At 37.8% G+C, this 57,671-nt stretch carries 51 protein-coding genes and 1 pseudogene (1 of these 52 cut by a window edge); 30 read left to right on the top strand and 22 right to left on the bottom strand.

Going from position 1 to position 57,671, the window contains the following annotated elements:
• The 17 genes from BTN98_RS15020 to BTN98_RS14940 all read left to right on the top strand — a co-directional run.
• A protein-coding gene (locus tag BTN98_RS15020; protein ID WP_060998821.1) for a TonB-dependent siderophore receptor crosses the window boundary here: on the top strand, nucleotides 1-1,650 show its 3' portion. 441 nt of this gene lie to the left of the window's left edge; only the last 1,650 of its 2,091 coding nucleotides appear in the window; the start codon falls outside the window, past its left edge; the stop codon is at nucleotides 1,648-1,650.
• 187 nt (nucleotides 1,651-1,837) lie between these two features.
• The gene (locus BTN98_RS15015) at nucleotides 1,838-2,611 is read left to right on the top strand and encodes a DUF3450 domain-containing protein (protein ID WP_060998822.1); all 774 of its coding nucleotides are present in this window, start codon (nucleotides 1,838-1,840) and stop codon (nucleotides 2,609-2,611) included.
• A 1-nt stretch (nucleotide 2,612) separates the two neighbouring features.
• On the top strand, nucleotides 2,613-3,980 hold the full coding sequence (locus tag BTN98_RS15010; RefSeq protein WP_060998824.1) for a MotA/TolQ/ExbB proton channel family protein: 1,368 nt from the start codon (nucleotides 2,613-2,615) through the stop codon (nucleotides 3,978-3,980).
• A complete protein-coding gene (locus tag BTN98_RS15005; protein ID WP_060998826.1) occupies nucleotides 3,980-4,513 on the top strand; it encodes a MotA/TolQ/ExbB proton channel family protein in 534 nt (177 codons plus the stop codon). Before BTN98_RS15010 ends, BTN98_RS15005 begins: the two co-directional genes overlap by 1 nt.
• A complete protein-coding gene (locus BTN98_RS15000) occupies nucleotides 4,510-4,914 on the top strand; it encodes an ExbD/TolR family protein (protein WP_036789967.1) in 405 nt (134 codons plus the stop codon). Before BTN98_RS15005 ends, BTN98_RS15000 begins: the two co-directional genes overlap by 4 nt.
• Nucleotides 4,914-5,564 carry an energy transducer TonB gene (locus BTN98_RS14995; protein WP_060998828.1) on the top strand — a complete coding sequence of 217 codons (651 nt, stop codon included), beginning with the start codon at nucleotides 4,914-4,916 and terminating at the stop codon, nucleotides 5,562-5,564. The genes BTN98_RS15000 and BTN98_RS14995 overlap by 1 nt, the downstream gene beginning before the upstream one ends.
• Nucleotides 5,564-6,751: a tetratricopeptide repeat protein gene (locus BTN98_RS14990; RefSeq protein WP_060998830.1), complete on the top strand. Its 1,188-nt coding sequence runs from the start codon at nucleotides 5,564-5,566 to the stop codon at nucleotides 6,749-6,751. The genes BTN98_RS14995 and BTN98_RS14990 overlap by 1 nt, the downstream gene beginning before the upstream one ends.
• 338 nt (nucleotides 6,752-7,089) lie before the next feature.
• Nucleotides 7,090-8,706, top strand: a complete 1,617-nt coding sequence (locus tag BTN98_RS14985; RefSeq protein WP_105030029.1) for a phosphoethanolamine transferase — start codon at nucleotides 7,090-7,092, stop codon at nucleotides 8,704-8,706.
• Nucleotides 8,707-8,916: 210 nt separating this feature from the next.
• Complete coding sequence (locus BTN98_RS14980; RefSeq protein ID WP_060998834.1) at nucleotides 8,917-9,546, top strand: PepSY-associated TM helix domain-containing protein; 630 nt, start codon at nucleotides 8,917-8,919, stop codon at nucleotides 9,544-9,546.
• Nucleotides 9,547-9,588: 42 nt separating this feature from the next.
• Nucleotides 9,589-10,107 carry a DUF2271 domain-containing protein gene (locus BTN98_RS14975; protein ID WP_060998835.1) on the top strand — a complete coding sequence of 173 codons (519 nt, stop codon included), beginning with the start codon at nucleotides 9,589-9,591 and terminating at the stop codon, nucleotides 10,105-10,107.
• An 11-nt stretch (nucleotides 10,108-10,118) separates the two neighbouring features.
• Nucleotides 10,119-10,955 (top strand): DUF4198 domain-containing protein, encoded by an 837-nt coding sequence (locus BTN98_RS14970; protein WP_197432884.1) that lies wholly within the window; start codon nucleotides 10,119-10,121, stop codon nucleotides 10,953-10,955.
• A gap of 100 nt (nucleotides 10,956-11,055) precedes the next feature.
• Nucleotides 11,056-11,379, top strand: a complete 324-nt coding sequence (locus tag BTN98_RS14965; RefSeq protein ID WP_060998917.1) for a hypothetical protein — start codon at nucleotides 11,056-11,058, stop codon at nucleotides 11,377-11,379.
• Nucleotides 11,376-11,960 carry a DUF6162 family protein gene (locus tag BTN98_RS14960; protein WP_060998839.1) on the top strand — a complete coding sequence of 195 codons (585 nt, stop codon included), beginning with the start codon at nucleotides 11,376-11,378 and terminating at the stop codon, nucleotides 11,958-11,960. The genes BTN98_RS14965 and BTN98_RS14960 overlap by 4 nt, the downstream gene beginning before the upstream one ends.
• A gap of 56 nt (nucleotides 11,961-12,016) precedes the next feature.
• Nucleotides 12,017-12,925: a metal ABC transporter solute-binding protein, Zn/Mn family gene (locus BTN98_RS14955; protein WP_060998840.1), complete on the top strand. Its 909-nt coding sequence runs from the start codon at nucleotides 12,017-12,019 to the stop codon at nucleotides 12,923-12,925.
• The gene (locus BTN98_RS14950) at nucleotides 12,922-13,677 is read left to right on the top strand and encodes a metal ABC transporter ATP-binding protein (RefSeq protein WP_060998842.1); all 756 of its coding nucleotides are present in this window, start codon (nucleotides 12,922-12,924) and stop codon (nucleotides 13,675-13,677) included. Before BTN98_RS14955 ends, BTN98_RS14950 begins: the two co-directional genes overlap by 4 nt.
• The gene (locus tag BTN98_RS14945) at nucleotides 13,677-14,552 is read left to right on the top strand and encodes a metal ABC transporter permease (protein WP_060998844.1); all 876 of its coding nucleotides are present in this window, start codon (nucleotides 13,677-13,679) and stop codon (nucleotides 14,550-14,552) included. The genes BTN98_RS14950 and BTN98_RS14945 overlap by 1 nt, the downstream gene beginning before the upstream one ends.
• A gap of 25 nt (nucleotides 14,553-14,577) precedes the next feature.
• Nucleotides 14,578-15,486, top strand: coding sequence for a metal ABC transporter solute-binding protein, Zn/Mn family (locus BTN98_RS14940; protein ID WP_060998847.1), 909 nt, complete (start codon nucleotides 14,578-14,580; stop codon nucleotides 15,484-15,486).
• Between the two features lie 74 nt (nucleotides 15,487-15,560).
• Here the strand turns inward: BTN98_RS14940 and BTN98_RS14935 are convergent, their stop codons facing one another.
• The 4 genes from BTN98_RS14935 to BTN98_RS14920 all read right to left on the bottom strand — a co-directional run bounded on the left by BTN98_RS14935 (nucleotide 15,561) and on the right by BTN98_RS14920 (nucleotide 20,992).
• Complete coding sequence (locus tag BTN98_RS14935; protein ID WP_060998848.1) at nucleotides 15,561-16,118, bottom strand: manganese efflux pump MntP; 558 nt, start codon at nucleotides 16,116-16,118, stop codon at nucleotides 15,561-15,563.
• Between the two features lie 153 nt (nucleotides 16,119-16,271).
• The gene (locus tag BTN98_RS14930; protein WP_060998851.1) at nucleotides 16,272-18,122 is read right to left on the bottom strand and encodes a phospholipase D-like domain-containing protein; all 1,851 of its coding nucleotides are present in this window, start codon (nucleotides 18,120-18,122) and stop codon (nucleotides 16,272-16,274) included.
• Between the two features lie 65 nt (nucleotides 18,123-18,187).
• Entirely contained in the window at nucleotides 18,188-19,516 is a 1,329-nt protein-coding gene (locus BTN98_RS14925) for a hypothetical protein (protein ID WP_060998852.1), read from the bottom strand.
• A gap of 423 nt (nucleotides 19,517-19,939) precedes the next feature.
• Entirely contained in the window at nucleotides 19,940-20,992 is a 1,053-nt protein-coding gene (locus BTN98_RS14920; protein ID WP_060998854.1) for a GGDEF domain-containing protein, read from the bottom strand.
• Between the two features lie 264 nt (nucleotides 20,993-21,256).
• Here BTN98_RS14920 and BTN98_RS14915 point away from each other — a divergent pair, with 264 nt between their 5' ends.
• The gene (locus BTN98_RS14915) at nucleotides 21,257-21,469 is read left to right on the top strand and encodes an HP1242/YdcH family protein (RefSeq protein ID WP_060998856.1); all 213 of its coding nucleotides are present in this window, start codon (nucleotides 21,257-21,259) and stop codon (nucleotides 21,467-21,469) included.
• Between the two features lie 53 nt (nucleotides 21,470-21,522).
• Here the strand turns inward: BTN98_RS14915 and BTN98_RS14910 are convergent, their stop codons facing one another.
• The gene (locus tag BTN98_RS14910) at nucleotides 21,523-22,449 is read right to left on the bottom strand and encodes an alpha/beta fold hydrolase (RefSeq protein WP_060998859.1); all 927 of its coding nucleotides are present in this window, start codon (nucleotides 22,447-22,449) and stop codon (nucleotides 21,523-21,525) included.
• 283 nt (nucleotides 22,450-22,732) lie between these two features.
• Here BTN98_RS14910 and galE point away from each other — a divergent pair, with 283 nt between their 5' ends.
• Complete coding sequence (gene galE, locus BTN98_RS14905; RefSeq protein WP_060998861.1) at nucleotides 22,733-23,752, top strand: UDP-glucose 4-epimerase GalE; 1,020 nt, start codon at nucleotides 22,733-22,735, stop codon at nucleotides 23,750-23,752.
• Between the two features lie 65 nt (nucleotides 23,753-23,817).
• On the opposite strand, the gene BTN98_RS14900 is transcribed toward galE, so the two are convergent.
• Complete coding sequence (locus BTN98_RS14900) at nucleotides 23,818-24,423, bottom strand: DUF2238 domain-containing protein (protein ID WP_060998863.1); 606 nt, start codon at nucleotides 24,421-24,423, stop codon at nucleotides 23,818-23,820.
• Between the two features lie 221 nt (nucleotides 24,424-24,644).
• On the opposite strand from BTN98_RS14900, the gene BTN98_RS14895 reads away from it, so the two are divergent.
• Nucleotides 24,645-25,985, top strand: a complete 1,341-nt coding sequence (locus tag BTN98_RS14895) for a DEAD/DEAH box helicase (protein WP_060998865.1) — start codon at nucleotides 24,645-24,647, stop codon at nucleotides 25,983-25,985.
• A gap of 129 nt (nucleotides 25,986-26,114) precedes the next feature.
• Here the strand turns inward: BTN98_RS14895 and BTN98_RS14890 are convergent, their stop codons facing one another.
• On the bottom strand, nucleotides 26,115-26,669 hold the full coding sequence (locus BTN98_RS14890; RefSeq protein WP_060998868.1) for an SPOR domain-containing protein: 555 nt from the start codon (nucleotides 26,667-26,669) through the stop codon (nucleotides 26,115-26,117).
• A 340-nt stretch (nucleotides 26,670-27,009) separates the two neighbouring features.
• Here BTN98_RS14890 and BTN98_RS14885 point away from each other — a divergent pair, with 340 nt between their 5' ends.
• Together BTN98_RS14885 and BTN98_RS14880 are read left to right on the top strand one after the other, a co-directional pair.
• On the top strand, nucleotides 27,010-27,246 hold the full coding sequence (locus BTN98_RS14885; RefSeq protein WP_060998870.1) for a hypothetical protein: 237 nt from the start codon (nucleotides 27,010-27,012) through the stop codon (nucleotides 27,244-27,246).
• 256 nt (nucleotides 27,247-27,502) lie between these two features.
• Nucleotides 27,503-28,816: an anaerobic C4-dicarboxylate transporter family protein gene (locus BTN98_RS14880; protein ID WP_060998872.1), complete on the top strand. Its 1,314-nt coding sequence runs from the start codon at nucleotides 27,503-27,505 to the stop codon at nucleotides 28,814-28,816.
• Between the two features lie 126 nt (nucleotides 28,817-28,942).
• Here the strand turns inward: BTN98_RS14880 and BTN98_RS14875 are convergent, their stop codons facing one another.
• Nucleotides 28,943-30,658, bottom strand: coding sequence for an amidohydrolase (locus tag BTN98_RS14875; RefSeq protein WP_197432883.1), 1,716 nt, complete (start codon nucleotides 30,656-30,658; stop codon nucleotides 28,943-28,945).
• 693 nt (nucleotides 30,659-31,351) lie between these two features.
• On the opposite strand from BTN98_RS14875, the gene BTN98_RS14870 reads away from it, so the two are divergent.
• A complete protein-coding gene (locus tag BTN98_RS14870) occupies nucleotides 31,352-33,010 on the top strand; it encodes a M60 family metallopeptidase (RefSeq protein ID WP_060998876.1) in 1,659 nt (552 codons plus the stop codon).
• Between the two features lie 96 nt (nucleotides 33,011-33,106).
• On the opposite strand, the gene BTN98_RS14865 is transcribed toward BTN98_RS14870, so the two are convergent.
• The 6 genes from BTN98_RS14865 to BTN98_RS14840 form a co-directional block, all read right to left on the bottom strand.
• Nucleotides 33,107-34,045, bottom strand: a complete 939-nt coding sequence (locus tag BTN98_RS14865; RefSeq protein WP_060998877.1) for a YeiH family protein — start codon at nucleotides 34,043-34,045, stop codon at nucleotides 33,107-33,109.
• A gap of 128 nt (nucleotides 34,046-34,173) precedes the next feature.
• Entirely contained in the window at nucleotides 34,174-34,500 is a 327-nt protein-coding gene (locus BTN98_RS14860; protein WP_060998879.1) for a YdbL family probable chaperone protein, read from the bottom strand.
• A 33-nt stretch (nucleotides 34,501-34,533) separates the two neighbouring features.
• Nucleotides 34,534-34,695, bottom strand: coding sequence for a YnbE family lipoprotein (locus tag BTN98_RS14855; RefSeq protein WP_231730705.1), 162 nt, complete (start codon nucleotides 34,693-34,695; stop codon nucleotides 34,534-34,536).
• 74 nt (nucleotides 34,696-34,769) lie between these two features.
• Nucleotides 34,770-38,243, bottom strand: a complete 3,474-nt coding sequence (locus BTN98_RS14850) for an intermembrane phospholipid transport protein YdbH family protein (protein WP_060998884.1) — start codon at nucleotides 38,241-38,243, stop codon at nucleotides 34,770-34,772.
• 146 nt (nucleotides 38,244-38,389) lie between these two features.
• Entirely contained in the window at nucleotides 38,390-39,196 is an 807-nt protein-coding gene (locus BTN98_RS14845) for a DUF4344 domain-containing metallopeptidase (RefSeq protein WP_146107030.1), read from the bottom strand.
• Between the two features lie 132 nt (nucleotides 39,197-39,328).
• Nucleotides 39,329-42,004: a bifunctional acetate--CoA ligase family protein/GNAT family N-acetyltransferase gene (locus BTN98_RS14840; RefSeq protein ID WP_105030028.1), complete on the bottom strand. Its 2,676-nt coding sequence runs from the start codon at nucleotides 42,002-42,004 to the stop codon at nucleotides 39,329-39,331.
• Nucleotides 42,005-42,248: 244 nt separating this feature from the next.
• On the opposite strand from BTN98_RS14840, the pseudogene BTN98_RS20690 reads away from it, so the two are divergent.
• Nucleotides 42,249-42,835, top strand: a pseudogene (locus tag BTN98_RS20690) (EAL domain-containing protein); the annotation flags it as partial.
• Between the two features lie 27 nt (nucleotides 42,836-42,862).
• A complete protein-coding gene (locus tag BTN98_RS14835) occupies nucleotides 42,863-43,954 on the top strand; it encodes a GGDEF domain-containing protein (protein ID WP_420874922.1) in 1,092 nt (363 codons plus the stop codon).
• A 314-nt stretch (nucleotides 43,955-44,268) separates the two neighbouring features.
• Here the strand turns inward: BTN98_RS14835 and BTN98_RS14830 are convergent, their stop codons facing one another.
• Nucleotides 44,269-44,778 carry a hypothetical protein gene (locus tag BTN98_RS14830; RefSeq protein WP_060998891.1) on the bottom strand — a complete coding sequence of 170 codons (510 nt, stop codon included), beginning with the start codon at nucleotides 44,776-44,778 and terminating at the stop codon, nucleotides 44,269-44,271.
• Nucleotides 44,779-45,010: 232 nt separating this feature from the next.
• Here BTN98_RS14830 and BTN98_RS14825 point away from each other — a divergent pair, with 232 nt between their 5' ends.
• Both BTN98_RS14825 and BTN98_RS14820 read left to right on the top strand, forming a co-directional pair.
• Complete coding sequence (locus tag BTN98_RS14825; RefSeq protein WP_060998893.1) at nucleotides 45,011-45,967, top strand: SPOR domain-containing protein; 957 nt, start codon at nucleotides 45,011-45,013, stop codon at nucleotides 45,965-45,967.
• A gap of 223 nt (nucleotides 45,968-46,190) precedes the next feature.
• Entirely contained in the window at nucleotides 46,191-47,189 is a 999-nt protein-coding gene (locus BTN98_RS14820) for a D-alanine--D-alanine ligase (protein WP_060998894.1), read from the top strand.
• Nucleotides 47,190-47,255: 66 nt separating this feature from the next.
• On the opposite strand, the gene BTN98_RS14815 is transcribed toward BTN98_RS14820, so the two are convergent.
• On the bottom strand, nucleotides 47,256-48,221 hold the full coding sequence (locus tag BTN98_RS14815) for a tyrosine-type recombinase/integrase (RefSeq protein ID WP_060998896.1): 966 nt from the start codon (nucleotides 48,219-48,221) through the stop codon (nucleotides 47,256-47,258).
• Between the two features lie 176 nt (nucleotides 48,222-48,397).
• On the opposite strand from BTN98_RS14815, the gene BTN98_RS14810 reads away from it, so the two are divergent.
• Nucleotides 48,398-48,748 (top strand): DUF3319 domain-containing protein, encoded by a 351-nt coding sequence (locus BTN98_RS14810; protein ID WP_060998898.1) that lies wholly within the window; start codon nucleotides 48,398-48,400, stop codon nucleotides 48,746-48,748.
• 50 nt (nucleotides 48,749-48,798) lie between these two features.
• Here the strand turns inward: BTN98_RS14810 and BTN98_RS14805 are convergent, their stop codons facing one another.
• A complete protein-coding gene (locus BTN98_RS14805) occupies nucleotides 48,799-49,323 on the bottom strand; it encodes a putative ATP-dependent zinc protease (RefSeq protein WP_060998899.1) in 525 nt (174 codons plus the stop codon).
• 96 nt (nucleotides 49,324-49,419) lie between these two features.
• Nucleotides 49,420-50,025: an HAD family hydrolase gene (locus BTN98_RS14800; RefSeq protein ID WP_060998901.1), complete on the bottom strand. Its 606-nt coding sequence runs from the start codon at nucleotides 50,023-50,025 to the stop codon at nucleotides 49,420-49,422.
• Between the two features lie 121 nt (nucleotides 50,026-50,146).
• On the opposite strand from BTN98_RS14800, the gene yciH reads away from it, so the two are divergent.
• Entirely contained in the window at nucleotides 50,147-50,470 is a 324-nt protein-coding gene (gene yciH, locus BTN98_RS14795; protein ID WP_060998903.1) for a stress response translation initiation inhibitor YciH, read from the top strand.
• An 85-nt stretch (nucleotides 50,471-50,555) separates the two neighbouring features.
• Here the strand turns inward: yciH and BTN98_RS14790 are convergent, their stop codons facing one another.
• The 3 genes from BTN98_RS14790 to cfa form a co-directional block, all read right to left on the bottom strand.
• Entirely contained in the window at nucleotides 50,556-51,827 is a 1,272-nt protein-coding gene (locus tag BTN98_RS14790) for a hypothetical protein (RefSeq protein WP_060998905.1), read from the bottom strand.
• Between the two features lie 160 nt (nucleotides 51,828-51,987).
• Nucleotides 51,988-52,944 carry a patatin-like phospholipase family protein gene (locus BTN98_RS14785; RefSeq protein WP_060998906.1) on the bottom strand — a complete coding sequence of 319 codons (957 nt, stop codon included), beginning with the start codon at nucleotides 52,942-52,944 and terminating at the stop codon, nucleotides 51,988-51,990.
• Nucleotides 52,945-53,029: 85 nt separating this feature from the next.
• Complete coding sequence (gene cfa, locus BTN98_RS14780; RefSeq protein WP_060998908.1) at nucleotides 53,030-54,175, bottom strand: cyclopropane fatty acyl phospholipid synthase; 1,146 nt, start codon at nucleotides 54,173-54,175, stop codon at nucleotides 53,030-53,032.
• Nucleotides 54,176-54,711: 536 nt separating this feature from the next.
• On the opposite strand from cfa, the gene dtpA reads away from it, so the two are divergent.
• Nucleotides 54,712-56,166 (top strand): dipeptide/tripeptide permease DtpA, encoded by a 1,455-nt coding sequence (dtpA, locus tag BTN98_RS14775; protein ID WP_060998911.1) that lies wholly within the window; start codon nucleotides 54,712-54,714, stop codon nucleotides 56,164-56,166.
• A gap of 62 nt (nucleotides 56,167-56,228) precedes the next feature.
• On the opposite strand, the gene BTN98_RS14770 is transcribed toward dtpA, so the two are convergent.
• The gene (locus BTN98_RS14770; protein ID WP_060998914.1) at nucleotides 56,229-57,293 is read right to left on the bottom strand and encodes a threonine aldolase family protein; all 1,065 of its coding nucleotides are present in this window, start codon (nucleotides 57,291-57,293) and stop codon (nucleotides 56,229-56,231) included.
• Between the last annotated feature and the right edge of the window lie 378 nt (nucleotides 57,294-57,671).

The raw sequence follows: 57,671 nt of genomic DNA, 5'->3' as shown, positions 1-57,671 counted from the left end.
TCAGCTCCTGGTGGTTTAGTAAATATGGTTGCTAAAAAACCAACTTACGATACTCAAGTAAACTTTAGCCAAGATGTGGGTTCAAACAATCATACTCGTAGTGTGCTAGATGTTAGCGGTTCACTTAACCAAGACCAAACACTACGTGCACGCGCTGTTGTTGCAAAAGAAGATTATGATTCATGGCGTAAATACGGTGATGGTTCTACCCCTTCAACTGACCGCTTTGTCGGTGGTTTATTTGTTGATTATGACATCAATGATGATGTGACAGTGTCACTACATTATGATCGTACAAACGATAAAGGCAGTGTAGATTCTGGTGCTTATATTGTTGACGGTAAGCCTGTACTTGGTCGTGATCATGTGTGGGATGCACAGTGGTCAAAAATTAATAACGAAGTTGAAAACTACGGCTTTGATGTTAAAGCACAATTGAATGATACATGGGCACTGAATTCTGGCTTTAACTACCAAGATTTCAAACGTCATGATAAAGAAAGTTACCCTGACTTCACTAATTTTGGAGAATCAGGTTTAGTGAAGCAAGGTGGTAATGATCGCCAAGATCATTGGACATTCAAAACTGCGTATGCTGATTTCGTTGGTGAATTTGATACTCTAGGCATGCAACATCAGCTATTAGTGGGCTCTAACTGGTTAGGTTATAGCTATGATCGTTACCAACGTTCATTTAACTCTGTTGAAGTGGCACCAAACCAATCATCACCAGTTCCTAGTTACAAACCAGGTAAGCCAAGAGAATCTAACTCATCTTACAATGCTTGGGGCTTCTACGCACAAGACATGGTAACAATTAACGATTATTGGCAAGTACTTGCTGGTGTTCGTTTTGATCGCCAAACCCAAGAAGGAAAAGCAGCAGAAGAAGCAGTATCACCAAAAGTGGCTGCGATTTTCCACCCAGCAGAGAACGGTTCTATTTACTTAGCTTACTCTGAAAGTTTTGAACCTCAAGGCACAGTATCATCTGGCTCTAAGAACTACGTTAATGATGGTGAGCAACTTGATCCACTTCGTGGTAAGCAATATGAGCTAGGTACTAAGTGGGAATTGCTAGATAATCGACTATTTGTGTCAGGTGCAGTATTTAACATTACACAAGAGAATTCGACGATTGATGTTCAAGTTGGCAACAATCTGTATAAGAAAACGCAAGGTGGTGAGCGCGTTCACAATGGCGCAGAAATTGCGTTACAAGGTAACGTAACAGATAAGCTAAGCATGAGCGCATCAGCAATGTACCTTGATGCAGAATACACGAAAGATCAGAAGTACCAAGGTAATCGTCCTGTTGATGTGCCTGAGTTTGCAGCTAGCGTATGGACAACATACAACGTAACTGAAGCAACGGATGTTAACCTTGGTGTGATTTATGAAGGTTCTCGCTTCGGTGATGCAGCAAATACCTTTAAGAAAGATGCTTACACGCGCGTTGATGTTGGTGTTGCACATACTTATAAATACGATGACAAATTGGATATCATTGGTCGTGTAAATGTAGAAAATCTGTTTGATACAGATTATATGGCAGGTGGTGGTTCAACCAGCAGTGATTACGTTGGTGCGACTGGCGTGACATTAGGCGAAGGCCGTAACTTTATGGCAACCATTGAGTTTAAATATTAATAAGTAAACTGAATAAAATAAGGGGGAAGTATTAACTTCCCCTTGTTCAGATCTGTATGTTTCAGCTTATAAACTGTTATTTACAATAATTATTGTTTATAGTTTAGCACTTTTTGCGATACTTTTTATTTTCAATATTCCCTTTTTGTTTTTTTGGGTTATTACAGATAACGATTGATTAAATACTATGAATTTTATTAAAACTAGCCTTGCTATTGTTATTCTCAGCGTCACAACTGGTGCTTATGCATCTAATCTAGATACCGCGCGCTCGATAGAGAACAAGACCAATACTGCGTCTGCTTTAAGTCAGGATAAGATCGATAAAAGTGCCGATTCTTCGTTGGCAATGAAAGCCAGTATTGAACAACTGCAAGAAGAAGTAAAAAACCTCACTGTTTATCATGATCACTTAGCACGTTTGGTGTTAAATCAGGCGCAAGAAGTAGCTTCGATTGATCAACAAATTGCAGATATAAAGCAAACTCGCCAAGGTGTAGTGCCGCTAATGTATCAAATGATTGATGGCTTAAAGACGATTGTTGAAAACGATAAGCCTATTAAACATCAAGCACGTTTAGCGCGCATCAATAAACTTGAAACGATGATGTCACAAGCTGATATCAGTGATGCTGAGAAATTCCGTCGTATTTTAGAAGCCTACCAAATTGAAATGGATTACGGCACTAAGCTTGCGGCTTACCAAGCAAAAATTACCCTCGCCGATAACAAAACAATTGAAGTGAATGTGCTTCATTTAGGACGTATTGCGCTGGTTGCACGTAGCTTAAATGGTAGTCATTACTGGAGTTGGAATACGGCAGCTAAACAATGGCAAGCTGTTGATGCAAGTGAAGGCGCTAATATAGACAAAGCGTTTGCAATTGCCGATAACCAAGTTGCACCAAGTTTGATTACCTTACCTGTTTCTGGTTCACCAACTAACGTAGAGAGTAAATAACATGAAATTAAAAGCGTTAGTTGCTGCCCTTTGTGTCGCAAGTATGCCATTTGCCGTGAATGCAGAATCGGTGGTAAAACAAGCACAACAAGAACAAAAGCAGCAAACACAGCATAATATTCAGCGTGAAGCGGGTTTTAACCATACTCAGCAAACGGTGAAAGCACAATATGATGCATTAGTGGCTGAGCGTAATAAGCTCAAAGCCGCCACTGAGGTATTAAGTACAACCTTTAGTACTAACGAACAACATTTATCAACGCTAGAGCAACAATTACGTTTAGAAAGTGGCAGCTTAGGCGAGCTATTTGGCGTAGTGCGTCAAACCGCTAAAGAAGTTCAATCTGAACAGCAACATGCCGTAACAGCGATTGATAACAGCCAAGATAATGCCGTTGTAAATGACATTGTTGCCGCTAAAGCATTACCATCAATGGTACAGCTACAAGGCTTATGGCAAGCAATGACAGATCAGATTGTTGCTAGTGGCCAAATTGCCAAAGTAAGCGTGCCATATATTAATGGTGATGGTGAGCAAAGTAACGTTGAAGCATTACGTTTAGGTAGCATCGGTTTAGTGGGCGACAACGGTTATTTACGTTGGGACGGCAGTCAACATGTTGCTATGGCGTATTTACAGCAACCTGAACATGCACCGACATTGGCAAATTACGATCAGCTTGTATCAACAGGTAATCAAATGCTAGTCGTTGATCCTTCGCGTGGAGTGATGCTAGAGCAATTAGCACAGTCTCCGACGTTAATGGATCGCCTACAAGCCGGTGGTGCTGTAGGTAAAGTGATCCTATTGTTGCTTGCTATTGGTGCCGGTATTGCGATTTTCCGTGGCACAAAATTGGTGCTGATTCGTCAACAGATTAAAGCGCAATTGAAGCAACCATCTAAGCCTGGTAATAACCCTTTAGGCCGTGTTCTTGCGGTATATAACAAAGAGCAAAGCCGCAGTGTTGAAGCGTTAGAACTGCGTTTGTTAGAAGCGATTGTGGATGAGCAACAAGGGCTAGAGAAAGGCTTATCAATGCTAAAACTGTTTGCAGCTTTGGCACCGATGCTAGGCCTGTTGGGTACAGTTACCGGTATGATAGAAACTTTCCAAGTGATCACTCAGTTTGGTAATGGTGATCCTAAAGTGATGGCCGGTGGTATTTCAATGGCATTGGTTACCACAGTGTTAGGCTTAGTTGCGGCAATGCCACTGTTACTGGCGCATAATATTTTAAGTTCTCAAGCTGAAAATATTCGTATGATCCTTGAAAAGCAGGGCATTAGCTTAGTAGCGGAACAAGCCGAAAAAAATGATAACAATGGTATCAAGAATTCTGGCATGACAACTGAACAGGCAGCCTAATGGATAGCAGCATATTACAAAGCTGGTGGTTTTCACTGTCGCATTTTATGGCGCAAGGCGGTGTGATCCTGTGGTGGTTAGCTGCGGTTGTTGCTGTGTTGTGGTTATTAGTCTTTGAGCGAGTTATTTACCTTGCATTTTACTTTCCACAGCAGCGACAACACTGGATAGCATTATGGGCAGCACGTGCTGATCATCAATCGTGGTATGCCCATGCTATTCGTGATGGCTGGTTAGCTGATGCAAAAATAGCATTAAACAAAAACCTTAATTTTATTAAAGTGTTAGTGGCTATTTGTCCAATGCTAGGATTGCTTGGTACTGTGACAGGTATGATCTCTGTGTTTGATGTTATGGCAACCCAAGGCAGTAGCCAACCTCGATTAATGGCGTCAGGGATATCACTGGCGACATTACCGACTATGGCGGGTATGGTAGCCGCATTAGCAGGGATGTTTATTCATGCTCGATTGGCAAAAGCGTGCCAAATGCGTGAGTTGAAATTAGAAAAATCATTAAGGAGTCAGCAATGAGACTCAGTCGTCGCTCGTCAGTGCGTGAAGATGCACAAATAGATTTAACCTCGATGTTAGATATCGTTTTTATCATGTTGATTTTCTTTATTGTGACTAGTTCTTTTGTACGTGAATCTGGAGTAGAAGTTAACCGCCCTCAAGCAAGCCATGTTGTTAGTCAAAAAGATGCTGGTATTTTTGTGGCGATCACCGCAGCAAATGATATCTATATTGATAAGCGAGTGGTTGATGCTGAACGTGTGCAGGCAACACTTGAACATATGCTAACCGAACAGCCTGATGCAGCCTTAGTGATCCAAGCTGATGAACATGCTTATAACGGTACGGTTGTTAAAGTAATGGACGCTGCAAAAGGTGCAGGGGTGAAGAATATAGCTCTGGCGGCGGAGAAAAACTAATGATGCGCATATTGATGGCATTGCCATTGGCGCTGGCGATGGCTTTAGGTTTGTTTACGCTAATGGCATGGATGGTGGATAACGGTAATCATCAACCACAAGATAATGCGCCGCCGTTAGCGTTTAATATGGTGATGGTAGAACACGAGCAAGCGCCACAACGTCGTCAGCGTGTTGCTCCACCGCCACCAGAAACACCGACGCCACCACCTGAAGCGCAACCATCACAGTCACAAGCAGCAACATCAACTGCAATGCCGATGGCATCAATTCCAAGTTTGGATTTGGATACATCGATTCACGGTCTAGCGGTTAATGCGCCTAAATTTACTGATTTTAGTAGCGCCGCAGCGATCGGAAATGGTTTAGGTAAATCGCAACAAGCTATGCCACTTTATCGGGTTGAACCACGTTATCCTTCGCGAGCTTTGCGTCAGGGTAAAGAAGGTTATGTGGTGCTTAAATTCACCATTGATACTCAAGGTAGGCCGATTGATATTGCTGTTATGGATGCTAAACCACGACGTTTATTTGATAAAGAAGCGATTCGTGCGTTACGTAAGTGGAAATACCAACCACAAGTTGTTAATGGTACTGCAATGGCGCAGCAAGGGCAGACAGTACGTCTTGAATTTAGGTTGAATCAATAATGAAAAAGATCGCTTTTATTATCGCGTTAACCTTATCGGCCTCACTGCCATTATCTTATGCTTATGCAAGTGGTGGTCAGTTATCACAAGCAACGGCTAATAAGGTACAGCGCGCCAATAACTTACAATTAAATGATAAGCTTGATCAAGCTATCGCTATCTTAGCTGAAATGAACCCAAGTGCTGCGTATGATAAAGCCTATGTTCAGCGTATGTTAGGGGTGTTTTATTGGCAACAAGGTAAAACATCACAAGCAGTGAAATTGCTAACAAAAGCAGTAAACAGTGGTTTGTTGAAAGATGATCAAGCTTGGACAACAGAGCGAATGTTGGCCGATATTCTGCTTTCAGAGGCCAAATACAGCCAAGCATTACCGCATTATTATAAGTTAACTAAAAATATTCCGGCTAAGCAAAAAGGTTCTGAATTGTGGTTACGCATTGCGCAAGCGCATTATCAGCAATCACAATGGCAACAAGTGCTTACCGCAATGAAGCGTTATGACGGTTATCGTGTTAAAGATAGCATGTCACCATTATCAATTAAGCTAGGTGCACAGCTTCAATTGAAACATTGGCAAGGAGCTTCGGCAACGCTAAATCGTTTAATTGCATTAGAACCAAATAAGTTAATTTGGTGGCAGCAATTAGCAAGCATTCAGATGCGTACCGGGAAAAATGCCGATGCATTAGCGACATTAAAGCTTGCTAAGTATCAAGGTGTTGCACTGAGTCAGCAAGATCTTAAAGTATTGGCCCAATTGTATGCTCAACAAGGCATTCCAGAACGGGCAGCTGAACAAATTGCTGTGTTGAAGGATGCAAATAGCGACAAGACATTATTGATAGAGCAAGCAAACTATTGGCAAATGGCACGCGAGTGGAATAAAGCGATCAAGCTATGGAGCAAAGTTGCAGCCAAAGATAATCATTATCGGTGGCAATTAGCACAATTATTAGTTCAAGAAGGCGATTATAAACAAGCTTTGATTGAGTTAGATCGCGTTAAGCGTAAAGATAAACGTGCAGAAGTGGAATTAGCTAAAGTACGGGTTTATTACAAAATGAATAATCTCGAACAAGCGATTATTCATGCGAAGCAAGCCGATAATATTAAGCCTTCTTCTGCTGCGAAAAGTTGGGTTAAATATTTAGCTCAAATGCGTAAGATGGATGCAAGTGCTTAACTAATAGAGTAATTATTGGATATATTGTTAGTTGTCTGAAAGGCGAGCCATTGAGCTCGCCTTTCTTATTTTTAAGAATGTAAAAAAATAAAATAACAATATGACTTTTAGTAAGTATTTATCGTGGTGCTTTGGACGTGATTAAAAATCATATGATAGCAATAAAAATATTATTGTAAGTTGAAATTTAATACTTAAAAATCATTAGTAAGACGATAAGGGTATTTAATATGTTTTATTTTAGAAGTATACTTATGCATCTAAAACGTGCTATTGAGTTATATTATTATTTTAGGTTAAATAAATGAAGTGTTCTTCCTTTTTTTTTCAACGAAGAAATAAATTATAATATTTTAATTTTTTATATTGCTTTATATTTTGGTCTTATTTTAAATATCCCATTATGGCAAACATTTTATGAAATACTATCAAAATTAGAAATGGTGAATGTAGGGTTTATAATATCATTACCTATATTTCTCATTGCAGCACTTAATATTATTTTTCAACTTTTTGCATGGCCATATTTTGGACGTGTTTTATTTGGTATTTTAACCTTTGTTTCAGCTATTACCGCTTATGCTTCATACCATTATGGCGTTATTTTTGATTATGGTATGATTGAAAATATTGTTGAGACTAACAGTGGTGAAGCATCATCATATTTTAGCCTATCTGGTCTTATCACTATTACCATTTTTGGTGTTATTCCTTGTTTATATATCATCAGTGTAAAAGTAAAAAAACAATCTTTTATTAAGAATTTTATAATATATAAGGCAATATCTATTATTGCTTCTATTATTGTTATTTTCTTAATTGCAGCTTTTTTCTATAAAGATTATGCGTCTGTTGGTCGTAACAATAAATATCTTAATCGTGTAATCAATCCATCTTATGTATATACAGCTATTAAATATATTGATATAACCTATTTCATGAAGCCGATTGCTTACCAAGAAATTGGTACTGATGCTAAATTGGTTACTACGGCAACATCAAACGGTAAGCCGACCTTATTTGTATTTGTTTTAGGGGAGACCGCGCGTTCCCAAAATTATCAAGCTAATGGTTATCCTCGTCCAACAAACCGATATACTCAGCCTGATGATATGATTTCATTTAAAAATGTTTCATCGTGTGGTACTGCTACAGCTGTATCGGTTCCTTGTATGTTCTCGGCAATGGATCGTCGTAATTACAAAAAAGAAATCGCTTATAATCAAGATACATTCATTGATATTCTACATCGCGCAGGTATTTCTATGTTGTGGAAAGAAAATGATGGTGGTGATAAAGGTGCTGGCGATCGTATTCAAAAAATAACCTTAAGTCATAGCGCTACCAATCCTTTATGCGATGGCGAATCATGCCTTGATATGGCGTTATTAGAAAACTTTGATCAAGATGTAGCGAATATGAAAGGGAATAAGTTTATTACGCTACATATTATGGGAAGTCATGGGCCCACATATTATAAACGTTACCCTAAAGATCACGCATTCTTTAAACCAGACTGCCAACGAGCGGATATTGAAAACTGCACACAAGAACAAATAGTTAACAGTTATGATAATACTATTTTATACACTGATTATATGATTAGCCAATTGATTCATAAGTTAAAAAGCTACAGTGATAAATACAATACAGCCTTATTTTATATTTCAGATCATGGTGAATCGTTAGGTGAGGATGGACTCTATTTACACGGCACTCCTTACAGCTTAGCGCCTAAATATCAAACTACTGTTCCTATGATGATGTGGTTTTCCAAATCATTCATACAAGATCGAGGTCTAAACCTCCATTGTCTTGAAAATATAGCCAATAATGCTGAGAGAGGGGATTACTCACAAGATAATGTGTTTAGTTCTATGCTAGGCATTATGAATGTAAAAACCTCCGTTTATAAACCTCAGCAAGATCTATTTAAGCAATGTCGTAGTTATTAGATATCATGGAACAACACTAAAGCTGATAAATAACCCCTAATAATATTTTATTAAGGGTTTATATTTTATAATTACTATTATTGTCGCACCTCGCACCTCGCATTTTCGTAACTCGTTTCTAACCAACGTAAACAATGTAAATTGAATGCCAATAAGAACGATTATCAATTAAATTATCATTATTCCAGTTCCTTATACATGATGTTTGTAATGGTGTTAAAAAATAAGGCAGTGCAATTATGGGCACGCCGTTTACATATTTATATTTCAATGGCGCTGCTGCTGGTGGTGTTATTTTTTGCTATTACTGGAATCACTTTAAATCGCCCTCATCTTTTTGTTAGCCAAGCGCCTAATGTGGTTGAGCAGCAATTGATTATACCGACAGAGTTATTGCGCTCAGATAAAGGGCCGTTTGCACCTAATCGTTCAGCATTAATCGCGTATTTAGCCAAGTATGGTGAGGTAAGTGGTACACCGTCTGGTATTGATATTTTTACCGATGTTGATGGTGATGAATTATTAGAAGGTGAAATTTCACTTGATTATAAAGGCCCTGGTTATAACGCCACGGTGTTTATTGATATGACCACAGCGCAAACCACTATTGAAAGTACCCATTATGGCGTGATTGCAGTGCTGAATGACCTTCATAAGGGGCGTAATAGTGGTGAAGTTTGGCGCTGGTTTATTGATATTACAGCTGTATTGATGGTGATGTTTGTATTAACCGGCGTGTGCTTATTAATACCTAAAAAGAAAACCTTCTATACCTCATTGAAGTGGATGGGGCTCGGTTCTGTAATTAGTTTACTGATTTATATCTTTGCTGTGCCATAGCCAGTATTTGATTGTTGATTTTATCTAAGGTTAGTTATCACCATGTTTAACGTCATAAAAAAACCATTATTAGCCGCGTTATTGTTAACACCATTGGCGAGTGTGATTGCCAAACCTGTGCCTGAAAATGCTCAGCTTGAAGTGAATTTCACGCTACCAGCGATTGAAACCACTATGTATGCACGTCCTTATGTTGCTGTATGGGTTGAAGATGCTAACCGCAAACCTGTACGTACTGTGCAGTTGTGGGTCGGTAAAGATGAATGGTTGAAAGATTTACGTAGCTGGTGGCGCAAAGTCGGCCGTTACGATCGTGAGTTAGTTGACGCTGTTACATCAGCAACACGTCCTGCTGGCGAATATAAATTTGTGTGGGATGGCTTAAATGATAAAGGACAACCGGTTGAACAAGGCAACTACACATTTTATGTGGAAGTTGTACGTGAACACGGTGGCCGAAACTACTTACGTCAAAAAATCGAGCTAGGCGAAAACGCGTTTAGCCATGTTATTGCACCAACGGAAGAAACCGGTGCTATTCAACTTAATTACAAACTTTGAGTGATAGTAACATTATGAAAAATAATAAAATGAAAGCGTTTTCTCTGGCATGTGCTGTTATTGCAGGCTTGGCTGTTTCCACATCGGCAAATGCGCATCCGCGTTGGGTGTTACCGTCACATTTTACGGTATCAAAGGAAGGTGGCGATTGGTTATCTTTTGATGTTACAGCGTCACACGGTACCTTTGTTTATGATAAGCCAGCAAGTACGGAAACTGCAGAAGTTGTGATGCCTGATGGTCGTACAGAGCGTCCTAACTTTACTATTCGTGGTAAGCGCCGTGCGATTTTTGACTTCTATTTTGAAGAGCAAGGTACACATAAAATTCAAGTAAATCAAACGCCTGTATATTACACGCAATATAAAGCTGGTCGTCGCGATACCGTTAAGTGGATTGCAGCCAATAAAGTTGAGCGCGATAGTGTGTTACCTAAAAAATCTCGCGATGTTATTACTCAAGTAGGTTATACCCGTGCAGAAACCTATGTCACTGTCGGTAAACCAAGCACTAAGGCGATGGAACTTACTGGTAAATATTTAGAATTACTGCCGATTACTCATCCTGCTGACATCGTTGAAGGTGAGCCTGTTACTTTTCAATTCTACTTTAATGGTAAGCCGCAAGCAGGGGTTGTTGCTGAAGTGACCCGTGAAGGGACGTTATACCGCAATCACCAAGAGCAAATTGATGTTGTAAGTGATAAAGATGGCAAGGTGAGCTTTACACCTACAACTGCTGGCCGCTATATCATGAAAGCAAATTACCGTGGTGAAATTGCCAATAACCCAATGGTTGATACTGCGAACGTCAATGTGCATATCACCTTTGAAGCATCATTGCAGTAAGTCTACCCATCGCGCTGCTTTCTGATAGAAGGCAGCCGTTTTATTCCTTTATATGTCACTTATTACAGTTATCAATAATATGGGCAGGTTCGAGATTGTTATGACAAAACAGACATCAGTTATTCAGTTATCGTTATTAACATTAGGCTTATTTTCAACTGCAGCTCAAGCGCATTTCCCATTGATGAGCTGTTGGTTTGAAAGTGACAAAGTAGCTTGTGAAACTGGCTATAGCGATGGCAGCAAAGCAGTTGATTACAACGTTAATATGTATGATTACGACGATAATCTTATTGCCAAAGTAAACACCGATAAACGCTCAATTGCTGAGTTTACTAAACCAGATACTGATTTTTATTTAGTGTTTGATTCTGGCCATGAAAGCCCTGTTGAAGTCGATGTTGTTGAGATTAGCGAAAAATGATCCGTCAATCTGTAGCGTCAGACAATGGTGGCAAAGAAGGTAAATGGGTTGGCGGTATTATCGTCACTATTTTGTTAGTAGCAGCAGGGTTATTACCTTTTCATCAAGATAAAACCCAATCACAGCCGCTAGATACCTACCAAGTCGCCGTCACTGAGTTAAGCCATGATGAATTAGCAATGGTGGCCGAGTTACGCCTTGCTCATGAAGAAATTCGTAATATCAATCAAGATAATCGTGAATTTGATAATCAAAATCGCTGGCCCAATATGGTGGAGTTATCTGAATTATGGCTTGCACCTTTCATCGAAGATAAGAGCTGGGAGCGAAAAGGCCGTCATCAATGGCAGCATCTTAATGGGGCTATTTATCAAGGTATTCGTCGTGAAAAACAAGGTGCATCATCCGTTATTCTCAACAGTAATAGCCCTGAACCTGATATTTGGTTAGCACTTTCTCAAGACACGACACCGTTAGTTATCAATAAGGATACTGTATTTGAAACTCAGCAACTTATCGATAATGGTTGGACACAAATTGTATTTCATAACGACAGTAATGAGCAGTCTCAAACGCATTGAGGTGTTGGCATATAGCTGACGGTTATTCTTTTCTCTAACGTTGAAGTAAACATATTATGAAAATAGTCATTCAAACGGCACTAACCGCTGCAGCATTATTGGTCAGTTTTAGCTGTGCAGCTGCTGATAAACTAACTATTGGTATTACACTGCAACCTTACTATAGCTATGTAAAAGCGGTAGTGGGCGACAAGGCTGATATTTTACCATTAGTTGATGCAGGTTTTAATCCTCATAACTATCAACCACAACCTAATGATCTACGCCGTCTAAAACAAATGGACGTTATTGTTGTTAATGGCATTGGTCATGATGATTTTGCTCTTAAAGTGATTGATGCTGCTAACCGTGATGATTTAGTGGTGCTTGAAGCGAATAATGATGTGCCGTTACTTCCTGCTATGGGGCAGTCTGTTGGTAACGGAGCTGTTAATCCACATACCTTTGTTGGTTTATCAACCACAATTCAAAAGGTATATACCATTGCCAATAAATTAGCTGAACTTGATCCCGACAATGCGCGTCAATACCGTAAAAATGCTCGTGATTATGCGAAAAAATTTCGATTAATGAAACGTAAATCAATGTTAGCGCTGGGGGATTTAAATACTGCAGGAATGAAAGTTGCCACAACTCATAATGCTTACGGCTACATATTACAAGAATTTGGTGTTGATGTTGCTGCGGTGATTGAACCTGCTCATGGTGTTGAACCAAGTGCGAGCCAACTGCAAGGCACGATTGAGAAAATCAAGCAATCAGGTATTGATGTGCTGTTTTATGAATTAAATATGCCTAACCGTTATGTTGATACCATTGAAAAAGCGACAGGGGTGAAGTTATATCGCTTCTCACACATGACGCATGGTCAATATGATGCTAAAAAAGTCGAAATTGAAATGCAGCAAAATTTAGACACACTAGTTGAAGCAATGCAATTTGCTGCCAAGAAGGATCAAGCATGAGTGTTGGTCCACAAATTGAGATTGCAAACCTTGAGTTGCAATACGGTGAAAACCACATTTTATCTAATATAAATCATAGCTTTGAAGCAGGTAAGTGCCATGTGATTATGGGGCCTAATGGCGGCGGCAAAACATCGCTATTACGTTCTATTCTTGGTTTAACACCATTTAAGGGCCAGATTGATATTTTATGGAACGATGAGGTTAATAACGGCAAACCGGGCTCAGTGGGTTATGTACCTCAAAAAGCCATGTTTGAACAAAGTCTGCCGTTAACCGTGATGGACTTTATTTTACTTAACTTAACGCGTTCACCGCTATTTTGGCGTAAACGACAGCAAGATAAAGCCTTTGCTTTAACTCAACTTGAGCGTGTGGGCATGGCTAATCGTGCTGATCGTCGTATGGGACAATTATCTGGTGGTGAGCAGCAACGCGTATTGTTTGCTCAAGCATTATTAGATAACCCAGATTTACTGGTGCTTGATGAACCAACCACTGGTATGGATGAACAAGGTGTACGTTATTTAGAATCATTGATTCATGAGTTTGTCGCCCAAGGTAAAACAGTATTAGCAGTACACCATGATGTAACTGCTGTGCGTCGATTGGATGCACAAGTCCATGTTGTTAATCGTATTCTTGTCGATTCAGGTCATCACTCAGAGGTGTTGATTCCTGAAAAAATTGAGCGTTTATTTAATCACTACAGCCATGCGCCGATTGCGGCGAAGCAACATGAGGTCGCGTAATGGAATTATTACGTCATTGGGCACAATTAGGCGTTGATGCAGGTTTTTTAAGTGATAGCTTTTCATATGCCTTCATGGTGAATGCCATTGTTGCGGCACTGTTATTAGGTCCATTATTAGGTGGGCTAGGAACATTAGTGATTGCTAAGCGTTTGGCTTTTTTCTCAGAGGCCGTAGGGCATGCCGCCTTAACTGGAATTGCTTTGGGGGTACTCTTAGGTGAGCCGCCTGAAAATCCGTTTATTGGATTATTTAGCTTTTGCATGATTTTTGCGTTGCTACTGCATTTTGTTCGTAATCGAACCAATGTGCCTTACGATACGCTTGTAGGTGTGTTTCTTGCCTTGGCATTAGCGGTAGGCGCGGCATTATTAATGTATGTAGCCCGTAAAATTAATATTCACATGCTAGAAAACGTACTTTTTGGCTCGATTCTTACGGTTACTGATCAAGATCTATGGGTATTAGCAATAAGCTGTAGCTTGATTATTGTGCTGTTAATACCGACTTTTAACCGCATTTTATTAACTTGTATTAGTCCTGATATAGCGCGTGTTCGCGGTTATAAAACCAACTTTTATGACTATTTGTTTGTGATGATGATTACGCTGGTCACTATAGCCTCGGTTAAGATTGTCGGTGCTGTGTTAGTTGGTGCTTTATTGCTTATTCCTGGGGCTACAGCTCGCCTATTAACTAAAAATATGGGCAGTTTTGTATTGCTATCAGCGTTATTGGCTACCATCAGTTGTGTTGTTGGTACGGTATTACCAATGGAGCTTAAACTGCCAGTTCCTTCGGGAGCCGCGATTATTATTGTTTCTGCTATTTTCTTTTTAATTGCCACCTGTTACCGCATTGTTCGTAAAGGGTAGTCGCTGTATTTTTTAAGGAATCCCCATGAGTTATATTCAGCAACAACCGCTAAGCTTTTTGAGAAAATCACTGTGCACTGCTGCAATGATCGCAATAGGATGGAGCTATACTAGTGTTGTTCAAGCGCAAGATATTTTAACCGCAACACCGGTTACTTATATGCTGGCAACAGAGCTAACATATAATACTGGCCTAACGACGGAGTATTTACCGCCTAAGCGTTATGGCGTGTCACGATTACCGAATTGGTTTGCATCAAAAGGTGACAAGGTAACAAAAGAGGCTAGCAAGAAAGCGCAAGCTGTAATAACATTAGGGGCTATTTGGCCGCAGGACCCACTGTATGTTAATGCTCGCCAAGGTAATATTAAAATAGTTGAGATTGATGCATCACAAGCAATTTCACCGCGGGCACAAGGTGTTGCAGCATTGCGTTTAGGAGATGGTTCAACCTCAATTTATTCATGGTTAAACCCAACTAATCTTAGTCGTATGGCGGCAATTGTTAGCGATGATTTACAACGCTTATGGCCTGAAAAAGCACAACAAATAGAAAAAAATCAACAACAATTAATGAATGATGTGCGTCAGTTGATTAATAAACAACAGCAAATATTGATGGAAGCGGGGGTTGATTCAGTTGTTTTGCTTTCTCATGAGCTTGAAGATTTTGCTTCTGGTAACCAATTGTTTGTTGTCGATCGTTTAACAACACCGGAATTAGAATGGACTGCAGCAGATAAGAATAAACTCGCTAGCTTATTAGCTGACGATGATAGTTTATGGCTGTTAACAACTAAAAAACTGACATCATCTCAACAAGCTATATTGCCAAAAAATGTCAATGTGATGGTCATTGATAGTATTGATCGTTGGGGACGTATTGGTATAAACCATACTGAACCACTTAAGCGTTGGCAGATTTCGTTATAATTTAAAAACATAGAAGCCCAGATCTTTATTTTATGAGGTAAAGCTGGGTTTCATGTTTTGCAAGTGGTCTTGGTTTAAAACGAAAAGAATAAAGATAAAATTCCTAATAGAATAAGTAACCCGCCGGAGATTAAATCATTATATTTTCCGACTATCTTGCCTATTATACTGTCACCAATATGATTACCTGCATACGTTAACATCATACCGGTAATAAAGGTTAAAGCGACAACGAGATAAATATTAAGGTGAGTAATACTGCCTAATATACCAACACCAATATTATTAATTGATAGTAATAAACCTAGCATTACAGCACCTTTGAAATTAAGGGCTGTTTTTGTTTTTTCTTGCTTCTGTTGTTGCTTTTTTAGCATGTCTGCACAGATAAACCATGTACCCATTAAAATAAAAATAACAGAGCCTAGTTCATTTGATACTTTATGAGGTACTAGTTGAGTTACTAACTGGCCACTAAGCATCGAGATCAAAGTAACGACTGACGTAATAAAAGCAATAATGGCATTAGAAACCAGTGGGATCCTTTCATTTTTTACGCCATAAGTCAGGCCAATAACGAAATTATCGAGATTCGATGAAAGGGAGAAAATCAAAGCGAGTAAGAAAGACACGATAGTTCATCTCGTAAAAATGCTTTTATAAACTGAAATGATGATTAACGCGATGTATTTGTGTGAATAGTAATTTTTCAGATATGGGAGTATTTTATTGATTTTAATAATAAGTAGTCAAATAAATTGACTACTTATTATATTATTTAATGTTTATGAATTATTACCCGTGTAGGCATGTGGAGATGAATATTTCCATAATGGATTCCAATATTCATTTAATAGTTCATCTACAAAGTCACCTTCCATGAGATTGTTAAACTCTGAGAGGTTGCCTGGGTATAGATTATCCGAACCAATGATGCACACTTCGTCATCGACAATCATGATTTTTGCATGGTTACCGGGAGCACAATCAACACGATCGTAGAAGAATCCACTTGCGTTAATAGTTGCATAGAATGGGTGACCAATAATGCCATGGTGTGGCGGTTTTTCTGATAATGGCGGCTGTTTTAACGTGGAGGTTCGGCCTTCTGGTGGTAATTTCGGCCATTTATATGTTTTACCTTCAATAAAGTCACCTTCAGGTACTTTATCTGTAAATGTGAATGGTGCAACAAAAAGTCGATTTAGTGCATTCGCTCGTTTGCCATCAGTATCATCTAGTAACTTATCTGTCGCGACATCATGCGTCATATAGTATTTAAGTAGACCAAAAGTTCTAATTGCTCCTGAACCAAAAGAGTATTGGTCACCTGCAGCACCAGCACCTGCGTCAAGTGCAGAAACAACAACTTGAACTTGTAAATCTTCATTTTTAAGTAATGCTTCAATGATCCATTGAGCAACAGAGTGATCTTTCCAGTTCTTTTTCCATGCACTGATAATGTCTTGTTGTGACATGCGAACCACTTTTTTGGCATTTAAGATCAAGTTTTTCTTCATGATTTCAGAACCAATCTTAAAGTCAGTGCTACGATTTAAGCCTGTCCAGTACTTACCAACAGTAAGAATACGGCTTGCACTCTTATATTTATCAAGGTTCTCATAGCTGTTGTATATAATACGATCTTCAAAAACAGGCGCTTTAAGATCAGAAATAGAGCGTAAATCAAATTCTTTAATAGCAAAAACAGGCGGTAAATAATCCAACTCTGATTGTTTAGGATCAACGCCAGGTTGAGTGCCAGTTTGATGAATCTCTAATAACTGTTCTTGCTTATCTTCCATATAATCAATAACATAGCTTAGTTCAAATGGGTCAGTTGGGTAATCAGGATCAGAGTCTTTTAGCTCCCAAGTCATTGATTCAATATTAAATGACTCTTTAGTTAGTAGATCTGTTGTACCTGTCCACATATTATTTAGGTAAAGTTGTGCACCGTATGTTGCATCACCATGAACAACGGCAGATACATCATGAACAGGTGGGTAACTTCTAAATAAATCCATATTAAGGTTATGGCCGCCAGCTAGTGATTCAACGCCATCTACAGCAATGATTTTGGAATGATTCCACGTCATTTTTGTGCCATAGCTTGATACCAGTTCAGGTGGTAAAAACTTTTTTTCCAGTGATTGTATTGAGCCTGCAGTACGTTCATAAAAACGACCAATAATAAATTCAGGCATTACTTCCCAATGCGCTGAACGCTCTTCTACTAGACGCTTTAATGCATCTTGAAAATCAACCAGATTGCCAGGCTTATAAATAGGGTATAGAGGTGTTTGCCCAAATAGGAAACGAAATTGTGTCGGCTCTGTGCGACCCATTTTGGTTGATAGAGAGGTATCAATAGCACCTAAGATTGGTTTTCCCCAATCTGGATCTGGACTGTTTAGCGATGAAAGATCACAGCGGTAACGTGATTTTTGAATAATTTCAACGACAGCTCGTTCAAATTCAGCTTGGCGTTCGTATGCACGAGGCATAATCTCAGGGCCAAAAGGCATACCCCATACATTGGGCGTATCAAGTAGTCGAACATAGTTATTTTCGCTATCGTGATAGAAGAGATCGTTTTTAACTAATTCTTTTTTTACATCATCAATTTTGCTCATATTCTTTCTCGTTTATTCGCGTTATTTTTGTAAATGGTTACGTGGCTGAATGAGTACCTGAATACCTATAGAAACTTCCAGTCAACCCAACCTTTACCTGTGCGCTCAGAGGTAACGGGATAAGTAAGTTTGTAAGGAGGATTACCTACAACATCTTCCATGTAGTAAGTATCTAGTGGGTTATAACCACTGATTGATGATATGCGACGGACATAAGGACGATTTGGTAAACTACTATTACGTAAAGGGCCTCCTCCCATTTGATCAAATTCACGGTGGAATGTGTGAATATGTTTTCTCAAGGTAAGAACATCTTCTTCAACCGCACAAGGGGTGGTGAATTTACTTCCCCATTGCGTTAAGTAACCACGAGCCATTTTGTAAATTAATTCAGGCACAGGGGCAACATTATCACTACATTTGCTAGGGTTGTATGCACCATCTGCTGTTGTATTTCCTGCAACAGTACTATGTCGGCCACGACAGGTGTATAACTCGTAACCTAATGGTTGTGGTGTGTTGTCATCTGGCTCAAGAGGGTTCTTTTGTTGTGCTTCATCAGCTAATACACTCCAACTTCTTTCACTTTTTGCCCAGTTTAGCCATGATTGAGTGTGGAGTTTGATTTCATTATTTTCGCCTCGCATACGACCATTAGGTCGTGGAACAACAGCTTGAAATGCATGGTCTGTAATGTTTAGGTTTTTATCCATATCCCACGCATAAACGCCAACATAGCTAACAACATTAGGTGGTAACTGAGTTAATAAGCCATACCATGCACCAGGTCCAGGTACTGGATCAATAGCAAAAATATTAACTGGAGTCTTACGTGTTTTTTCATCACCATAGGCATAGAGGAACCATGCGGCAATAATTGCTTCACAAGCTCCACGGTTATGGCCAATGAAGTTAAATGCTTCTGCTTTACTTGCAGCTGCAATATTTGCACCATGTAAAGCGAGCGCAGGCATTGAGCTACCTTTTGCAGCTTCAACAAGTGAATATTGGTCTCCGTTAATGTAGCTATGAATGTAAGAAAGTAATGAATGAGGTACACTCAGTGGACCTTTTACTAGTAGTGGTTCGCTTGTATTTGAAGTTGCCCAATCATTTTGACCACAACCGCGAACACTTTTACCAAAGCCATCTAGTTCTTTCATTATCCTTACAGGAATGTAACCTGTTGAAGGTAGATATATATTTTTATCGCTGTTATTACGAGATACTTGGCCTTCATCGCGTGTGCAACTTGTTCCACAAAAAGAAACAGTGATAGCGTTAGTGTCTTCTGAGGTTGCAAAACGAGGTAGTGCTGATATAGGAGAGCTTAGGAATAAACCCGCTGAGCCTAATATTCCAGATTTGATAACCTTTCTTCTTTTTAATAGCATATTTTTCTAATGTGTATGTTTAATGTGGATTGATATGTAATTTGTTTGATATTTACAATCTAAATGTTAATAAATAGATTAAAGAATATATTATACGGTATAAGAGATTGAAGCAATACCTAAGGGGAATACTGCTCCGTGTTAATTAAATGTTGCCTTTGTGTTGTATTGTCTTTTGGTATAGGGGGGATATGTTGTTTGTATTGAATTATATCTATTGGTTAGATGTAATATTTTAAATAAATTTAAATAGTGAAATATGCTCAATATTATACATTGTGTTATGTATTTAATTATTAAGTTTTATTTTTTAGTTGGAAAAGTAAAATAGAATTATAAAAATTAAGATGCAATTACTCATCATAATTCTTTATCCAAATATAAATAATTATGATGAGTAAAATGTGGGGGTATGTTTATTCTTTATTCATTTGTAGCTATTTGATTATAACCCCAACGTTTTGCTCGCATTAATGCACTTTCTGCCTTGATATAGTCATAACTAAAGTCTTGATATTCAACATTAGTAATACCAATACTGACAGTGATATTAATTTTATGTCCAGTTGTTAATTCTAATACCCATTGACTAATTTCATCACGAATATTAATCGCAAATTTTTCTGCATTTTGAATATCAACATCAGGAAGAATGATACAAAACTCTTGACTACTCAAGCGTGCAATATGCATATTTTCTGCACACATATTACGAAGACATTTTGCCAACATCATTAAGGTTTTATCTCCTGCATCGAGCCCGAAACGGTCGTTAACCTCTCTGAATTTATCAATGTTAATTAATAGCATTGATATATCACGACGATAACGCTTACAGCGAGATGATTCATTTTGATAAAGTGGCAATAGTCCTTCACGGTTTAATAATCCGGTTAGGAAATCATTAGTCGTGGTTCTTTTTACTTGCAAAATTGCATCATAACGGTGACGAGATAATAAAAATGCCATGACAAAGATAATAGAGTAAGCACAAATATTTTGTAGTGCTGATGAGATCTGCATTTGTTTATTGGTTATCTCTGAAACACTTAACACAATATATAGCATGCCAAAAATACTGCTATACCAACTCGCCGTTCTGATTTGTAAGGCAAAAAAGCTCAATAATGGGATGGTTAAACCTATTGTATTACTTATATGACGAGCACCCGTAAAATAAAAACCACTAGAACAAACAAGTGTGGTTGCGATTAAAAAGATCCAAAAAAGAATAGTTGCTGAAAAGAGGGTTCGATTTAATGCTGCAAGGGTGTAACACAATGCCATGCCTAGTATTCCGACGAGTGTGAAATAGTGTCCTTGCTGTGAAACAAAATAAGTAAAAGCGATAATAGCGCAGATAGCACCAGCAAAAGGGAATAACAATGAGAGTTGTTTTTTTAACGTTTTCTCACTAAGTTCAATATAAGCAAAGTTTGTTGCTTGGAGTTGAGTACTTTTAATCAGTGTAGCCATGATATGGAGCAGACCCTTATAATATTACAAAAGTTAATGCAATACATAATGTATTATTGTGCAGAGCATATCAGTATTGTGATTGATGTCTAATTATTTTTTTAATTTAATGTAAGTTAATATATTAGAAGGAGAATTATCATTGCTATTGTGCTTTTAGTTGGTTGATTTTTAGATTGAATAATTAAAAATGAGATCTTTAGTCATGAATGTTTATTTGTATTTGGTATATATTAAAGTATCTATCAATGATTAGGAGCGACAATGTTTCCAGAATATAGAAGCTTAATTTCATCGCTAAAAGGGCATGATGCTCACTTTGATCGACTATTTCAAAAGCATAATGAATTAGATGATAAAATTAACGAAATGACATCTTCTAATGGTTTTGATGAGATGCTTATCGAGCAACTAAAAAAAGAAAAGCTATTGCTGAAAGATGAAATCTTCGTTTATCTCCAACAAAAAGAAAAATAATAGTTTTAAAAGAGAAGCTTAAGACTTCTCTTTTTATTTTTTATTTATAAGAATTATCGGGCTGATAGGAAAGTGTCGATTAAATCAGCAGTTACCGTTGGTTGTTCATTAGTAATGCCATGTGATGTTTTTGGTAATACGATAATAGGCGCTTGAATGTATTTGCTAAGTTTTATACCGTTCTTCAGTGGAAAGATTTGATCATTTTCACCCCAAATTAGCAAAGTTTGCGGTAACTTTTTAGGATCATATTGCTTAATGCGATCTCTGTCATTGGGTAATGTTTTAATTAATTGTGTTCGTTGTGACTTCCACTGTGAAAAATAATCAAGGTAGATTTGATTGGCAATAAAATTGGGAATAATTTTTTTTTCAATAAATACATTGTCGTAAAGACGTTTAACACCATCACCATTATTAGGCACAAATAACTCTTCCGGTGATTGAGTTCCTGCACGTTTAACTAAATCATTTAAATCTTGATCATTAAATAAAGGGCCTGGGCTTGCAATGATAACGGCTTTATTTATGCGCTCAGGTGTTAGCATCATGTCATAAGTAATAAAACCACCATAAGATATTCCTACGACATCAATATTATTTATCTTTAATTTATCAATCAGTTGCCAAATTGCATTTGTTTGAGTAGCTAATTGGGCAGAGCTATCACTATAAGATTCACCAAACCATAGTAAATCAGGTGCAATAACATGGTATTTTTTACTTAGTTGCATCATTTCTGCTTTCCACGTAGCAGCTGCTGTACCACCAAAACCATGTAAAAGCAGTAATGGTTGACCTTTGCCTCCTTCCCAGTAAGTTAATTTACCACCTTGCTGTAGTGTCATCTGATGCTTGCTGAACCCTTCTTTTTTTAATGTTGATTGGTCATATTCTGTTTTCCAACGTACCACTTCGCAGCCAGTAGCGACGAAAACAAGTGGTAATAGTAGAATAAGAGAATGCAGGAATCGTTTCATTGGTTACTCGAATGATAAAACAAAAAATTATACACTGTTTTATTGTGTTGTAATTAATTATATTAATAACCCTAACCCTAAAATGAATTTGTGAGCTGTATTTGTTTTTTTGGTAAAGTTTATGTCAAAATCAAAAATTAATCGGATTAGTGCGGTTGCTAAATAAAGCAATCGATAGCATAATCTTTTCCTATAATAAATTTTTATACAATATCGTGTTATTGCCATACGGATATGTATTAATATTTAGACTTAAACTACGTATTAACGACTAGGAGACACCATGCGTGTATTAGTTACTGGTGGCATGGGCTACATTGGTAGTCATACTTGTGTACAAATGATTGAAGCGGGTATGACCCCTGTTATTGTTGACAATTTGTACAATAGTAAAGAAACAGTATTAGGACGCATTCATAGTCTAACGGGTGTGACACCAGCATTCTATAAAGGTGACATTCGTGACCGTGAATTTTTAGATGGTGTGTTTGCTGAAAATGATATCGATGCTGTGATCCATTTTGCAGGATTGAAAGCAGTAGGCGAATCAGTAGAGAAGCCACTTGCGTATTACGATAATAACGTTAGTGGTACATTAGTACTTGTTGAAGCGATGCGTGCTGCAGGTGTAAATGCGATCATCTTTAGTTCATCAGCAACTGTTTATGGTGATCCTGCATCAGTGCCAATCACTGAAGATTTCCCAACCAGTGCAACTAACCCATATGGCCGTAGTAAGCTAATGGTAGAAGAGTGTCTTGCTGATATTCAACACGCATACCCTGAAATGAGCGTAACATTACTGCGTTACTTTAACCCAGTAGGTTCACATAAATCAGGCACTATGGGCGAAGATCCACAAGGTATTCCTAACAACCTAATGCCATTTATTTCTCAAGTCGCTGTTGGCCGTCGTGAGTTCTTATCTGTTTTCGGTGATGACTACCCAACAGTTGATGGTACAGGTGTACGTGATTACATTCACGTGGTTGATCTTGCAGATGGTCACCTTGCAGCATTAACACATAAAGGCCGTGAAGCGGGTTTACACATTTACAACCTAGGTACTGGTAACGGTAATAGTGTATTGCAAATGGCAAAAGCATTTGAAGTCGCTTCAGGTGTTGAAATCCCTTACAAAATAGCGCCACGTCGTGCGGGTGATATTGCAGAATGTTGGGCTGATCCAGCAAAAGCAAAAGCAGAACTCAACTGGGAAGCTAAACTAACGCTAGATGATATGACACAAGATACATGGCGTTGGCAGTCAACTAACCCAAATGGTTACCCTGACGCAGAGTAAGTACATTTTGGATTGAATAAAAAAGGCGCTTATAATAGCGCCTTTTTGTTGTTTAAAAATAATGATTAGAGATTATTATTTTTGACGTTATATGTTTTCGTAAAAAAGAAGATAGCTAAACTAAAGATTGCCCCAAGTGTATCGGCTAACATGTCTTTTTGAGCGTCCCAAATATCGCCTTGGGAGCCTAAAAATTCAATCCCTGCTTCGCTGCCAGCACTTGCTGCATACCACCATTCGACGATTTCATAAGCTGCCGCTGTTGCCATTATGGCAAATAAACCAAATAACGCTGCAATAATAGGTTTGCAATGCCCTTTGCGGACTAAGAATTCAGCAATCGGAAAGGCATAAAAACCAATAGAAAAATGTGCGAATCGATCAAAGTGGTTGCGGTGAGAATCTAATAAATGGTTAACCCAGTCAAAAGGGACGTTTGCAAAAGTGTAATGAGCACCAATATTATGTAATACCAGCCATATAGCCATTAAAGTATAAGCAAGGTTACTAAACACAAAATAGCGATAACTAAAGACTAAAAAGAAGAACACCATCATAAGAGGAATGGCTTCTGCTATCCATACAGCACGAAAAGCGGGATTGATCCCTAACGCAATAAAGAAGATGCTATAGCATAATGCTAACCATTTAGGGTATTTGTTCTCAATCATTTCAATTACTTATAATAAACAATTGAATTAAAGAGTAACGTTTTTGCAATATATGGCAAGAAAGATTATCAAGGCGTTAACGGCAATGTGATGACTTATTTTAGGTTTTTTAAAATTGGTTTGTGTTATAATTTCCAGCTAATGTTTTCACAATATTGTGATATACATCATATTTGACAGTACACACTCATAGATTGAGTTGTTTTTACCGGAGCATCATTTTGCATTTTAAAGATCTTGGCTTAGACCCACGCCTACTAAAGAAACTAAATCATTTGGCGTTTGATCGAGCAACCGAAATTCAACAAACGGCAGTCCCTGTTGCTATTGCAGGCAAGGATATTTTAGCGTCGTCGAAAACGGGTTCCGGTAAAACTCTGGCATTTTTATTACCAGCGATGCAACGTATGTATCGTAGTAAGCCATTTACTCGTCGTGATCCACGTGTTTTGATTTTGACGCCAACACGTGAGTTAGCGAAACAAATTTTTGCACAATTACGTACGCTTAATGCTGGTACGCCTTATGATGGTACCTTGATTGTTGGTGGTGAAAACTTTAACGACCAAGTAAAAGCATTACGTAATGATCCAATGTTTGTGGTTGCAACACCTGGTCGTTTTGCTGATCACCTAGAGCACCGCAGTACACATCTTGATGGCTTAGAAATGCTGATTCTTGATGAAGCTGACCGTATGCTTGATCTTGGTTTTGAACCTCAACTACGTCGTATTAACGAAGCTGCAAATCACCGTCGTCGTCAAACATTAATGTTCTCTGCAACGATGGACCATGTTGATGTGCTTGATATGGCTTCTGAAATGCTAGATAACCCTAAGCGTATTTCTATTGGCCACTCAGCAGAAGAGCATACTGATATTACGCAACGCTTTATTCTTTGTGATCACTTAGATCATAAACAAGCATTACTAGATAAAGTGCTTGAGGTTGAAAATTATAATCAAGTTATTATCTTTACTGCAACACGTGCTGATACCGATCGTTTAACTGCTGAATTGAACGAACGTAAACTTAAGGCTGTTGCACTTAGTGGTAACTTGAATCAAACCCAACGTAATAGCATCATGAGTCAGTTTGAGCGTAACTGCCATAAGATTCTTGTGACAACAGATATTGCATCACGTGGTCTTGATATTGATAGCGTATCATTAGTAATTAACTTTGATATGCCAAAACATGCTGAAGAATATGTTCACCGTGTAGGTCGTACTGGTCGTGCGGGTAATAAGGGTGATGCTGTTTCACTTGTTGGACCAAAAGACTGGAAGAGTTTTAAAGCGGTTGAAGCATTCTTGAAACAAAAGATTGAGTTCACTACTATTGAAGGCTTAGTTGGTAAGTTTAAAGGCCTTAAACCAGCACCGAAGAAGAAGTTTGTTAAGAAAACAACAACGAATACGACTGCTGCTGCAAAACAAACTCACGCACCAAAAGCGAAAAAGAGAGTTGATAAGCGTTTTTACGAAAACCAAGCGGTGGGTAATGATGTCTTTATCCCTAAGAAAAAACGTAATACAGATGTAAGTCAAGACGACCAATAATCATTATTGTATATATGATTGCGTAACTTGCTCTTCATTGTAATGAGACATAAAAAACCAGACCTGGCGTCTGGTTTTTTGTTATGCGTCTAAGTTAAATCCGCGATAGCATTAACGATCGTAGTGCGATTAACGTAATTGGTACACTTGGCCTTCTTTATCAGCTTTAACTGCAGCAAAGCTTAATACGAATGGGCCTTGTGCTTGAACCGTTGCTGGTAATGTTTGAATTGCTTGTTTTGCTTCTTCACGGGTTGCAAAATTACCGTAAGTAACAGCATACCAGTTACGACCTAATGCGTGTTTCCAGTTAACCCAAATTGGTTGATTGCCAGTAATTGGCTGAAGATAACCACGCAGGTTACGCTCTTCACTTAATGCCAAAATCTGAACAGTAAAATGCGAAGGGTTAATATCACCAAATGCTTGATCGTTTGTCATTGATTCTTCATCTGCAAGATGCGCATTGTCATTATCAATGTAGTCACTATCAACAACGGGTTCTGTGGTTGCAGCCGTCTCTGGTGCAACAGTTTCAGCTGGCTGTTGTTGACATTGAAGGTTTTCATTATCAAGTTTAGATGGTAATAGGTAACCTGTATCACAAGGGCTGCTAGATGATGCACAACCAGATAATGCAAATAGACCCAAGACAACTGCTGCCTTTAGCGTACGAGATGCCATTGTTTTCTCCGAAGAATATTTAATGATTCATAAATGTAATATTGGTATCCATCAGTTTAGTGATGTAAATATCATCATTAACAAATGTCTTTATACTTAGAGTGTATTGTAGCTAAAAACGGCAAAATATTGACATGATAATTACGCATTTATGATTAACTGAACGTTTTTTAAACAAGCGCGTTATGCTAAATGAGAATACGTTATATTGCGTTAATAATTGTTAGCGTCATATCGTTATATAGCTTTTTACTCTTTCATAGAGGTAAACAGTCTTTTTTAAACCCCGATCATTGGTTAACATATTAATAACAACTCATGTTTGATATGGATGATAATTATGAAAGCGTGGTTACTCAGAGTTAATGATCGTCAACGACGCATCATTGCGACAGTGATAGCAATGTCATTGGTTGGAGTGTCATTAGTGACTACAGGAATCACTAGTGCATTATGTGATTTAAGCGCCTTTGCTATTTTAGCTGTTGTATTGTGGTTGAATACGAGTGAACAGCGATTAAAAAAAAAACATTATGAAGTGTTAGCGGCTTCTAAAAAAGTCGTCATTGAGCCGTAATATAATCTATTCCCATTGGGGCAGAAGTAAGTCATATTGGAATAACCAGCCAAAAGGAACACATTGTTATTACAATTAGCGCGACACAATGAAACATAAATATAATCAGTTGTTTATATTGTTTTTTTTATTGATATATATTTTAATAAATTGTGATTGGGTGCTAATTATTGCTTCTATATAAACTTTATTATCAGCACGAATTTTTACTGAATATAACTCAGTAATATAAGCGCTGTTATTAGGGAGTATAGATGTGTTTATTGTAGAATTTTTGATTGTACTAGTGTGTATATTAGTTGGTGCTCGAATTGGTGGTATCGGTTTGGGTGTGATGGGTGGTATCGGTCTTGCTATTTTAAGCTTTATTTTTGGTTTGCAACCAACCAGCCCACCAATTGATGTAATGTTAATGATCATGGCAGTTGTAGCAGCAGCAGCAGCAATGCAAGCGGCTGGTGGTCTTGAATACCTAATTAAAATTGCTTCAAACATTCTTCGTAAAAATCCTCGTCATATTACCTTTATTGCACCGTTAGTGACCTACATGTTTACTTTTTTAGCTGGTACAGGTCATGTTGCTTACTCTGTGTTACCTGTTATTGCAGAAGTTAGCCGCCGTAGTGGTATTCGTCCTGAGCGTCCACTGGGCATGGCTGTTATTGCCTCTCAGTTTGCGATTGTAGCAAGTCCTATTGCTGCTGCTGTTGTCGCACTTGTTGCATTTCTTGAACCACAAGGTATTACACTAGCTGATGTATTAATGGTGACTATCCCTGGTACATTCTGTGGTTTAGCACTTGCATGTGTTGTGGTAAATAAAATCGGTAAAGATCTGAAAGATGATCCAGAATACCAGCGTCGCATGCAAGATCCTGCTTTCCGTCAGGAAATGGAACAAGAAATTAAAGTTGAAGAGATCGTTATTAAGCCAGAAGCAAAGAAAGCGGTTGGTTTATTCTTATTTGGCGCATTAGCGGTTGTTATCATGGGCGCATTTCCAGCACTGCGTCCTAACTTCAATGGATCAGCAATGGGTATGGCACACACGATCGAGATCGTGATGCTAGCGATTGCCGCATTGATCATTTTGATCTGTAAGCCAGATGGTAATGCGATCACTCAGGGATCTGTTTTCCATGCTGGTATGCGTGCGATTGTTGCGATCTTTGGTATCGCATGGCTAGGTGATACGTTTATTGCTGGCCACAGTGAAATGGTAAAAGACGCGGTATCTGGTTTAGTTGAAGTGGCGCCATGGACATTTGCATTTGCATTATTTGCGCTATCAGTAATGGTAAACAGCCAAGGTGCAACAACAGCAGTACTTGTACCTGTAGGTATCACATTAGGCTTACCACCAGAAGTTATTATTGCAACTTTCGTGGCTGTTAACGGTTACTTCTTTATTCCTAACTATGGCCCAATCATCGCTTCGATTGATTTTGATCGTACAGGTACAACGAAGATCGGTAGTTACATCTTTAACCATAGCTTTATGATCCCTGGTTTATTAAGCATGGTTTTCAGTATTGTGTTTGGCTTCATTTTTGCTGGATTTGTTCTTTAAATCAGGCACTGAGATAAAACAGTAACAAATAACTGTTAATAATCTGATTAATAAATATAAAACCTCTATTGCTTTCAATAAACATTGGAAGAATAGAGGTTTTTTTGATTACGAAAAACGGTATATTTATTGATTTAAGTAAATAGTCTTGCCTTCTTTGATGGTTTCGACAATCTTAATATCTTTGATTTTTGTGGGCTCAATGGTGAGAGGGTTATTATCCAAAATAACCATATCCGCAAGTTTACCTACTTCAAGTGAGCCTTTGTTCATCTCTTCGTTATATTGTTCTGCGGCCCAAATGGTCATTGCTTTTAAGCCTTCAAGTGGTGTGACTTGCTGTGTTTCACCGATAACTTGATTGCTTCGTGATAACCGATTTACAGCAGATGAAAGCATCATCATTTGATCTAAAGGTGCAACAACAAAATCAGTATGATTGGTTGGGTGAAGGCCGATATCAATAGCATCTCGCATTGGACTTATATAGTCAGTCTGTTTTTTGCCACGATTTTTAAGATGAGCGTCTGCAAAATAGTAAGTATGTAGGGTATAGAAAGAAGGGCGGATCTTATATTGTTTAAATTTACTCAATTGATCTTTACGCGCAAATTGCGCATGGATCATCGTAATGTCACGATCTTTGGTCAGATCATCCTTGGCTACTGATTGGTGTGCTTCAAAAAATGCATCAATCGCACCATCACCGTTAGCATGTAAATTTAAAGGCACATTTAAGTCATAGACTTTTTTTACCATTTTATTAATTGTGTCTTGTGGAAAGGTCAATTCACCCATCCAATTTTTTTCTCCTGCAGGGCCTCCTGCTAAATATGGGGTTGTAAATCGTGCTGTTCGCCCTTGAGGTGAACCATCAACGGTAACTTTAACGCCACCAACTTTAAGACGATTGTTATATTGCAACCATTTATCAACAGGGTACTTAGCTAAAATTGCATCTACATCGGTAATAAAGGGATAAACGATAATATCAATAATATTGGCGTTAGCATCAGATGCACGTTTAATAGTTTCAAATTGATTTAAATGGGTAGCGCCTTCATGAGCGGTGGTAATACCATTTTGAGCATACAATTTTTGGCCTGCTTTAGTGGCTTTAATTTCCTCTTCTGGCGACATCACTTCAGCTTGAGCAAGAACAGGAAGATACGCTGTTTCCATGATTAACCCAAATGGCTCATTGGTGCCTTCTTTACGTACGATAACGCCACCAGCAGGTGTTTCAGTTTGATCACTATAACCATATTTTTTTAAAGCAAGACTGTTCATAACCGTACCATGCATAGAGACATGATCGATACGCACAGGGTTATCAGGAAAAACTTTATCGATATCGTCACGATTGAGTAAGCGACCATTTGGCATCACAGTATCATCATAACCATAAGCAATAATCAATTCGCCCTTAGGGATCTTATGCTCGTCAGCATATTGCTTAATTGTTGCAAGAATACTATCAACATCTTTACCTGTTCCTGATGGTGGGGCATAGACTTGTGCCTGATTAGCAACCTGTAATGAGTTGAAATAATGGCTATGAGCATCAATAAAGCCGGGTAATAAACTTTTACCTTCTAAGTCGATGAGCTTAGTTTGCTGTGATGTAAATGTGTTGTTAATCGTACTGGTATCACCTACTGCAATGATTTTTCCATCTTTAATAGCGATAGCTTGCACAGAGGGTTGAGCATCGTTCATAGTAATAATATTACCACCACTATAAATAGTATCAGCACTCACCGCTGGTTCTTTTGCATGACAATTCATCGCTAATAATGACGAGATTAAAGCTGACATCAGTTTCAATTGTGGAGTTTTCATTGGTTACATCCATGTTAATGAAATTTAATAAAACCACTGGCATGTATGTTTATGGTGGTTAATGTTTGAATTTCATGAATTATATGTGAATTTAACTGTTTTGAGAAAGCAATAATAACACTAATAATGAAAAAATTGTGATGTGAGTGATGCGAGGATACAAAAAAGTCAGACGCTACATCTGGCTTAAAAGTGTGTTATCAATTCAACGTTTATTTATTAAAGAAATAATTCAATATACGTTAATGAAGCGCCACAAAGTGATACCGCGATATACAAATATAACGTTAATGATAGACGTATGTGGGCTAATTTAGATAAAGATAAAATAACCGTAAAAATTAACCGTTCTCGTTTAATAATGCTAATTTCTCCTTATAAGTTGACTCGAAGGGAAATTGAATATCAACTAATTACAGTTATCATCGGGAAGGCTAATGGTGAATTAGAGAATGTTGTGTATGCGAAGTGAGTCGTTAAAGAACTATTGATATATTTAGATTTTATTTTTGTGAGGATGATCTGGTAAATAAAGTTTAAAAGTCATTGTTTGATAAATGTTTTTTAGAAAAATATAAACACATATTAAGATGCAAACCTTTACGTCTTCTTAACTTAAGGCGTAAAGGTTTTTTGTTATTAATATTTTCAACGTCAAACATCTATCAGTGTCAGCATAAGAAAAGGAATAATATGAGCACTCATCGACATAGCATACTGCGTTATTTACCCATTATTTATATAGTTGCTATTCCATTGAGTAGTAAGGCTGTGGCTTCTATATCGACATATTCAGTTAATGAAGAAGTTAGTGACACGGTAGACGTTCCTACTACATTGTCAATTAACGCATTAACAAATGAGATGGCGAATAGATTACGCCCTAATAGAGGTTTAACGCATCTTATTCACACCTCAATTTATGTTAAAGCTGGGGATTATTTACGTTTAAGTCCTGCGGGATCGAATAATGTCTCTGTTTGTATTAATCAGTTACATCAAAAGAAATTATGTGAGCAAACTGCAGTCTTTAATAAAACAACAGAGACTTATGTACAAGCAACGGTAGATGGTGAAGTTTATATTGATAACCGATTACATACCGATGAACCATCAGTGGTCGTGACGCTAGCGGGTGGTCATAAAATGCCAGTTTTCACATTAAACGAGCATACCAATAGTGATTTCTTATCAATGCTTGATGAGGCAATGGTACCTAATATTCATTTAGTGTCGAATAATATGGTTATCACCGGGCCGATTGAGAAATTTAAACGTTATGGAGTGAGCGATCCGACACAATTAATGCAAGGGTGGGATAACATTATCACATCGGGGCAACAGCATTATGGTTTTTCAACTGCTTTATCCTCACGTCATCAGCCCATGTCTCATAAATTATTATTTTTAGATGTCGGTCGTGATGGATCGGGTTTGATGCATGCGACTCGATACCATTTAGGTACGGGAACTGATTATGCGTTTGATCGTGTTGTTAAAACAACGAAATTATTAACTGATGACGGTTGGGGGCCTTGGCATGAATATGGACATACATTGCAACCACGTTATATTCAATTTAGTGGTATGGGCGAAGTGACGACCAATATCACGTCGCAAAAAATACGCCAACAGTTTGGTTATGATAGTCGTATTGTTGCTAATTGGAATAAGAGCATTTTCCCTTATTTGGATCTACCATCAGCAGAGAAAGACTTTTTTAGTCAGCAATTAAAAGCATTTGATAAATTTGGACTATTTTGGCAATTGGATCTCACATTTGGTCCACGGTTTTATCAACGGATGAGTATCATCATGCGTAATAGTTATCATGATTTACCACCTAATCATGATGCGATATCTGGCGATCAACGTGTACAAGTGTTTATTCAAAAAGCAAGTTTAGCGACAGGCTATGATTTGCGAGAGTATTTTAACCATTGGGGTATTCCGGTTACAGATGAAACTGACTTGGTTCTTAATCAACACTCGACATTATTGCCATCAACGGGTATGTGGGAAAACAGTGATTTATCTATAAGCAAACAAGATCATGAGTTTGGTGATGATGTTGCGATCCAATATTTACCGCAAACGAAACAGATCCAATTGGATTATGATTATTTTCGCTCTTGGTTACCAGAGCATAAGATCACGGTATATGCCAATGATCGTTATTTAGGTAAGGTTGAAAATCATCAGAGTGATGAATTTGAACTGAAGTTAGATCAAGATACCGCAATGGTTAATATTTTAATTAACAAAAAGGTACGTAAAGGACGAGAGATCAAAGTAGTCTTTGAATCTCCATTAACAAAAGCGGTGACTTATCGATATCGTGCTAGTGAATAGTTACATAATAATGTAACAAGAATTATGATTTAAAAAACAGAAGGGATCATCGGCTTAGCCTTGATCCCTTCTGTATTATGAGTATTTACTATTGTGTTATAAAAATAATTCAATATACGTTAATGAAGCAGCACCAATGGCTAGCCAAAGTACAACACCTAATAATAATGGTTTATGTCCAGCATTACGTAATTTACTCACTGTAATACCTGAACCAATCAAGAATAGACACACTACTAATAAACGCTTTGATGCATCAAAAATTAGCATATAGGTGGAGTGAAATTGTGGTACGAAATGAGCCACTAAAATAGCAAGGCAATAAAAGACAATGAAATAAGGAATACTAATTTTCTTACTGTCGCCTTTAAACATTAACGCACTGCCAAACGCGACAGGAATAATCCATAGTGCTCGAGCAAGCTTTAGTGTGGTTGCGGTTTTTAATGCTTCATCGCCATATGATCCCGCAGCACCAACAACCGATGAAGTATCATGGATTGCAATCGCAGCCCAAGTACCAAACGCATGTTGGCTCATCTCAAGTAAATGACCAATAGCAGGGAAAAGGAATAGCGCAGCAGCATTAAGTACAAATACCGTTGCTAAAGCCAATGATGTTTGATCATCACGAGCATTAATGGCTGGCGATACTGCGGCAATGGCACTACCACCACAAATAGCCGTACCAGCTGCAATTAAATGACCCGTTTTTTTATCAAGTTTTAGAAAATGGGTTGCGAGCCAGCCTAAAAACAACGTAAAGAAGATCGAAGATACAATCAGTCCGAGCCCTTGACGACTTGCTTCAATCGCTTCATTTAAATTAATCCCAAAACCTAAACCAATAATTGAGTATGACAAAAGTTTTTTTGTTAAGGCTGCAAGATTAAATTGTGTTGGTACTAAACCAAAACTGGCTAAAGTAAAACCAAGTATTAATGCAATTGGTGAACTAATAAAAGGTGCTAAACATATCACTGCGGTAAGGATAAATACAAAATCTATGGGTTTAATCTTATGATTTAATGTCATATTTATGGTTAATGTCAATGTGTGGAAGAGATTTTAAATTATACGCATGTCATTCTATTTAGTTTAGTTAAATATTTTTAAACGAGGGTTAAGAGTTACTTAATATATGGCTACTATCTGTAAGGTTATTATTTTTTTCGCCAAGTGCCATCACTGTCTTGATAGTAATTTCCTCGCTGGGTTTTTTCGACTGCTTTAAAATAAGCTCGCTGTTTTACATCAATGAGAGATAAATCATGAGACTGACTAATTGTATTATAGGTATTTTGACGATGGTTATTAACCGTTTTTATTAATTGAGAAACATCAGCACGATGGTTTGCATTAACTATAGCAATAAAACCATTATTAGCCTCGCCAACCAGTCCTTGCTGCTTCGCTTGCTGTAAATTAAGTGCCAAAGCCGAATGTGAAAACAAAGCCATCAAACAACAGCTAAAGATGATTGGTTTCATGATGGATTACCTTACTAAAAGAAAAGTGTAAAATTAAAATGTTTCTTTATTATCAAAAAGTTGTTCTATTTCTTTGTCTACTTTTATTTTAATTTCGTGCTCAATCTTAACGTTAAGATTAACCTCAATAGGTTTATCCGATGTAGCAACTTGTATTGTTGGTGTACAGCCATTGAGTAATAGCAGTGTAATCATGAGTGCTATGCCATAGATCGTAGATAGGAGCGATGTTTTTTGCAAACTATTCATGGTGATAACCTTTTACATAATTAGTACTGATTAAAATGGTTACTGATTTTTTGTTCGATATCAGAAGCATTGATCATGTTAATTGTTTTAATGAGTTCTAGAATATTATCTTCAACCGCTAAGTTGATATTGATAGGGCGACCATACTGAAAATCAGGGTTATAGCCTTTAAAATGGGCTTGAGTGTCTAACACACCATCTCTAGCGTAGTTAACTTTAATGGCGAGAGTACGATAATGATAATTTTTAAGGATCTCACTCACCATTAACGGACTATGGTGGCCAGCAGCTTTGACTTTATTATCAATAATAGAGTCATCTAGATAACGTAATACTCCACCAGGGTGGCGAGATTGAAGTACGCCGCCATGGATCTCAGGTTTACCATCAATAAATGAGATTGGAATTGTGCCATCAAGGATCCCTGTGAACTCGATGCCATCATGATCAATAACATCGGTTATTTTTTCAATGTTGAGTCCAAATACTGTAATAGGGATTGTACTTAAATGACGACCGTTAGTACGGTGGATACCATGTGCGCTGATACTGCCGCCAAATAAATTGGTTGAAATTCGATGTAACGTATATTGATCTGCTTGAGTGTCAAAATCGATAATTAAACTTGGTTTTGTTAACAATACGCCAAGGTTAAGTTGTTGAGCAAATAAAGCCATTGGACGTAGACTACGAATCCCCTCAGGTGAAAAAGCAGTATACAGGCTGCTATTAAGTTGAGTTACTTTAATGCCACGATAATGACCAGAAAGGTGGTTGGTAGCGATGTTAGCCGTGCCTGTTAATCGATTATTACGATCAATAACAAACGATGCGCTGGTGGTGATACTGCCGTCTGTAATATCAATCGGTAACGATAATGCCGGAAAGTAATAGTTCTTTAAGCTATGTTTTTGAGTAAAAAAGACCGTTCGATGGTGTAGTTTTACTGTGGTTTTTTTAGCAATTAAATCTGCATTAACATCAACTTGCGCTAATATATCATCATAAGGATTGGCTAAGGTGGTGTTAATGTTAAGCGCATTATCAGCTAACAGAAAATGGCCATGAAGATTCGTTGGCGGTAGCACTTGCTGACGGTTACGTTGAACTGCTTCCATTGTTATTTTGAAATCACTACTGAGAGTCAGTGGCTGTGATTGCATTTTTTTTGTGTTAAATAAAAACGCATGGCGTAATAAGAATTTACTGACCTTCACATTTAATTGGGTTTTATAGTCTGCAGCTTGAGATTTTTTTGTCGATTGGTAACGAGCATATAGTTGAGCACTAAATTGTGCCTGAGTATTTTTAGGCTGATAAAGTGTTAATGCGAGTCGATCATCTTGTTTTTCAAAAATACCGATTAATTGTTTTAAACTGAAATCAATATTCTTACTGCTGCTATTTGCTAAGGTTGGAATACCTGCGAAAGTCAGTTTTTTAGCTTGTAAACGCGTCTGTTGAAGTTGGGAAACTAAATAGTTATTAGCCCATGTCGCTTTTATCTTTGAATTAAATACAACGTCATCAATTTTACTGTCAATAATCGGTTGTAGGCTATTAATACTGGCACTGATATTAGCATCGATGTGACATTGTAAATTAGGGTACAAGCAGTTGAGATCATCAATAAAGAAATGTAATGCCGACTTCGTTTGGGCATTTTTAAAGCTAATGGTTTCGTTTTTATCGCTTAAAGCAACGCGGAATAATTCATTTTTATAATTGACCTTAAAGTTTATTTTACCATCACTGTTCATTTGAATATTAGCAACATGTTTGGGTTGGTTATGGTGGCGATCATGATTGCGTTGAGCATTTAAAAAAGGTGCAGCAAAGGCATATTTGTTAAGTTCAATCGCAAAAGAAGCGGGTAACTCAATGCCAACAAGGTAGTGTGCATCAACGATTTTATTATCTCTGACCATAGGTTGTGCTTTGTTAGATAAGCTGCTGACGATTTGTTTAGCATAGAAACGTAGCGGCCCATTTATTTTTGCATTCGGCACATCTTTGAGCCCTAAACGGTCGGTAAATTCTTTGGTATTTTTAAAATTGGCATTGCAGTTTAAGTATTGTGGCAACGGTTGTTGAAAAATAATCTTAGCATCACAATTAAGGCTATTACCGTCACTGCGAGTCATGATGGTATGTACACGCGCATCTGTTTTTGATAAATGATGAATATTGACCTCAAGTTGATACGGATTTGGAGCTAACGCTTTTCCTCTGACAAGAAAATGCGCTTTGGTTTTATTTTCTGCTGCGATATTTAGATCTTTTGCCTGCTGTTCTATTTTGTGGCGAGCTTGTTCTCGATGTTGACGTTGCTGCTTATGGTGGGCTTTTTCAGCCGCTGTTTTTTTTGGTGGGAGTTGGTTGTGATTGTTATCTGCTATTGGTTCATCTATTGCTGTAGAGGCTGTAGAGGCTGTAGAGGCTGTAGAGGCTGTAGAGTTAGTTGTTGTGAGTGATGCCTGCGTGAGTGGTGTCTCTAAAATTACTCTAGCATCAATTAATAAATCACCGTAAGTAAATGACTTTATTTTAAATTTATTTATAGGTAAACGGGCAAGGTTAGCGATAGTTTGTCCAAGATGAAATCCTTTGCTATCGATATCAGTACGACTAACAAATTCGGGTAGGTATTTGGGCTGCTCTAACTTGGCAGTTTTAGCGATTAACTTCATTGTCGGTAAACTGTTTTTAAGATCAAACGCTAACGATAATTTGGTAATAATTTGCTCAGGTAAAGTGTTATTAAGGGTTTCCCATTCAGGCAGCAGCGCACCAATAGTTACCGCAACAGGGGTTTGCTCGCCTTGCCACGCAATAGAAAATTGACTGTCAGTGAAGCGTAACGGGTAATGGGGCGATGGCTGGTAATGTGGAAAGAATAAATTTAATCGGCCTTTTTCAGAATGACCAGAGATCACCAAGTGCGGACTGTTGCTGATCGTAACATCAACTTGTTCAATAATTTGTGTCGCAGCGGGCTCTTTACCATCACTGTGTGCGGCAGAGGCTGTTACCTTACGAGCATGGGCATTAATGGCTAATGGGGAGGAAAAATCAACAAATTTAAATGTCGCATCAAAAAAATGAAGATATCTCAGGTAAATATCTTGTTGTTCTAGCATGGTGGTCGCGGCAGGCGAAAGTTCGATTTCATACTTTTTAGCAAAAAGACGATAACTGCCTTCATCAATAGGGTTATTAGGATCGACACTGTGGCGCAGAGAAAGGTTATGAAAAGTGACGTTGTAATCAAAAACGCGTAACGAAATCAGTTCTGCACGAATATCACCATCATAGCGTAACCCTTTCAGCCCCGTTATTGTAATGCCGTTGATACCAAGCCATATAAAACCAACAATTGGTGCAAGTAAGATCAATACCAATAACGATAAACCCAGTTTATTACGAGTGCGTAACCGTGGTGGTCGAGAGTCGGCTGGTGGTACTGGCTTCGAATTGGACGAGCAAGCTTTCACTTCGATAAGTCACCTTTTCATAAAAGAATGTTTCAATGGTAGCAATAAGTTACTCAGCCAACTTAAATATTCACCATTAGCGGTATATATGCTTTTGGTTACAAAAAATACGGGGTTATAGTTTTTAAAGTGACTAAGTATTCATTTTAGTCGTCTAAATAATAAAGCCAACCTTTGTGAGTAGTTGAAAATACATCTTGGCATGATTGCTGTTGTTGTTGTCGATGTGCAATTGAATAATTATCAAACAAACGTTGGTAGCGAGCAGGATTACTGCCATATACCAGACATAAAATACGCTGGTAACGTTGTTGATTAAGTGCGTGTTGTTGAATAAAAGGATTGTTCTTAAGGGCAGATTGATTGAATGTATCGATACTGAATAAGTGGTTTGAGTTAATCGCTATTTGATCGCCTCTATCGATATCATTAAGCAGTAAAATCGTCACAAAATTATCAACGGTATTTTCGCTATAGCCTAGTATCGGAATCGCGCGATCAAGAATATACACATGACCAATTTCATAAAGCAATGTCAGCAATAGCACATCGATTGTCGCCTGATAACGTTGTTGTTGGGTTGGGTAACGGCCACTATCTGTCACATGCTGTAAGAGTTGAGTAATATATTGGTAAGGGATCTGAATCAGCTGCTGAGTCGAATTATAATAAGGCCCTCTATTACCACCAAATACAATGTCTAAGCTCGGCGCAAAAATAAAACGGGTTTGGCTCAAGTGCTTTATTGTCGCTAGCATAGATGAATGTTGGACAATATCTTTTGCTTGTTGCTGCTGTGGCGTTGATGGGGTATTAAACACAAAATTTACTGTTGCAACTGGATCTAATGCCAAACCATAGCGCCCACCTGTGGGTTGTTCTGTTCCTGAATAACTTAGGTTAGATATTAATAGGCATGCAAGTAGACATACAGTACGCATATTTATATTCACGCGATCACCTCGTTACTACTATAGATGTATCATAGTTGATAATTATAGCGGATGAGATGGAATGTAACGCTGCAAAACAATAAAAAGGCACTATTAATAACTATCAATAGTGCACTGCGTGTTGTTTTATATTTAATGGTGATTGAGTACTAATAACATTTCAACCACACCATCAGCGAGCTGAACATCAATACTAAAGCCCATCTTTTGTGCCAAGGTGATCATGCCGCGATTGGTTGGCATTGTCATACCTGTTAGCCTTGCTAAGCCTTGCTGGTGGGCATAATCAATAAGTTTGCTCATTAAAATTCCCCCTAAGCCACAACCTTTCATATCTGAGCGAACTAAAATGGCAAATTCAGCCTCTGTATTGTCGGCATCTGATAAAGCACGAGCAACGCCAATAATCATGTCTTGATAGACAGCGACAAATGCCATTTCACGGTCATAGTCTATCTGGGTAAACTTTGCTAAGGCTTCATGATTTAACTCGCCGACATCCGAGAAGAAGCGTTTATAAAGATCTTCTTCAGAAACTTGATTAATAAATGCTTTATGGGCAGGTTCATCTTCAGGCAGGATCGGGCGTAGCAAAATCTGCTTACCATCTTTTAGCTGGCATGGTTGTTCATACTCTTTTGGGTAAGGACGAATAGCGAGCCGTTGTTGAATATCACCATCAAACGCTGCAATGTCCATCGAGGCATCAATGATCGTGAGTTCGTCACCTGAGACCAGCAGAGGATGAATATCAAATGCACGAATTTCAGGGCAATCAATGATCATTTGCGAAATAGTGACTAATAAACGGCTCAGTGCAGGAATAGATATTTGCTCTAGGCTACTACGTTGTTTGATTTTATGATGTTTAATAGCATTGATTACCATATAACGGGCTAAGGCCATATTTAATGGTGGCAATGCGACCACAGCATCACGTTCAATATTCCAATGAATGTTTTCTTCACCAAGTATGATCACAGGACCAAAGACAGGATCATTACGAATACCAATGCGTAATTCTTGAGCACCAGAACGATCAGCCATGCGTTGAATTAATAAGCCATCAATACGTGCGCTAGGATAGTGTAATGCAACTCGAGATAAAATAGCATCAGCAGCATTAGCGACTTCATTAGCATCACGTAGGTACAGCACCACGCCATGAATTTCAGATTTATGCCGAATATCGGCTGAACGTAATTTTACAGCCACAGGATAACCGATTTGTTCTGCAATATGTACAGCTTCTGCTGCATCAGAAGCGATCCAAGTTGGTAGCGTCGTAAAACCATAGCTCGTAAGTAAAGGCCGTATTTCATGGGTTTCAAGGTGATGAATATTTTGTTGAAGTAAGCGTTGTATCTCATTGCGTACATAGTGGAGATCAGCGCTAATTTCGCCAATAGAGACAGGCGTTTCCATTAATTGACGTTGGTTACGGCGGTACTCAACTAAATGCATGAATGCTGAAATAGCACTTTCTGGAGTACGGTAGGTTGGTAAGCGTGCTTGAGTAAAGATAGAGCGTGCTTTAGCAGCTTCATTTTCACCAGACCAATTTGTCAGTACGTTTACTCGCTGGCTACGAGGGTGCTGGTGAAGAGTCTCTGTGATGACTTGAGCGGTATCAGTACTATTGGCTACCGCAGAAGGGCTGTGCATGATAAGCAGTGCGTCAAAGTCATCGCTATCAAGTAAAATTGTCAGTACTTGTTGATAACGGTCGGTATTAGCATCACCCATAATATCAATTGGATTAGCCTGAGACCAATAAGCAGGTAATACAGCGGATAATCGTTGAATGGTTTCTGCACTGAGTGTTGCTAGTTTTCCACCGCGATCGGAGAGTGCATCCACCGCCATGATTGCAGGGCCGCCTCCATTGGTTAGAATAACCAGTCTTTCTCCTCGTAAGGGAACTGAATGGGCCAGTGTTTCAACGGCGGCAAATAAGTCATGGGTAGTATGCACTCGTAACATACCTGATCGACGAATTGCAGCATCATAAACTTCATCAAGGCCACCTTCTCCCATTGTGTGTAATAACGCTGCTGCTCGTCCAGCCATTGTTCGACCACTTTTTAAAACCAGAATACGGCGATTACGCGCTGCGGCTCGAGCTGCTGACATAAACTGTCGTGCATCGTTAATGCTATCTATATAAAGTAAGATAGCGTCTGTTTTTGTATCCTGGCTTAGAAAATCAAGTAACTCTGCAAAATTAATATCACACGCATCGCCTAAAGAGATAAAAGTCGAGAAACCGATCTGTTTATTTTGCGCCCAATCTAAAATAGTGGTGCACACAGCAGCTGATTGTGAAATGAACGCGATATTGCCTTTATTGGCGGCTATAGGAGACACTGACGCATTAAGGTTAAGCCAAGGAAGAATAATTCCCATGCTATTGGGTCCGATAATCCGCATATTATAGCGCTTGGCATTAATCAATATTTGCTGGTGGTAATTGATGGCGTTACTGTTACTTGAGGCTGACATCATAGTGGCTGCAATAATGATGACTGCTTTTACGCCTTTTTCTCCGAGTTGGGTAATAATATCAGGATTAAACTCAGCCCGTGTACAAAGAATCGCAATATCAGGCGTTATCGGCATTGCATCTATATTACGATAAGCAAGAATGCCAGCAACAGCAGCATATTTAGGTGTTACAGGAATGATAGGGCCATTAAAGCAGCCAGATAACAGATTGCGAACAACGATATAACCAATGCGTTGTGAATTATTTGATGCGCCAATGACTGCAATGCTAGTAGGTTTTAGAAGCGCCGCTATTTTACTCATAAATTTCACCCTTAATCGTCGTTGTTATACTTTATCTCTAAATAGTAGAAGGGCATCTTTTTTGTAATAAGAATGTGATCTAAATGAAAATTAAACAACGCAAAATATATCTTTTGGGTATTATTATTCCAATGGAAAATACAACTGTGATTTAAAGAATATTATTCAAGTTAGTTATTGATAATGTTAAATGTATGTGTCTTAATATGGTGCGTTATGTTGAGTTTTTAGGTGAAAGATAAAAATGAATAATGATTTATATTTTAAGTATCAGCCAAGGTATTACAATGGCGAAATATCCTCTTATGAAGCATTATTAAGAAGTGATATTAATAATTTTAATGTTGAAAAATTTGTATATTTAATAGAAAATTCTGCTACTTTTGATTTAAATATTATTGGTAAAGTACTTCAAGATAGAAAATCTTTACACATTTGTGATGATGTATCGATATCATTAAATATATCAATAGCGAGTTTGCTTGATGATGTCTTTATTCGTAAATGTTTAAATATTTTTGAACATGAAAAAAATATTACTTTAGAATTGACAAATCATGATCAAACGGATGATTTTGATGGTATACAAAAATCTATATTATTGCTTAAAGAGCAAGGTGTAAATTTTGCTTTAGATGATTATGGTAAAGGATATTTAAATACAGATATTTTTTTATACCTCGATGTCGATTATATAAACTAGATAGGCGTTTGATCAGAAATATTGAGAATAACTATATAAGCTATTCAATTTTAAAATCAAAATATGACCATATCGTTAATGTTTTAGACAAAGTGGTGATTCTTGAAGGTATAGAAACATTTGAACAATTTAACTTAGTTAAAGAGTTCGGTGATATGTTTTATCAAGGTTTTTATTTTTCAATGCCGATTAATATTGGTGATATTGAAAAAACAAGTTTGACTAAATATAAAGTAAAAAGCGAACGAATTCAATTTTCATTGCAGTTAGATCAGGCTATATTTGATTTAAATCGCTCTCAAGAACCTCAAAATGTAAAAAGAGCTATCGATAATATTAAGCGTATCGATACATATAATATTATTGGTTTAACCTCTAATACATTTGATTTGTACTCTGAACGACATCGAATAAATAAAAATTACCGCGAAATAATCAAAAATAAAAAACATTCACATTATATGCTAGCGGCTTCGTTAGTGTGTGGCTGTGATGGTGCAGTCGTTATTCGTGATGTTGATGGTAATGTTATTTTTAATAATGATCATTTTATTCGATTTATGGGGGTAGATTTAGTTGATATGCCAATTGATCAAGTGTGCGAGCAAGTTACTGACTACCGTACAACTTTACATGTAGAGAGTGAACTGTTGCAAAGTGACTCGTGTTTTATGATGTCAGATGAGGTAATGAAAACCAAAAACGGCATGGAGTTAGTTCATGTCTATAGGCAGAAAGTGTCTCATTTTGGTCAAAACTTTGTTGTTTGCTCAGTATATGAGGCAATCGATACTATTGTGATAGATGAACTAACAAATTGTTATCAAAAGAATTATTTATCTTCTAGCTATATGAAACAGCATAAGATTTTGGTTTTTATAGATTTAGATGGGTTTAAGGCGATTAATGATAATTTAGGTCATTGCATTGGTGATGAAATATTACGAGATTTTTCACAAACCTTGAAAAGTATGTTACGAGACTCTGATGTTATGGTGCGTTTTGGTGGGGATGAATTTATTATCTTATTGAATAGTCACGTTATGACAACAGTTCAACAGCGAATCGTGCAATTAAGAACAGATATTGAAGCTTATTTTTCTCAAAAAGATATGAAGTTAAGTTTTTCTTATGGTGTTGCCTCTTTACAAAATGGTGTTGAGGCTGCATTAAAGCAAGCAGATAATAGAATGTATCAAGAGAAGTCATTTAGGAAAAAAAAGCTGGATATAGTAAAACTTGCTTGATTTTATAAACGTGTGGTCGCTTATGTTTACCTATAAATTCCTGTTGGGTTTTATATTAAGTTGGTGATGATAGTGTGTCAATTAGAGGTGTTAAACAGCGGATTAAAATGATCCGCGCCAATATGAGGCTTATTTTTGGGCGCAAGGTCTGAATTTAAGTTTTTCTTATGGCATTGTTAGTATTGAAGATAACATTACGGTTGCGCTCGATAAAGCCGATCAAGAAATGTATAAGCAGAAATATGGACGCAAACACCAACTACAAGAGATCACTCAATCTTTTGTAGCTGGTGGATCAAAATGAAACAGGGCGGTTACACTTGGTAACGGCTCTTATCACCGATATCAAAATGTAGTGGCATCCGCCATTTACTAAAGGCTGCAAATGCAAGCAGTGCCGCTCCAACCATCGCGCATCCAATCGCGATATTCGCAACAGCAAAGACCAAGCAGAACCAAAATCCAGCCAATGCGATAGGTGTTAGTAGAAGAATTTTAACTTTAAAACAAAAATACTCTTTGATTGAAAGTGCGCTAAATACAAATAAAGCAGCACCTAATGCTAATGGTTGCCATAATCCTGACATAAACCAAATTGCAGCAAATAATCCAGCCCCTTGGATTAACCAGCGAAAGCGTTTGTCATAAATATGTACTGTCGTCGACGCTAATAAAGCGACCATAATAAGAAATGGGGTGGCGGCATCGGTTGTTGTGCCAATGACCGCCATGATAATAGCTGCAAGAGTGAACGCAGAACGATAAAGAATAACGGTTAATTTATCGAGAATATCAAGTTCGCATTTAATGTGTGGATCAGCCATTGAAGCTCCTAGGTTAGGGGTAAAATGCATAATAAAGAACGCCCGTCATATTATTGTTAGCGAAACGCAATTTATTGTGATCAAGATAACATAAATCGTTTTCGATTGATCTATCGTTATGAACTGTTTGATCGTAATCAAAAGCTACGGCAAACTATTGATAACTATCTGTCATTTAATTGTTTTTATGATTAGTACATCAAGATTCGGTTGGGAATAAGAGGGAATAAAAATGAAGAAAATTATAGCATTGAGCCTGCTGTCTAGTTTAGTCGGTTGTGCTCAATTAACGCCGCCTAAAATACCACTGCAAACGCCGATAGATACTATTAATACCACAAAAATGACGGATAATTTCTCAGAGCCAAAAGTTGTGGCTGAATTAGATGCTTCGGTTAAAACCGATCCTCTTTATCAATCGAGTGATTCAATCGCCGTTAGCGAACAGCAGCTTGAAGTACCAGCCCCCTCAGAGCCTGAAGTTGCAGTAGCCGTTGTCGAACCAGCTGCTGCACCAACCGTAGTAAACAATGATGCAGCTATTGTCACAGATAGCACTGATGCTGTAGAAGCGACAGATGCCGCACAGTCAAATCCAGCAGCAAGCATTGATAACGCTGAAGTTACGCCAGCAGCTACACCTTCAGAACCAGCTGCTGAACCAACCGTAGTAAACAATGATGCAGCTATTGTCACAGATAACACTGATGCTGTAGAGGCGACAGATGCCTCACAGTCAAATCCAGCAGTAAGCATTGATAACGCTGAAGTTACGCCAGCAGCTACACCTTCAGAACCAGCTGTTGAACCAACCGCAGCAATGACTGAGCCTTTATCAGAAACCACACCTGAAACAACAATGGCCGAGGAGGCTCTTCAAACCAATGAAGATGGCTATAAAACCGTTAATATGCATGGTTATAGTATTCAAATTACAGCCTCAAGAGATGAACCCTCATTAGTTGCATTGTTATCCTTATTAGAAAGTCAGCAGCCAGCATGGATTAATAAAAAAATGCTCAATGGCAGCCAAGTTTATACATTATTACTTGGTCACTATGCTGATTATGACCAAGCCAAAGCTGGTTTAATGTCATTGCCTCAAGTTGTACAAAACAATGGTGCATTTGTGCGTAACTTTTACGATATTGAGCACACAGGTTCGCCACAACTGAAACAGTTACAATAATTCAGTGTTTAACAGTATATAAGCGGTGGTTTTATCACCATTTGCAGCACAAACTTGGTGTGATTTAAAAATAATTCACGATATGATGAGGTTGAGGCTACATTCAGTTGGCTTTTTTGATTACTATAATCAACAGTGAATGCCTTGCTTTTTTTGACCTTGGTAGTCTCCAAGGTCTTTGTGATCTGCATTGTATTGTGATTGGTATAATTAAGGAACGATAATGAGTTCTATCCACGTTTTATTATTATGCGGTGGCGGTAGCGCTGAGCATGAAGTTTCTCTAGTGTCTGCAAACTTTATTGAACAGCAATTAAAAGCGATTGATGGCGTTAGCTATACACGTGTAGAAATGACAAAAAATGAGGGCTGGTTAGATTCAGACCAACATCCTTGCGAATTGAATTTGGATAAAACACTCTCTGTTGTCGGTGAGCAACGCATCGCAATTGATTACGTGATCCCTTGTGTGCACGGATTTCCCGGCGAAACAGGAGACTTGCAATCACTGTTTGATCTAGCAGGTTTACCTTATTTAGGTTGTGGTGCTGAAGCTAGCACAAATTGCTTTAACAAAATTACCACCAAATTATGGTTTGATGCGCTAAATATTCCCAATACTCCTTATGTGTTTTTGAGTGAGAACACAGAAGATGCTCACCAACAAGCTCAAGCAGCATTGGCTAAGTGGGGTAAGGTGTTTGTTAAAGCGGCATGTCAGGGCTCATCTGTAGGTTGTTACAGTGTAGCGGACACCGAGCAACTACGCGTTGCGGTTAATAATGCGTTTGGGTATTCAAACCAAGTATTAATTGAAAAGACCATCAAGCCACGTGAGCTTGAGGTTGCAGCGTATCAATTTGGTGATCAGTTAATTATCACCAAGCCTGGTGAAGTGTCATGTCCTGATGATAAATTTTATAGCTATGAAGAAAAATATAGCACTGATAGCTTATCAACCACACAAGTTGAAGCGCACAATCTAACAGCTGAGCAAATTGAAGCTATTCAGCATTATGCGCGTAAAGCGTTTGAGCAAATGAAACTTAAAGATTTGTCTCGAATTGACTTCTTCTTAAGTGAAGATGACGAAATTTTGCTAAATGAGATCAATACTTTCCCTGGAATGACACCGATTTCAATGTTCCCTAAAATGCTAGAGAACTACGGTCATAGCTTTACGGATTTTATTGAACTAGCGATTAAAAACGCAGTGAAGTAAACAACGTCGTAATCTAATGATAAAAAAGCCAACCTATAACGGTTGGCTTTTTTATTGTTACTGGTTTTATTTAGTATTTTTATCAGCAAATTTCTTCAGAGTGTTATCGCGTTTAGCTCGTTGACCAATATATTGAGCTGGCATAGCAGGGCTGAGCCACCGACCTTGATGCTGAATTTGATGAATAGATAGCCCTGCATCGGCTAAATCTTGGCTAGCACCGACTCGTGGTGATTGACCTGAGAATATGACATCCGTAGGAAGCTCTAGCTCTTGGCTAGCACGTCTAAAAATACGATAAATAGAAGAGTGATCGAGAGGGTTGTCGCCAATATTATTGTGTCTATCTATACGGCGAAACACAAACCCGCTATCAATCATGGATAATGTTAGCCACCGATTAACGGCACTCGAAGCAACCTCACTGAGCCCGATTAAATTATCATTAATGCATAGAGTGATAAGACCATCTTGTGCAACCTCAATATCATTAATGGTTAATGCTGTGACTTCTGAGCGTTTTAACATTCCTTCAAAGGCTAACGCCCAAATCGCCATATCACGTACATCCTTGGCTTTAGTTGAGCGTATAAATGACTCAAAAAGGTCGTGTAAGTGGTTATCACGAAAGGCATGAGCGTTAGTATAATCATCATGCTTATCAAGACGTTGTTTGTGCATAGCGAGCTTTATTTCACTACTTAAACACGGATTAGGTAATGCATGACAACGATGAACTAAACCTATAGTGACAATGTAACGTTTTAGGCTGGCTAATTTGCGGGTTTGTGCCATTTTTTCAATATAACGGTGAACAATTTCCGCAGATGCCGGTAAAGGTGATGCATTATGCTGTGAACAAAAGACTAAAAAGTTATTCCAATCGTTCTTAAACGCAACCAGAGTATTTTTAGCGTATTGTTGATGGGTTAAATGTTGCCAAATACTGATTGACTCAGCGACATTGGAGAAATCGGTAATACTGGCACTGCGGATTTGGTCATCTTCAATAATGGTTATTTTCTTTGCCACAACAACACCTAATGCACTATAACTTTATATGACTTTAATAATAACAACGAACACTGAAAAACGAAAGAATAATCATAAAAAGCTAGCATAGACACTCAAGTGTTATTACTATGTAACTAGTTTAACATGCTGATTGTTAACGAATGTAACGGCTTTAATCAGGTAGGAAATAGACAATGAAAAAACGCCTTTTTCATCGTGGTTATATTATTGAAAATAGTACTGGGTTAACTTCTGATTGGAAAGCTGTCATTAATGGACAAGCTGTTCAAGGGATGTTGGCTAATGTAAAAAAGAGTGTTAATTGGTGGTGTGATACTAAGGCGTTTATGCCGCCAGAACGTTTTGCGTCACATGAAAGCAAGACAAGCTCATTAACTACGGTGAGTGCTGAGAATTATCGTGGCATTGTTTTAAAAAACGATAATGGTAAAGCCAATGAGTGGTATGCAATTGTACGAGGTCAATTACTGAAAGGTGATATCGTTTCTATTAAAAAGTATTTAGATAAAATACTGCTCGTTTAAAAAACAGTGCCTATTTAGGGTAGGCACTGTTTAAATTCATTATTTAATGATTAATCATCGTCATCACTTTTTGATACATCAACGAGATATTTACCGTCAAGCCAGTTACGTCCAATCAACAATTTATATTCTAGTTTTTTACGATCACGTAAGTTAACCGGAATTGCGTGGCTCTTACCATTCCAAATCAAATCCATAACAATGGCATAACGACGTTCAACACCTTGAGCATTACGTATTCTACTGATTTTAATGATTTTTCCAGTATGTGTTTCTTCCTGTCCTCGAGCATTAGCTGTTTTAAAACTGATCATTTTACCTAAGTTTTCACGCCAGCTATCTTTATTATTACTAGGGTTATTATTACCGTCAATCACATGTAAATCATAAGCATTGATTGATGTTGTATTTGCGCCGGTATCAATGCGTGCTTTGAAATCCATATCAAGATCTTTAACATGAATGGTTTCAATCGGCCCAACAATGTATTTACCATTACACTCGTTGGCAGCGTAGCTCATGGTTGATACAGTTGCTGCTGCAACTAAAATGGCAGAAATAAAAACTTTTTTCACATAAACTCCTGATATTATTAGCTCTTCAATATAGATAATAGACTGAGTTATGATAACTATTTTCAATTTTATGTAAAATCATTCAATAATTATTATTTAATGTAGAAGAAGTTGTTTTTCTATCTGCTGAAAACAAGTCGGTGTTTGATTGAATTGAACAGTGTTAAAGCCCATTTCAGTGGCAATTTTAATATTGTCGTCGTTATCATCAATAAAGAGGCTTTCGTGAGGGGTTAGCTGATAGCGTTCACACAGTCGTTCAAATATTTCTTGTTCTGGTTTCATGACTAATTCTTTGCCTGATACTAAGCCACCATCAAAAAATGAAATAAAATGGTGCTTTTCATAGAGAGTATCAAAAAAAGCGCTGCACATATTTGTCAGATAATAGAGGGAATAAGGCTGCTTAGTAAGTTTTTGAAACAGTATTTCAGTTTGGTTTATTTTTGTGAGGCTATGTTGAATATGAATAATAAAATCTTCTATGCGCTGCGGAGGGATTTGTGTACGCGCTGAGAATTTAGGGATCACTTCGGCAATAAGCATTGTTCCGCGATCAAGTGATAACCAATCAGAATGTTGCAGGACATCTCGCAGTAAGATATCGCGTTCAGGTTGTGATATCGTAAAACTATTAACAATTTGAAGTGGATTCCACTCAAATAATACTGCACCAAAATCAAAAATCACATTATGAATCATAAGATGTTCCGTTAGAGTACCATTTATTGATAGTATTGCTTCATGAGTATTTCGCAAGATTGATGTGTTAACTTTTAATGTTATTCACACAATCAAGCAACCAAGTGAGATAGATTGCACAATGAGTGATAATAATCGTTTAGTTTTCTCAACCGAAACCGGTCGAATTAAAGAAGAAAAAGTACAACCAACACGCCCAAAAGGTGATGGTATTGTTCGTATTCAACGCGAAACAAAAGGGCGCAAAGGCAAAGGTGTTTGTATTGTTTCTGGCCTTGATATTGAAGATACTCAATTGAAACTGATTGCTGCTGAATTAAAAAAAATATGTGGCTGCGGTGGCTCTGTTAAAGATGGAAAAATCGAAATTCAAGGTGATAAGCGTGATGTGATTAAAGCGCATCTTGAAAAGAAAGGCCACACAGTTAAATTGGCTGGCGGTTGATTGGCAACATAGAGTCTTAGTGATTCATTATCATAGAACATAAAAATCAGGCAGTAGCGTTAATATTACTGCCTGATTTTTATGTTTATTCAGAACAACGCTCGTCGATCATCGCTTGAATATGTGTGCCATAGAAGGTTTCATCACCAACCCAATTTGCTGGTTCTGCACTACTTGGCATCGTTTGATTAGCCGCATTTCTCAATAGCACATTACAATAATTGAATGAAAGTGCGCCAATTTCATGGCACCCCGCACAAGCACCATCCCCACGTTCTGCATAAGCTGGAGGATTTGTCCACCCTTGAGAAGAAACCGGCTGATAGCGCACATTGGGATCAATATCGTGATCTGCAGAGATGTCAATAGCGGTACCAGGATGAATTAAGAAAACATTTTTACCTCGATGGCAGCCAGTACAGTCTTCTGCAAGTGTATTACCATTTTGAATATCAGTAATATTAAAGGCTAAATCATTGCCGCCGGTTATTCTGGTGCCAGTTTCGTTATCTATATTATCCCAAAAACAGGCTTTACCCGTTGTTTTGCTTTGACAAATAATACCAAGAAATTGGATAAATTCGTCGCCTGTAGTGTCATTGACGACCCAGCGGGGTAATGCCATACAAGCACCTGGCACCGTGGAACTTTTATAGGCGTAAACCTCTGTTCTATCGCTGTCTAAAAAATCGGTGGTGGCGGTGCCTTGATGAACCCATAGAGCTGATCCCCAAGCTGGCGGAATAGGTACATCATTTTCACGACATGTTTCAATGTAATCGTCAGTTTCTAGAGGAGGGATCAAAATTAAATGGTTCAGTAGTGAACGTTGAGAAAGTAAATCAAGCAGCCACTGATAATCTGTTATACGAGTTAGTGGGAATAAACGATGGGTATGATGGCGAAATAAACGGAAAGCGGGAAAGTACTTATCTTGTAGTTGCGGTTTAGTACTGCTAATCATGGCATCAATCAAAACATTATTGAACAGTACTTTTTCGATATCAGAAGATTGCTTTATCTGTGCAAAATCGGATTCTATTTCCATAAACTCTTTTTGTTGATCATTACTCAAATTTGGCTTTAATTCTTCCATAAACGCCTTTTGCATTAGTAATACCTGATCTTTATCTATATTGAGTTTATTACCACCAGCATCATAAAGTGATTCATAGTAACCATTTGAGATATCATTGACTTTAAATTTAAGGTCGGGTTGAGATTCAGGGGGTTGTTCTAATTGAGGTTGTTCAGACGTAACATCATCAGGTATTTCTTTAGTATCATCGGCGCTATCACCACCGCATCCTAAAAATAACACTGAAGACATTACAATCATGAGAGAGTTTATTTTCATTATTTGACTCTGGTGACTTAACAATCGTAGTCAAATTATAGATACCTCAAATAGCATCGTTTTTCATTTATAAGAATGGAGAACAACTAAGCCATTATAGCGTAACGATAAAAACGAATAGGTTATAGCCTATCCGTCTGTTTATATTGAAAATAACTAATTAAATCGCCGCTGATTCTTTTTGGGCACATGACGTATACGGGCAGTAGTTGTTCATGGTTTTTAGAAAATACAAACCCATTTGATGTCCTAAATCATAATCATGGTTAAGTGCATTGATATCACTGCCAATTAATTTTGACTCTAAAGCCTTGTGTGGGTAAATCTCATAAATATTGACATCATCAGGAGGATTATTGATGAAGTCTTCACTCTCATTGTATTTTTGCTCATGTAATAACAGCATATCAATGAAAGCTGCTGCTTTGGTATGTGTTAATCCACGCTTGAGAGTTTTTAACCATTGGTGGTTTGCATTCAATCCAACTGGATTGGTACGAATGACAACAATGTTTTTATAACCACGATCATAAGCTTCTTTAGCTGGAATTGGTGCATGTAAGCCACCATCAACCCAGTATTGTTCATCAGAATAAATCGGTTGACGGTTTAAAAGGGGAATAGCACACGATGCCTTTAACTTTTGATCCCAATCATTAGCGTTTAGGTCAAAAAAAACTGCTTGATTGTGATCTAAGCCTGATGCTGTTGCTAACACCGTACGGTTGATCATATTCTTACGGCCAGTATGCCAATCTAATTTTAATTTAGTTTGGGTTTGTTCTATCAACCAATCGAGATTCATACCACCGCGAGCAGTAAATAATTTAGAATAACTAAAAAACTCACGGGTTGTGGTTATTTCAGTAATAACACGATAAGCATGCTTAGGTTGTTGACAAATATAAGATGCAATATTTAGAGAGCCTGCTGATGTACCAATTAATAATGAAAAAGGATTAAACTCTTTCTCAAGAAAAGCATCTAAAACACCCGCTGTAAATATACCTCGCTGTCCACCACCTTCGGTAACAAGTGAAATATCTTTTATGTTGTTTTTTTTGAAATATAATGGCTCAATATTATGCTTACAATAAGAGATATGTTGACCTCTCATAATATTTATCTCCAACTCACATGTTTAATATAATGTGAGGAAAAATTCGCTGGCATATTCATAACTAAAGTATGCCAGCGATAAATTAAGCTGCACGAACATTAACTGGAAGATCTGCACCAATTTTAGTTAGCGCTATTTGCCATAAGCTAATATCACGACAGCGGAATGCACCTGCACAGCTTAATAAATAGAAACGCCACATTCTGTAGAACGTTGCATCGTAATTTTTATAAATTTTGAACCAGTTCTTTTCAAATCTTTCACACCACGCCATGAGTGTTAAATCGTAATCTGGACCAAAATTATGTACATCTTCAATATTAAATTTGTTTTCAACAGAACCACTTAATTGTGCGAGTGATGGAATAACACCGTTAGGGAAAATATATTTATTGATCCACGGGTCGGTACCATCTTTAGAGGTTGGGCTACCAATAGTGTGTAATAAGAAAAGACCATCATCAGCTAAAAAGCTGTTAGCACATTTGAAATATTCATCATAATTTGATGGGCCAACATGCTCAATCATACCAATAGAAACAACACGATCATAAGGTTGATCTGGCGTAAATTCACGATAGTCTTGCAAAATAATTTTAACCGGTAGTTTCTTCTTATCTGCAACCTCTTGGCCTAGCGCCATTTGCTCTTTTGATAAGGTTAAACCATCACAAATCACACCGTATTTCGCTGCAGCATAGTTCATGAAACTTGCCCAACCACAACCGATATCAAGTAAACGCATACCTGGTTGTAAATCTAACTTGCGACAAATTAGATCCATTTTATGTTCTTGGGCTTGGTCTAGTTTTTTTGCATCTTTCCAATATGCACAGGTATATGCCATACGCTCATCGAGCATATTTACAAATAAATCGTTACCGATATCGTAGTGGAAAGGTACATCTTCTTTAACACGGTTTACTGCTTGTGGGTTGATTAAGTTTTTTAATTTAGTCACACCATAATTAGCTGCAAACTTAACTTTATCTATTCCCGATAGCTTATCTTCTATATTACTGCGAAGTAACTTACTAATTAGGATATCAATGCGTTCACAATCCCATAAACGATCCATATAACCTTCGCCAAAAGCGATCGTGCCATCTAATAAAATATTATCAAAAAGTTTGTCATCATTAACAGTAATATCCCATGGGCGAGTACCATTAATTTCAATATCAGCTTGCTTTAATAGGTCACGAAATAATTCTTTATTTTTAGGCATAATATACTCGATTATTTGTTTTGAAAAATAGCTGAATAAAATTCATACCTACTAAATTAATAATGAAATACAACAATTAGATGTGGTATATAAAAGTAATATATCAATCATGTTTTCATTATGTTTGAATAGTAATAAATTTAGTCTGTTAAATATATTTTATTCTTCTTAATTACTTATTTAGTCATACTTAATGTGAGCAATAAATTACATGCATCATTATGTAAATAACCTCTTACATGTTTATTTAAGTATTTCCTTTTCTTGGTAAGTACTATATCGCTACATCAGTTAGCTTAATTTAGATTATTTGACAAAAAATATATCAAAACGGACATTTTTTAATATGTACTCTAAAAACGTACTTATTTTAGTAAAAACTAACTATCTCAACTGCATGGCATTCGCACATAAAATTTACAGAAACTGAATAGGGTTACATGAGATTGCATTAAGTTTTTGGATAAGTCTCATTAGTCGATATTGAAGGATAACGTCTACTATTAAAGCAATTGCGCCTGATTAAGGAAGACTGTATGTCCGATGTAAATGTATTTAAACAACCTAAACCGTTTTATCTCATATTCTCGATAGAGTTTTGGGAGCGGTTTGGCTTCTATGGCATGCAAGCCATTCTTACAGTGTACCTTGTTAGCATTCTTGGAATGTCTGAATCAGAGTCGTTTACATTATTTGGTGCTTTTTCTGCATTGATTTTTGGTTCTGTGGCGATTGGTGGTTGGGTTGGCGATAAAATCCTAGGTACGAAACGTACCATTACGCTTGGTGCATTTATTCTAACGATCGGTTATTCGTTATTAGGGATCTCAGCGGCGGGAGAGTTTGGGGGTAAAGAGCTGCTTTATATAGCAATGGGTTTTATTACCATGGGTAATGGCTTATTTAAAGCTAACCCTTCAAGTTTGTTGGCCAAAGTCTATGAAGAAAACGACCCTCGCCTTGATGGTGCCTTTACCATGTATTATATGGCGATTAACTTAGGTTCATTTTTTTCAATGCTATTAAGCCCTTGGATAGCAGAAAAAATGGGCTACGGGATGGCATTTGGTGTTAGTGCGGTAGGCTTACTCATTACAATGATTAACTTCATGGTAATGGGGCGCATTGTTAAAAATATTGGTTCTAAGCCCGACATGGTGCCAGTGAATAAACTTTACTATGCGGCGGTTGTGGTTGTAACGATTCTATTGAGCTTTTTAAGTGCGGTGTTATTGCAACATCTGTTCTATGCACATGCAATTTTAGTTGTGGTTGGCATTATCATTGTGTTTGTATACTTCAAAGAGGCGTTTAAGTCCAAAGGGCTTGAAAGATCGAAGATGTTTGTTGCCTTTGTATTAATGTTGCAGGGTGTGGTGTTCTTTGCTTTATATTTCCAGATGCCGACTTCGCTTAACTTCTTTGCTATTCATAATGTTAGTCATGATTTATTTGGGGTTAAAGTTGAACCAGAGCAGTTTCAAGCGTTAAACCCATTTTGGATCATGGTTGCTAGTCCATTATTAGCCATTCTTTATAATAAACTTGGTGAACGATTTGCAATGCCATTTAAGTTTGCCGCTGGAATGGTGTTATGTAGCCTAGCGTTTTTGATTTTAAAATACTCAACAGGTTTTGCTAATACCCAAGGGATCATCAACTCAAATTGGTTGGTCGTGAGTTATTTATTACAATCAGTGGGTGAGTTATTAGTTTCAGGCTTAGGGCTGGCGATGATTGCACAGTTAGTACCACAACGAATGATGGGTTTTGCGATGGGAATGTGGTTCTTAACGTCGGCAACCGCCGCAATTTTAGCTGGCTGGATTGCGAGTTTAACAGCCGCACCGAAAGGAGTTATCGATTCTAATCAAACTCTTGTGCTATATGCCGAAGTATTTGGTGAAATAGGGTATGTAACCGCAGCGATTGCTGTTTTTACATTGCTTATCGCACCTAAGTTAACCCGCATTATTCAAAACAAAGAATAAAACAATCAACAGACGATAGTTAATAACGGCAATCAGTCACATGATTGCCGTTACTCTTTTAGTTACTTATCGCTCGTTGCTAATACTGCAATAAAGGCATCAATATCTTCAGCTTTAGTCGCAAAGTTAGTCACTAAACGTGCAACACCGTCGCCCCAGCGATTAGCTAAAAACTCAAACCCATGTTCATGCAAGGTTGCAATTGTTACTGGTGACATTTTACAAAAGACAATATTTGTTTTAGAAGGATGCAATAGCTCTACACCTTCAATTGCGCTAATACCGTCACGCAGTTTTGTTGCCATTGCATTGGCATGTTGGGCATTCGTTAGCCATAAATTATCGGTAATGTAGGCATCTATTTGTGTTGATAGGAAACGCATTTTAGACATTAAATGTCCAGCACGTTTACGACGATATTCAATTTCATTTTTTAAGCTAGTATCAAATAGAACAATCACTTCAACACCAAAGGTACCGTTCTTAGTCGCACCAAAAGAAAGGGCATCAACACCTGCTTTCCAGGTCATTTCAGCAGGAGTACAGCCTAATGCATCGATAGCATTAGCAAAGCGTGCGCCATCCATATGGTATTTTAAATTATGGCTCTTACACACATCACCAATTGCACGAAGTTCATCAAGGGTATAAACGCTACCGGTTTCAGTCGCTTGAGTTACACTAACAACTGCGGGTTGAACTGTATGCACATCACCAATTTTTAACGAAGCGCGTTGGCTAAGTTTGATAGGGTCGATCTTACAATCATCACCGTCGATAGTTAGTAGCTTAACGCCATTACTGAAAAACTCCGGTGCACCACATTCATCGTTATTAATATGACTGTTTGGGTGACATAGCACCGCGCCCCAAGCAGGAGACATTGCAGCTAAACATAAACTATTGGCCGCCGTACCTGTTGGTACTAAAACCACCGCAACGTTAGTTTCAAACAACTCGCTCATTTTGCGATCAAGCTGTAACGATAACTCATCATTACCGTAAGGTGTTGCATCACCAGCGCTAAATTCAATTAAATGCTGCAATATTTGTGGTGAAACACCAGCAATATTGTCACTGGTTAAGCCAATGGTTTTCTTAGGTGTCGCTAAAGATGAGTGTGTCATTATCATGTAGCCTTAATATCGATTGAGTTATCAATATACTCAATTTCATGACGAAGATAAGCGTTTTTATTGTAACGGAAAGTTTTTCCTACAGCGGCTTCCAAAATTAAACCATCCCAATTCGCTAGCAACGTCAGTTATAGATTTGAGTAATTAACGCTGAATTTAAGTACCAAGCAAAATGAAATGTGCGGCAGTATTTAAAGTCAGTGTTAATTACCTATTTTATGGTAAATAGCAAATACTGTTAAATAGACAAAATTCATTGATGGGTGAGAACACTTATAGACTTAATAATCAATTAACTAGCTTAGTTTATAGCATGGTATAAATATCCGATATCCTATTTAACATAAGGTACATAATGCGCACTAAGGT

This window comes from Photobacterium aquimaris, from assembly GCF_002954455.1.
In the GTDB taxonomy this organism is placed as follows: Bacteria; Pseudomonadota; Gammaproteobacteria; order Enterobacterales; family Vibrionaceae; genus Photobacterium; species Photobacterium aquimaris.
Note: the sequence above shows the minus strand (reverse complement) of the source record. Positions and strands in the feature narration are given on the sequence as shown.

Excerpts from the sequence above, each read along its gene's own strand:
- BTN98_RS14925 (WP_060998852.1), bottom strand. The coding sequence starts at position 19,516 with ATGCTATTAAAAAGAAGAAAGGTTATCAAATCTGGAATATTAGGCTCA.
- BTN98_RS15000 (WP_036789967.1), top strand. The coding sequence starts at position 4,510 with ATGAGACTCAGTCGTCGCTCGTCAGTGCGTGAAGATGCACAAATAGAT.
- BTN98_RS14960 (WP_060998839.1), top strand. The coding sequence starts at position 11,376 with ATGATCCGTCAATCTGTAGCGTCAGACAATGGTGGCAAAGAAGGTAAA.
- BTN98_RS14835 (WP_420874922.1), top strand. The coding sequence starts at position 42,863 with ATGTTTTATCAAGGTTTTTATTTTTCAATGCCGATTAATATTGGTGAT.
- BTN98_RS14940 (WP_060998847.1), top strand. The coding sequence starts at position 14,578 with ATGAGTTATATTCAGCAACAACCGCTAAGCTTTTTGAGAAAATCACTG.
- BTN98_RS14980 (WP_060998834.1), top strand. The coding sequence starts at position 8,917 with ATGGTGTTAAAAAATAAGGCAGTGCAATTATGGGCACGCCGTTTACAT.
- yciH (WP_060998903.1), top strand. The coding sequence starts at position 50,147 with ATGAGTGATAATAATCGTTTAGTTTTCTCAACCGAAACCGGTCGAATT.
- BTN98_RS14865 (WP_060998877.1), bottom strand. The coding sequence starts at position 34,045 with ATGACATTAAATCATAAGATTAAACCCATAGATTTTGTATTTATCCTT.
- BTN98_RS14830 (WP_060998891.1), bottom strand. The coding sequence starts at position 44,778 with ATGGCTGATCCACACATTAAATGCGAACTTGATATTCTCGATAAATTA.
- BTN98_RS14965 (WP_060998917.1), top strand. The coding sequence starts at position 11,056 with ATGACAAAACAGACATCAGTTATTCAGTTATCGTTATTAACATTAGGC.
- BTN98_RS14860 (WP_060998879.1), bottom strand. The coding sequence starts at position 34,500 with ATGAAACCAATCATCTTTAGCTGTTGTTTGATGGCTTTGTTTTCACAT.
- BTN98_RS14790 (WP_060998905.1), bottom strand. The coding sequence starts at position 51,827 with ATGAAAATAAACTCTCTCATGATTGTAATGTCTTCAGTGTTATTTTTA.
- BTN98_RS14990 (WP_060998830.1), top strand. The coding sequence starts at position 5,564 with ATGAAAAAGATCGCTTTTATTATCGCGTTAACCTTATCGGCCTCACTG.
- BTN98_RS14800 (WP_060998901.1), bottom strand. The coding sequence starts at position 50,025 with ATGATTCATAATGTGATTTTTGATTTTGGTGCAGTATTATTTGAGTGG.
- BTN98_RS14820 (WP_060998894.1), top strand. The coding sequence starts at position 46,191 with ATGAGTTCTATCCACGTTTTATTATTATGCGGTGGCGGTAGCGCTGAG.
- BTN98_RS14900 (WP_060998863.1), bottom strand. The coding sequence starts at position 24,423 with ATGATTGAGAACAAATACCCTAAATGGTTAGCATTATGCTATAGCATC.
- BTN98_RS14870 (WP_060998876.1), top strand. The coding sequence starts at position 31,352 with ATGAGCACTCATCGACATAGCATACTGCGTTATTTACCCATTATTTAT.
- BTN98_RS14875 (WP_197432883.1), bottom strand. The coding sequence starts at position 30,658 with ATGAAAACTCCACAATTGAAACTGATGTCAGCTTTAATCTCGTCATTA.
- BTN98_RS14785 (WP_060998906.1), bottom strand. The coding sequence starts at position 52,944 with ATGAGAGGTCAACATATCTCTTATTGTAAGCATAATATTGAGCCATTA.
- galE (WP_060998861.1), top strand. The coding sequence starts at position 22,733 with ATGCGTGTATTAGTTACTGGTGGCATGGGCTACATTGGTAGTCATACT.
- BTN98_RS14770 (WP_060998914.1), bottom strand. The coding sequence starts at position 57,293 with ATGACACACTCATCTTTAGCGACACCTAAGAAAACCATTGGCTTAACC.
- BTN98_RS14855 (WP_231730705.1), bottom strand. The coding sequence starts at position 34,695 with ATGATTACACTGCTATTACTCAATGGCTGTACACCAACAATACAAGTT.
- BTN98_RS14890 (WP_060998868.1), bottom strand. The coding sequence starts at position 26,669 with ATGGCATCTCGTACGCTAAAGGCAGCAGTTGTCTTGGGTCTATTTGCA.
- BTN98_RS14995 (WP_060998828.1), top strand. The coding sequence starts at position 4,914 with ATGATGCGCATATTGATGGCATTGCCATTGGCGCTGGCGATGGCTTTA.
- BTN98_RS14810 (WP_060998898.1), top strand. The coding sequence starts at position 48,398 with ATGAAAAAACGCCTTTTTCATCGTGGTTATATTATTGAAAATAGTACT.
- BTN98_RS14825 (WP_060998893.1), top strand. The coding sequence starts at position 45,011 with ATGAAGAAAATTATAGCATTGAGCCTGCTGTCTAGTTTAGTCGGTTGT.
- BTN98_RS14885 (WP_060998870.1), top strand. The coding sequence starts at position 27,010 with ATGAAAGCGTGGTTACTCAGAGTTAATGATCGTCAACGACGCATCATT.
- dtpA (WP_060998911.1), top strand. The coding sequence starts at position 54,712 with ATGTCCGATGTAAATGTATTTAAACAACCTAAACCGTTTTATCTCATA.
- BTN98_RS14840 (WP_105030028.1), bottom strand. The coding sequence starts at position 42,004 with ATGAGTAAAATAGCGGCGCTTCTAAAACCTACTAGCATTGCAGTCATT.
- BTN98_RS15010 (WP_060998824.1), top strand. The coding sequence starts at position 2,613 with ATGAAATTAAAAGCGTTAGTTGCTGCCCTTTGTGTCGCAAGTATGCCA.
- BTN98_RS14950 (WP_060998842.1), top strand. The coding sequence starts at position 12,922 with ATGAGTGTTGGTCCACAAATTGAGATTGCAAACCTTGAGTTGCAATAC.
- BTN98_RS14910 (WP_060998859.1), bottom strand. The coding sequence starts at position 22,449 with ATGAAACGATTCCTGCATTCTCTTATTCTACTATTACCACTTGTTTTC.
- BTN98_RS15005 (WP_060998826.1), top strand. The coding sequence starts at position 3,980 with ATGGATAGCAGCATATTACAAAGCTGGTGGTTTTCACTGTCGCATTTT.
- BTN98_RS14920 (WP_060998854.1), bottom strand. The coding sequence starts at position 20,992 with ATGGCTACACTGATTAAAAGTACTCAACTCCAAGCAACAAACTTTGCT.
- BTN98_RS14945 (WP_060998844.1), top strand. The coding sequence starts at position 13,677 with ATGGAATTATTACGTCATTGGGCACAATTAGGCGTTGATGCAGGTTTT.
- BTN98_RS15015 (WP_060998822.1), top strand. The coding sequence starts at position 1,838 with ATGAATTTTATTAAAACTAGCCTTGCTATTGTTATTCTCAGCGTCACA.
- BTN98_RS14975 (WP_060998835.1), top strand. The coding sequence starts at position 9,589 with ATGTTTAACGTCATAAAAAAACCATTATTAGCCGCGTTATTGTTAACA.
- BTN98_RS14915 (WP_060998856.1), top strand. The coding sequence starts at position 21,257 with ATGTTTCCAGAATATAGAAGCTTAATTTCATCGCTAAAAGGGCATGAT.
- cfa (WP_060998908.1), bottom strand. The coding sequence starts at position 54,175 with ATGCCTAAAAATAAAGAATTATTTCGTGACCTATTAAAGCAAGCTGAT.
- BTN98_RS14930 (WP_060998851.1), bottom strand. The coding sequence starts at position 18,122 with ATGAGCAAAATTGATGATGTAAAAAAAGAATTAGTTAAAAACGATCTC.
- BTN98_RS14955 (WP_060998840.1), top strand. The coding sequence starts at position 12,017 with ATGAAAATAGTCATTCAAACGGCACTAACCGCTGCAGCATTATTGGTC.